General features: G+C 65.2%; 49 protein-coding genes and 1 pseudogene (2 of these 50 cut by a window edge). 11 read left to right on the top strand and 39 right to left on the bottom strand.

Annotation, left to right across the window (positions count from 1 at the left end; all coding sequences use genetic code 11):
* Positions 1–920: the end of an error-prone DNA polymerase gene (locus DFR29_RS23295; protein ID WP_133821045.1), read on the top strand. 2344 nt of this gene lie to the left of the window's left edge; the window shows 920 of its 3264 coding nt (coding positions 2345–3264); its start codon lies off the left edge, out of view; the stop codon is at positions 918–920.
* 62 nt (positions 921–982) lie between these two features.
* On the opposite strand, the gene moeB is transcribed toward DFR29_RS23295, so the two are convergent.
* The 10 genes from moeB to ndk form a co-directional block, all read right to left on the bottom strand.
* Entirely contained in the window at positions 983–2149 is a 1167-nt protein-coding gene (gene moeB / locus DFR29_RS23290; RefSeq protein WP_133821044.1) for a molybdopterin-synthase adenylyltransferase MoeB, read from the bottom strand.
* Positions 2150–2160: 11 nt separating this feature from the next.
* Entirely contained in the window at positions 2161–3402 is a 1242-nt protein-coding gene (locus DFR29_RS23285; protein ID WP_133821043.1) for a molybdopterin molybdotransferase MoeA, read from the bottom strand.
* The gene (gene mobA / locus DFR29_RS23280; protein WP_133821042.1) at positions 3389–3970 is read right to left on the bottom strand and encodes a molybdenum cofactor guanylyltransferase MobA; all 582 of its coding nucleotides are present in this window, start codon (positions 3968–3970) and stop codon (positions 3389–3391) included. The genes DFR29_RS23285 and mobA overlap by 14 nt, the downstream gene beginning before the upstream one ends.
* A gap of 7 nt (positions 3971–3977) precedes the next feature.
* Entirely contained in the window at positions 3978–5372 is a 1395-nt protein-coding gene (der, locus tag DFR29_RS23275) for a ribosome biogenesis GTPase Der (RefSeq protein ID WP_133821041.1), read from the bottom strand.
* Between the two features lie 187 nt (positions 5373–5559).
* Positions 5560–6729, bottom strand: coding sequence for an outer membrane protein assembly factor BamB (bamB, locus tag DFR29_RS23270; protein WP_133821040.1), 1170 nt, complete (start codon positions 6727–6729; stop codon positions 5560–5562).
* Positions 6726–7403 carry a YfgM family protein gene (locus tag DFR29_RS23265; protein WP_166654286.1) on the bottom strand — a complete coding sequence of 226 codons (678 nt, stop codon included), beginning with the start codon at positions 7401–7403 and terminating at the stop codon, positions 6726–6728. The genes bamB and DFR29_RS23265 overlap by 4 nt, the downstream gene beginning before the upstream one ends.
* 235 nt (positions 7404–7638) lie before the next feature.
* Positions 7639–8628 (bottom strand): helix-turn-helix domain-containing protein, encoded by a 990-nt coding sequence (locus DFR29_RS23260; RefSeq protein ID WP_166654285.1) that lies wholly within the window; start codon positions 8626–8628, stop codon positions 7639–7641.
* A 167-nt stretch (positions 8629–8795) separates the two neighbouring features.
* Positions 8796–9557 carry a type IV pilus biogenesis/stability protein PilW gene (gene pilW / locus DFR29_RS23255; protein ID WP_133821037.1) on the bottom strand — a complete coding sequence of 254 codons (762 nt, stop codon included), beginning with the start codon at positions 9555–9557 and terminating at the stop codon, positions 8796–8798.
* Positions 9547–10695 (bottom strand): dual-specificity RNA methyltransferase RlmN, encoded by a 1149-nt coding sequence (gene rlmN, locus DFR29_RS23250; protein ID WP_243746159.1) that lies wholly within the window; start codon positions 10693–10695, stop codon positions 9547–9549. Before rlmN ends, pilW begins: the two co-directional genes overlap by 11 nt.
* Positions 10671–11096: a nucleoside-diphosphate kinase gene (gene ndk, locus DFR29_RS23245; protein WP_133821035.1), complete on the bottom strand. Its 426-nt coding sequence runs from the start codon at positions 11094–11096 to the stop codon at positions 10671–10673. Before ndk ends, rlmN begins: the two co-directional genes overlap by 25 nt.
* A 387-nt stretch (positions 11097–11483) precedes the next feature.
* Here ndk and DFR29_RS23240 point away from each other — a divergent pair, with 387 nt between their 5' ends.
* From DFR29_RS23240 to DFR29_RS23230, 3 genes are all read left to right on the top strand, one after another.
* On the top strand, positions 11484–12104 hold the full coding sequence (locus DFR29_RS23240; protein WP_133821034.1) for a TetR/AcrR family transcriptional regulator: 621 nt from the start codon (positions 11484–11486) through the stop codon (positions 12102–12104).
* Positions 12105–12502: 398 nt separating this feature from the next.
* The gene (locus DFR29_RS23235; protein ID WP_133821033.1) at positions 12503–14869 is read left to right on the top strand and encodes a 3-hydroxyacyl-CoA dehydrogenase/enoyl-CoA hydratase family protein; all 2367 of its coding nucleotides are present in this window, start codon (positions 12503–12505) and stop codon (positions 14867–14869) included.
* A 17-nt stretch (positions 14870–14886) separates the two neighbouring features.
* On the top strand, positions 14887–16083 hold the full coding sequence (locus DFR29_RS23230) for an acetyl-CoA C-acyltransferase (protein WP_133821032.1): 1197 nt from the start codon (positions 14887–14889) through the stop codon (positions 16081–16083).
* 216 nt (positions 16084–16299) lie between these two features.
* Here the strand turns inward: DFR29_RS23230 and DFR29_RS23225 are convergent, their stop codons facing one another.
* From DFR29_RS23225 to DFR29_RS23140, 19 genes are all read right to left on the bottom strand, one after another.
* Positions 16300–16635 (bottom strand): tRNA-binding protein, encoded by a 336-nt coding sequence (locus tag DFR29_RS23225; protein WP_133821031.1) that lies wholly within the window; start codon positions 16633–16635, stop codon positions 16300–16302.
* A gap of 83 nt (positions 16636–16718) precedes the next feature.
* Positions 16719–18005 carry an NAD(P)/FAD-dependent oxidoreductase gene (locus tag DFR29_RS23220; RefSeq protein ID WP_133821030.1) on the bottom strand — a complete coding sequence of 429 codons (1287 nt, stop codon included), beginning with the start codon at positions 18003–18005 and terminating at the stop codon, positions 16719–16721.
* Positions 18002–18952, bottom strand: a complete 951-nt coding sequence (locus DFR29_RS23215) for a hypothetical protein (protein WP_208113690.1) — start codon at positions 18950–18952, stop codon at positions 18002–18004. The genes DFR29_RS23220 and DFR29_RS23215 overlap by 4 nt, the downstream gene beginning before the upstream one ends.
* A 39-nt stretch (positions 18953–18991) precedes the next feature.
* Positions 18992–20176 (bottom strand): trans-sulfuration enzyme family protein, encoded by a 1185-nt coding sequence (locus DFR29_RS23210; RefSeq protein ID WP_133821028.1) that lies wholly within the window; start codon positions 20174–20176, stop codon positions 18992–18994.
* Between the two features lie 25 nt (positions 20177–20201).
* Positions 20202–21074 (bottom strand): UTP--glucose-1-phosphate uridylyltransferase GalU, encoded by an 873-nt coding sequence (gene galU, locus DFR29_RS23205; protein WP_133821027.1) that lies wholly within the window; start codon positions 21072–21074, stop codon positions 20202–20204.
* A 13-nt stretch (positions 21075–21087) separates the two neighbouring features.
* Complete coding sequence (locus tag DFR29_RS23200; RefSeq protein WP_243746158.1) at positions 21088–22905, bottom strand: nucleoside-diphosphate sugar epimerase/dehydratase; 1818 nt, start codon at positions 22903–22905, stop codon at positions 21088–21090.
* A gap of 64 nt (positions 22906–22969) precedes the next feature.
* Complete coding sequence (locus DFR29_RS23195) at positions 22970–23989, bottom strand: MraY family glycosyltransferase (protein ID WP_133821025.1); 1020 nt, start codon at positions 23987–23989, stop codon at positions 22970–22972.
* Between the two features lie 3 nt (positions 23990–23992).
* Positions 23993–25165, bottom strand: a complete 1173-nt coding sequence (lapB, locus tag DFR29_RS23190) for a lipopolysaccharide assembly protein LapB (protein ID WP_133821024.1) — start codon at positions 25163–25165, stop codon at positions 23993–23995.
* Positions 25166–25175: 10 nt separating this feature from the next.
* Entirely contained in the window at positions 25176–25445 is a 270-nt protein-coding gene (locus tag DFR29_RS23185) for a DUF1049 domain-containing protein (RefSeq protein WP_133821023.1), read from the bottom strand.
* 50 nt (positions 25446–25495) lie between these two features.
* On the bottom strand, positions 25496–25792 hold the full coding sequence (locus DFR29_RS23180) for an integration host factor subunit beta (protein WP_133821022.1): 297 nt from the start codon (positions 25790–25792) through the stop codon (positions 25496–25498).
* A 180-nt stretch (positions 25793–25972) separates the two neighbouring features.
* Positions 25973–27637, bottom strand: coding sequence for a 30S ribosomal protein S1 (gene rpsA / locus DFR29_RS23175; protein WP_133821021.1), 1665 nt, complete (start codon positions 27635–27637; stop codon positions 25973–25975).
* Between the two features lie 145 nt (positions 27638–27782).
* A complete protein-coding gene (cmk, locus tag DFR29_RS23170; protein ID WP_133821020.1) occupies positions 27783–28469 on the bottom strand; it encodes a (d)CMP kinase in 687 nt (228 codons plus the stop codon).
* Positions 28470–28563: 94 nt separating this feature from the next.
* On the bottom strand, positions 28564–29475 hold the full coding sequence (lpxO, locus tag DFR29_RS23165) for a lipid A hydroxylase LpxO (RefSeq protein ID WP_425598884.1): 912 nt from the start codon (positions 29473–29475) through the stop codon (positions 28564–28566).
* A 462-nt stretch (positions 29476–29937) separates the two neighbouring features.
* Positions 29938–30180 (bottom strand): 5-methylcytosine restriction system specificity protein McrC, encoded by a 243-nt coding sequence (locus tag DFR29_RS29760; RefSeq protein ID WP_208113699.1) that lies wholly within the window; start codon positions 30178–30180, stop codon positions 29938–29940.
* Positions 30063–30314: a 5-methylcytosine restriction system specificity protein McrC gene (locus tag DFR29_RS30570; protein WP_208113689.1), complete on the bottom strand. Its 252-nt coding sequence runs from the start codon at positions 30312–30314 to the stop codon at positions 30063–30065. The genes DFR29_RS29760 and DFR29_RS30570 overlap by 118 nt, the downstream gene beginning before the upstream one ends.
* Positions 30315–30356: 42 nt before the next feature.
* Complete coding sequence (gene aroA, locus DFR29_RS23155) at positions 30357–31670, bottom strand: 3-phosphoshikimate 1-carboxyvinyltransferase (protein ID WP_133821018.1); 1314 nt, start codon at positions 31668–31670, stop codon at positions 30357–30359.
* A complete protein-coding gene (gene hisC, locus DFR29_RS23150) occupies positions 31667–32779 on the bottom strand; it encodes a histidinol-phosphate transaminase (protein ID WP_208113688.1) in 1113 nt (370 codons plus the stop codon). Before hisC ends, aroA begins: the two co-directional genes overlap by 4 nt.
* Positions 32776–33882: a prephenate dehydratase gene (pheA, locus tag DFR29_RS23145; protein WP_243746154.1), complete on the bottom strand. Its 1107-nt coding sequence runs from the start codon at positions 33880–33882 to the stop codon at positions 32776–32778. Before pheA ends, hisC begins: the two co-directional genes overlap by 4 nt.
* An 88-nt stretch (positions 33883–33970) precedes the next feature.
* Positions 33971–35353: an FAD-binding oxidoreductase gene (locus DFR29_RS23140; RefSeq protein WP_133821016.1), complete on the bottom strand. Its 1383-nt coding sequence runs from the start codon at positions 35351–35353 to the stop codon at positions 33971–33973.
* 155 nt (positions 35354–35508) lie between these two features.
* Here DFR29_RS23140 and serA point away from each other — a divergent pair, with 155 nt between their 5' ends.
* Positions 35509–36744, top strand: a complete 1236-nt coding sequence (gene serA / locus DFR29_RS23135; RefSeq protein ID WP_133821015.1) for a phosphoglycerate dehydrogenase — start codon at positions 35509–35511, stop codon at positions 36742–36744.
* A gap of 112 nt (positions 36745–36856) precedes the next feature.
* A pseudogene (locus DFR29_RS23130) lies at positions 36857–38434 on the top strand (ABC-F family ATP-binding cassette domain-containing protein); the annotation flags it as partial.
* 123 nt (positions 38435–38557) lie between these two features.
* On the opposite strand, the gene serC reads toward DFR29_RS23130, so the two are convergent.
* Entirely contained in the window at positions 38558–39640 is a 1083-nt protein-coding gene (serC, locus tag DFR29_RS23125) for a 3-phosphoserine/phosphohydroxythreonine transaminase (protein ID WP_133821013.1), read from the bottom strand.
* 88 nt (positions 39641–39728) lie between these two features.
* The gene (locus DFR29_RS23120) at positions 39729–42929 is read right to left on the bottom strand and encodes a PAS domain S-box protein (RefSeq protein WP_166654284.1); all 3201 of its coding nucleotides are present in this window, start codon (positions 42927–42929) and stop codon (positions 39729–39731) included.
* A 115-nt stretch (positions 42930–43044) separates the two neighbouring features.
* Here DFR29_RS23120 and msrP point away from each other — a divergent pair, with 115 nt between their 5' ends.
* Together msrP and DFR29_RS23110 are read left to right on the top strand one after the other, a co-directional pair.
* Positions 43045–44028 carry a protein-methionine-sulfoxide reductase catalytic subunit MsrP gene (gene msrP, locus DFR29_RS23115; protein ID WP_133821011.1) on the top strand — a complete coding sequence of 328 codons (984 nt, stop codon included), beginning with the start codon at positions 43045–43047 and terminating at the stop codon, positions 44026–44028.
* A complete protein-coding gene (locus DFR29_RS23110; protein WP_133821010.1) occupies positions 44028–44678 on the top strand; it encodes a protein-methionine-sulfoxide reductase heme-binding subunit MsrQ in 651 nt (216 codons plus the stop codon). The genes msrP and DFR29_RS23110 overlap by 1 nt, the downstream gene beginning before the upstream one ends.
* A 54-nt stretch (positions 44679–44732) precedes the next feature.
* Here the strand turns inward: DFR29_RS23110 and DFR29_RS23105 are convergent, their stop codons facing one another.
* From DFR29_RS23105 to DFR29_RS23090, 4 genes are all read right to left on the bottom strand, one after another.
* Positions 44733–45596 carry an FHA domain-containing protein gene (locus DFR29_RS23105; RefSeq protein ID WP_166654283.1) on the bottom strand — a complete coding sequence of 288 codons (864 nt, stop codon included), beginning with the start codon at positions 45594–45596 and terminating at the stop codon, positions 44733–44735.
* A gap of 93 nt (positions 45597–45689) precedes the next feature.
* Complete coding sequence (locus DFR29_RS23100; RefSeq protein ID WP_133821008.1) at positions 45690–46775, bottom strand: putative porin; 1086 nt, start codon at positions 46773–46775, stop codon at positions 45690–45692.
* Positions 46776–46819: 44 nt separating this feature from the next.
* Entirely contained in the window at positions 46820–49513 is a 2694-nt protein-coding gene (locus DFR29_RS23095; RefSeq protein ID WP_133821007.1) for a serine/threonine-protein kinase, read from the bottom strand.
* A complete protein-coding gene (locus DFR29_RS23090) occupies positions 49500–50159 on the bottom strand; it encodes a cupredoxin domain-containing protein (RefSeq protein WP_133821006.1) in 660 nt (219 codons plus the stop codon). The genes DFR29_RS23095 and DFR29_RS23090 overlap by 14 nt, the downstream gene beginning before the upstream one ends.
* A gap of 264 nt (positions 50160–50423) precedes the next feature.
* On the opposite strand from DFR29_RS23090, the gene DFR29_RS23085 reads away from it, so the two are divergent.
* From DFR29_RS23085 to DFR29_RS23075, 3 genes are all read left to right on the top strand, one after another.
* A complete protein-coding gene (locus tag DFR29_RS23085) occupies positions 50424–50705 on the top strand; it encodes a polyhydroxyalkanoic acid system family protein (protein ID WP_133821005.1) in 282 nt (93 codons plus the stop codon).
* Between the two features lie 87 nt (positions 50706–50792).
* The gene (locus tag DFR29_RS23080) at positions 50793–52055 is read left to right on the top strand and encodes a patatin-like phospholipase family protein (protein ID WP_133821004.1); all 1263 of its coding nucleotides are present in this window, start codon (positions 50793–50795) and stop codon (positions 52053–52055) included.
* A gap of 213 nt (positions 52056–52268) precedes the next feature.
* Positions 52269–52799, top strand: a complete 531-nt coding sequence (locus DFR29_RS23075) for a phasin family protein (RefSeq protein WP_133821003.1) — start codon at positions 52269–52271, stop codon at positions 52797–52799.
* 208 nt (positions 52800–53007) lie between these two features.
* On the opposite strand, the gene dnaJ is transcribed toward DFR29_RS23075, so the two are convergent.
* The 4 genes from dnaJ to hrcA all read right to left on the bottom strand — a co-directional run.
* Entirely contained in the window at positions 53008–54132 is a 1125-nt protein-coding gene (dnaJ, locus tag DFR29_RS23070; RefSeq protein WP_133821002.1) for a molecular chaperone DnaJ, read from the bottom strand.
* A gap of 154 nt (positions 54133–54286) precedes the next feature.
* A complete protein-coding gene (gene dnaK, locus DFR29_RS23065; RefSeq protein ID WP_133821001.1) occupies positions 54287–56209 on the bottom strand; it encodes a molecular chaperone DnaK in 1923 nt (640 codons plus the stop codon).
* Positions 56210–56346: 137 nt separating this feature from the next.
* Positions 56347–56880: a nucleotide exchange factor GrpE gene (grpE, locus tag DFR29_RS23060; RefSeq protein ID WP_133821000.1), complete on the bottom strand. Its 534-nt coding sequence runs from the start codon at positions 56878–56880 to the stop codon at positions 56347–56349.
* A gap of 136 nt (positions 56881–57016) precedes the next feature.
* Positions 57017–57671: the 3' portion of a heat-inducible transcriptional repressor HrcA gene (hrcA, locus tag DFR29_RS23055; RefSeq protein WP_133820999.1), read on the bottom strand. 404 nt of this gene lie beyond the right edge of the window; the window shows 655 of its 1059 coding nt (coding positions 405–1059); the start codon falls outside the window, past its right edge — the gene reads right to left on this strand; it ends in the stop codon at positions 57017–57019.

Below are 57671 nucleotides of genomic sequence, written 5' to 3'. Positions count from 1 at the left end.
ATTCGGCCAGTTTCGCCCTGCTCGCCTATGCCTCGTCGTACATCAAATGCCACCACCCGGCGGTGTTCACCTGTGCCCTGCTCAATTCGCTGCCTATGGGTTTCTATGCACCGGCACAGCTGATCCAGGACGCACGGCGCCACGGCGTCGAGGTGCGTCCGGTCGATATCGTGCACAGCGAATGGGATTGCACGCTGGAACGTGCCGGCAACACCTTGGCATTGCGGCTGGGCTTTCGCCTGGTCAAGGGCGCGGCGCAAGCCATGGCGACGCGCATCGTGCAGGCGCGGGCGCAGGCCGCGTTTGCCAGCGTCGCCGACCTGGTACAGCGCGCCGCGCTGGACCGCTTCGAACGCGAACGCCTGGCCGAAGCCGGCGCGCTGCAGCCGCTGGCCGGACACCGCCATCGCGCGCGCTGGTACAGCGCCGGCGCAGAACGCCTGCCGCCGCTGCTGGCCGCGGCGCAGAGCGCGGAACTCGAAGTGGATCTGCGCGCGCCCAGCCTGGCGGAAAACGTCGAGGCAGACTATGCGACGCAAGGCTATTCGCTGGAAAGCCACCCTGTCGCGCTGGTGCGGCCGCGGCTCAAACGCGATCGCCTGGCCGATTCACGCAGCCTGCTGCAGTACAGGAACGGCGACAGCGTGCGCATCGCCGGCCTGGTCACGGTGCGGCAACGCCCGCCGGCCGCAGGTGGAGTGACCTTCCTGACCCTCGAAGACGAGTTCGGCCAGATCAATCTGGTGGTCTGGGAAAACATCGCCTTGCGCTATCGCCGTGCGCTGCTGGAATCGGTACTGCTGCGGGTCGACGGCAAGCTGCAACTGCAGGACGAGGTACGCCACGTGATTGCACAGCGGCTGGAAAACCTCAGCGGGCTATTGCCGCAGTTCGGCATTCATTCGCGCGATTTCCAATAGATGCCGCTTCGCCGACCGGCGCCACTTGGAATACTTATCAACAAATACGGGCCTGGCAAAATCTAGGCATTGGCACAAATCTGCGCAATGTCCTCGTAACCCGTGAACAGCGCATCCGCGCCGCAGCCGGGGCAGGCCGGATCGCGCCGCAGGCGCAGCTCGCGGAAGCTGGCCGCAAGCGCGTCGTAGCAGAGCAGGCGGCCAGTCAGCGGGCTGCCCAGGCCGAGTATCAGCTTGATCGCTTCGGTAGCCTGCAGCAGACCTATCGTGCCCGGCAATACGCCGAGCACGCCGGCTTCGGCGCAGTTGGGGGCTTCGGCTGCACTGGGCGGTTCGGGGAACAGGCAGCGATAGCACGGCGACTCGGGCTGGCGTGCATCGAATACGCTGACCTGGCCGGTAAAGCGATGAATCGCGCCATAGACCAGCGGCAGGCGCAGCTGGCGGCAGGCGGCATCGAGCAGATAGCGCGTGGGAAAATTGTCGGCACCGTCGATCACCACGTCGGCACCGGCCAGGCACTCTTCGACCGAACCGGCAAGCAGGCGCTGGTTGACCAGTTCGAGTTCGATGCGCGGGTTCAGGGCCAGCAGCGCAATGCGCGCCGACTCGGTCTTGCGCATGCCGACGCGGGCGTCCGCATGCAAGACCTGGCGCTGCAGGTTGGACCGCTCCACCCGATCGTCGTCGACCAGGCGCAACCGCCCGACTCCCGCCGCAGCCAGGTACAGGGCTGCGGGCGAACCCAGGCCACCGGCACCGATCAGTACGACACGCGCCGCCGCCAGCTTGCTCTGGCCTTCGACGCCGACTTCGGGCAGCAGCAGATGGCGCGAATAGCGTTCGCTACTGTCCGCATCCAGGCCGCCGCGCTGCACCGGCAGGCCGGCGGCGAGCCAGGCGGCATAGCCGCCGGCCACCGAAGCGACGTCGGCATAGCCCAGGCGCTGCAGGGTTTCGGCGGCAAACAGCGAGCGCTGGCCGCTGCCGCACAGCGCGAGCACGCGGCAGTTGCGATCCGGCACCTGTTCGGCGATGCGCAATTCGAGAAAACCGCGCGAAATACCCAATGCACCAGCCGGCGTACCGGGCGCGCGTTCCGCATCGTCGCGCACGTCGATCAGTACGGCGCCCTGGGCCAGCTCCTGTGCCGCAGCAGCGACGGTCACTTCGGCAATGTGCTGGCGCAGTCCGGCCAGCAATTGATCACGCGTGTTGGCAACAGCCATGCGAAGAGTTCTCAGGACAAGGGCAGGATTTCGACACAGTCGCCGGCCTGTAACGATTGTGGCGCTTCCGCCAAAAAGATCAGGCAGTCGGCTTCGGCCACGCTGCGCAGCACGCCCGATCCTTGCTGCGGCCGCGGCGTGACCCACAGCGTGCCGTCGCTGCGGCATTCGCGCGTGGCGCGCTGGAATTCGGCGCGGCGGTGGTTCTTCTGCAGCGGCTGGGCCAAGCGCGCATACCAGCGGCCGGCAGCCAGCGGATCGCGGCCGGCCCAGACCTCCAGTGCCGGACGCACCAGGGCAAGAAACGTCGCCATGCCGGACACGGGATTGCCCGGCAAGCAGAACACTAGCGCTGCGCCGCAACGGCCGAACAGCAGCGGCATGCCGGGCTTCATGCGCACTTTCCAGAAATCCACACTGCCGACCTGGGCCAGCAGCTGCGGCAGGAAGTCGGCTTCGCCGGCAGAGACGCCGCCGGAGCTGAGCACCAGGTCGGCCTCGGCCGCCGCGCGCTGCAGGGCATCGCGCAGGGCCGCCGGATCGTCGCGCACATGCTCGCTGCGCAGCAGTTCCACGCCTTCGCGGCGCAGCAGCGCGCCCAGGCTGTAACGGTTGGAATTGTAGATTTCGCCGTGCTGCAGCGCTTCGCCAGGAGCGACGATCTCGTCGCCGGTAGTCAGCAGCACCGCGCGCGGTGACCGCGCCACGGCGATGCGGCTCAGACCGAACGAGGCCAGCGCGCCCAGCCGCGCCGGCGTCAGGCAGGTGCCGGCGGCAAAGGCGAGTTCGCCGCGGCGATAGTCTTCGCCGGCCGCGCGCGTATTCCCGCCTGGCATTTCGCCCGCGGCGACGATCACTTCAGCGCCGTCGACCCGCACGTTTTCCTTGATCACCACGGTATCGGCGCCCTGCGGCAACGGCGCACCGGTGGTGATGCGCAGGCACTGTCCGGGACCGACGGCTGCCTCGCGGCCGTCGCCGGCCAGGCGTGTGCCGACCAAGGCAAAGCGGCGTTCGCCGTCGGCCGGCAGATCCTCGCCGCGCAGGGCGAAGCCGTCCATCGCGGAATTGGCGAAGGCCGGCACGTCCAGCGGCACGAACACGTCTTCGCCGAGGCTGCGCTGCAGGGCGGCGGCGAGATCGAGCGTTTCCAGCCCCAGCGGACGTTCGCGTGCACGCCACATCACCCGTTCGCGCGCCTCGTCCACACTGATCAGCGACAGGGGCGGCGGGGATGCATCAGTCGGCGGCATCTTGAAAATCCTCGACAGTATTCAAATTGACGAAACGCCCGGCGCTGCGCTGGAAATCGACCTCGCGCAGGGCGTGCGTGTCCTGCCAGGCCCAGACCGGCCGGTGCGGATCGGCAGCGCTGTCCGGTATGGTTACGCGGGCACGGCAATACAAGGCGAACAGCGGCTGGCGGCGTTCGCCGTCATGGGCGACGACCAGGTCCACGCCGGCACGGGCCTGCCATAGCTGCTGCAGCAAATCGCTGCCGGGCGCGGGGCAGTCGACCGGCACAGTCAGCAGCCAGTCCTGGCGACAGCGTTGCAGCGCCGTCGCTATGCCTTCCAGCGGACCGCGGAAACCGGCTTGGCGATCGCTTTCGACGGCTGCATAGGCCTGGTATTCGGCCCTGTGCCGATTGGCCACGATCAACACTGCATCAACCTGGGGCGCTATGGCGGCGATGACGTGAGCGATCAGCGGGCGGCCACGAAACAGTGCCAGTCCCTTGTCGATGCCACCCAGCCGCCGCGCCGCGCCGCCGGCCAGGATGGCGGCGGCGACGGAAGCTTCGCGTGCGACCGCGTTCACCGCACCGTCAGCGCTTCTTGGCGTTGCGGATCAGGCGCTGGCGTTTGCGCTGCTGGCCTTCGGTCAGCTCGTTCTTGCGGCCGGCGAACGGGTTTTCGCCGTCGCGGAATTCCAGCCGCAGCGGCGTGCCGACCAGCTTGAAGCGCTTGCGGAAGAAGTTTTCCAGATAACGCCGGTAGCTTTCCGCCAGATGCTTGGTGCGCGAGCCGTGGATGACGATGGTCGGCGGGTTGCTGCCACCCGGATGGGCGTAGCGCAGCTTGGGCGCATGGCCGCGCACCAGCGGCGGCTGGTAGCCGGTATAAGCGGCTTCGACCGCCTTGTTCAGTTCGGACGAGCTGAACTGGTAGGTGGCCGAGGCATGGGCGCGGTCGATGGCTTTCATCAGCTCGCGCAGACCGGAACCGTGCTTGGCGGAAATGAACACACGCTCGGCCCAGGCGACGAAGTCGAGCCGACGCTCCAGCGAGGTTTCGCATTGTTCGCGCTGGTACTGGGTCTGGTTGTCCCATTTGTTGGCTACCACGACCAGGGCGCGGGCCTCGTTCAGCACATGGCCGATCAAGGTCGCGTCCTGCTCGGACACGCCCTCGCCTGCATCCAGCATCACGACCACGACCTGGGCCGCGGCGATGGATTGCAGGGTCTTGATGACGCTGAATTTCTCCACCGCCTCTTCGACGCGGGCGCGGCGGCGCACGCCGGCCGTGTCGATCAGGGTATAGCGCTTGCCATCGCGCTCGATCGGTACGCGGATGGAATCGCGCGTAGTGCCGGCAATGTCAGACACGACGACGCGATCTTCGCCGAGCAAGCGGTTGACCAGCGTCGACTTGCCGACATTGGGACGGCCAACGATGGCCACGCGGATACCCTGATCCGGCGTTGCGTCCGCCTCGTCGCTGTCGTCCGAGGGCAGCAGCGGTTCGACTTCGTCGAGCAGGCCGTCGACGCCACGGCCGTGTGCGGCAGCCAGCGGCACCAGGGTACCGATGCCCAGCGCGGCAAACTCGGCCAGGCTGTTCATTTCGTCCAGCCCGTCGGTCTTGTTCACGCCGACGATCAGCGGCTTGCCGCGCTTGCGCAGCTCGGCCAGGATCTCGCGGTCCAGCGCCATCAGGCCAGCGCGGGCATCAGTGACGAAGACGACGACAGCCGCTTCGTCCACCGCCAGCTGCACCTGCTTGGCGGTGAGTCCGTCTATTCCTTCGCCGTCGCCGGAAAGGCCGCCGGTATCGACCACGAGGAACGGGCGCTTGCCCAGGTGACAGATGCCGTAGTGGCGATCGCGGGTAAGGCCGGGCTGGTCGTGGACCAGCGCATCGCGGGTACGGGTCAATACATTGAATAAGGTCGATTTACCGACATTGGGACGGCCGACCAGGGCTACGACGGGCAACATGATGGAACCTGCTGAATCAGGCAGGGCCGTGGCCGCACCTGGTGGATAAAGAACAGCGTGCATTGCCCGAACGCGGGAACACGCCGCTGTCAGCCGGACCTGCAACCCTGGACGCACGCCACAAGACCTGGCCGCCCGTCCTGCTACTACACGACGGCGCGGCCGCAGCCGCGCCGCCCGAATTCATTTACAGCTGGGCGCGAAACGCGCCGAGCTCGCCCTTCACGTCGACGACATAAACGGTATCGCCGATCACCACCGGCGTGGCACGGATTGCCTGCTTGGACAGGCGCGCACGCCCCGCTTCCTTGCCGTCGGCAATCGCCAGCCAGTGCACGTAGCCTTCGATATCGCCGACCACGACGTAGTCGCCCTGTACCGCCGGCCCGCTGAGCCAGCGATTGAGGAAGGCATCCTGTTTCCACATCGATGCGCCGCTGGTGCGATCCAGCGCCCAGACATTGCCCTGCTCGTCGACCGCGTAGACCTGGCTTGCGGAAACATCCACATTGGCATAGCTGGACAATGCGCGATTCCAGATCGGCCGGCCAGTGTTGAGGCTGAGCGCCACCACCTGGCCGTGATAGGCCGCGGCGTAGATCACATCGCCGTCGATCTTCAGGTCGCCGTCGACATCGCCCAGGCGCTCGACTTCGGTGCGGCCTTCGCCGCTGCCGACATTCTGTTCCCAGGCCGAGGCGCCGTCGCTGGAACGCAGCGCACTGACCTTGCCCGCGTCGGTGGCATTGAGCAGCAGGTCGCCGGCCAGCCGCGGCGTGGCATTGCCGCGCAGCGAGAGCAAGGGCACGGTGGCACGGTCATTGACCCAGCGCTGCTTGCCGTCGGCGACATCCAGCGCGTAGACGCGGCCGTCGTTGCAGCGCACGAATACGGTATCGCCGCCGATCGTGGGCTGGGCCACGACTTCGGCCGAGACGCGCGCACGCCAGCGTTCGCCGCCGTTGCCCGCATCCATTGCGATCACGTCGCCATCCAGACCACCGACGACGACCAGGCCCGAGCCTACGCCCGCGCCGGCAAAACGCATTTTCTTGAAATCCTGCTTCCACAGCACTCTGCCGCTGGCGGCCTCGATGGCCATGACTTCGCCATCGATATTCGCGCTGTACAGCTTGCCGTCGAGCACGGCCGGGCTCTGGTGGATGCCGGACTTGCCGCTGCCCTTGCCCAGGCCGCGGTTCCACACTTCCTTGACCGCAAGCGTCGGCGACAGCTCGGTCAGCGGTGTGGGATTGGCGATGTTCTCGCGCTTGGAACTGTTGCTCTTGAACCAGTTGCAGCCGCCCAGCAACGTTGCCGCCATCAGGCCGCCGAGGATATAGGCCGACTTCTTCATGAGCTCTGCTTCTCTGCAGCGGCGACGGCCGGAGCGGCGATTGCACCAGCTGCATCGTCACGCTTCATTTCCACGGTCTGGCGATTCGGCGCGGTCGGTTCGAGGGCGTCGATCGAGGCCTGATAAGCCGTACGCGCTTCGTCGCGCTTGCCCTGGACAAGCAGGATGTCGCCACGCAGCTCGGCAATGCTGGCCGCGTAGGCTTCGGTGGGCAGGCTGTCGAGCAGGGCCAGCGCTTCGGCGGCCTTGTCGGCGCCCAGCTTGACCCGGGCCAGGTTCTGACCGGCCAGACTTTTCAGGGCTTTATCGCCGGCGTGGTCATAGGCCCACTGCAGCGACTGTTCGGCCGCGGCCAGGTCTTTCCTGGCTACCGCCGCTTCGGCCCAGCGCATGCTTGCAATGACGGCATAGGCGCTGCCGGCATGCTCTTTCTGCATCAACTCGAGTGCTGCCTTGGAGCGCTCGTCGTTCTTGGCACCGACGGCAGCGCCGAAATTCTGGAACTCGCCAGCCGCGACCACTTGCTGGCGCAACTGGTGCGACTTCCACTGGAAATAACCGAAGATGGCCAGCAGGCCCAGGACCACGCCGGCAAGGATGGAGGCTGCGTTGTCGCGCACCCATTTGCGTACGACTTCGCTTTGTTCGTGTTCGTCGAGTTGATCGAAAGCCATGTTCAACATCCAGGTTGCGCCTGCCCGGGGGCGGCCATTCTTCTAATGAGTGCAGCCGCAGGAAGGCCCGGCTGCCGGTCGACCGCAGAGCCGCCATCGAGCGATGGCGACCGTCGCGAGAAACGCCCCAGGGCGGCCGGAACAACCGGCCAGCCCGGGGGCGCCGTAGAGTAACAGGAAGCGTGCGCAGCGCACTCCCAACCGCCGCGGCAAAGCGCGGACGATTCGCTTCGATTCAGTTATCGCTGGCTGTGGCCGGATTCGCCGCAGCACCGTCGACCAGTTTCAGGTGCGCGACATTGGCGCGGCGGAACGGTGCCAGATCGACCGGCTTGCCGTTGACGAGCAATTCCGCATTGGCCGAATTGCCCAGGCGCACGCTGAGCGCCTGACCTACCGTATAGGTTTTGCTGCTGCCGGCCGGCAACAGGCCGAACTCGACGCGCTGACCATCGCCACCGATCATTTCCACCCAGCTTGCTTCCTTCAGGCGCAGGCTGAGTTCGTAGCGGCCCGCCGGCAAGGCCGGCGCCGGTTCAGGCTGGGATTCGTGCTTGATGGCCGGCATCATCGACGCCATCAGCGGCTGCTCTGCTGTCGCATGCGGCGGCTCTGCCGGAACGCTGGCGACCGTGGCCGGTGGCGAAGCTGCACCGCCAGCGCCCGAATCCAACGGCAGGGCGAGCGACGTACTGGCCGGAGCCGGCGTCTCGCCCGGCATCGACTGCTCCAATGGCGCCAGCCGCGCCAGATTCTGGTCAAGGCCGCCATGAGTGGCCAGCCACACCGCCGGGGCCACGATCAGGCCGGTCAGGATCACGTAGACCGTCGGCACCGAATAGCGCTGGAACAGATAGCGCGAATGCGAGATGCGGCCGGTAGCAACCAGGGTCGGTACGACCGGCGCGCGCTCGCGCAGCTGGCTGTCGACGGCCTGCAGCGGAATTTCCAGCAGACGCGCATAACTGGCCAGATAGCCGCGCAGATAGACGTCGTGCTCGATCGCGCCGTAGTCGTTGCCTTCCAGCTTCGCCACGACGCGCTGCGGCAAGCGCAGGCGGGCGCAGACTTCATCCAGGCTCAGACCCTTCTCGTTGCGTGCGTGGCGCAGTCGCTCGCCCAGGCGGGGTGCGTCCTGCGCCTCGGCGGGCAGATTGAAGAGCTCCCGGCTACCGTCTTCGGCGGCCAGTTCGCGGGAGGATGTATCGTCCGTGTTCGCAAGCACGGCACTGTCCGTGGCCGCAGCAGAGTAGGTTTCGTCGTGGGGGCTGGTCATCGGCTGCGAGGCGAGATCGAGAGTGATCTGATCGTCATTGGGTGGGATGGCTGGTGATGTCGCTGCAGGCGCCGCCGCAACACCGGCGCCAGAGTGCGAACGTTTTTGTCGATGTTTCATGACGGAGTGCTCGGTTCCAGCTTCTGCCGCTGGGGCGAGTCGGGAAATTCGGTGCGCAGGCGCCGCGCGTACTCGTTGGCTTCGCGCGTGTTGCCCAAGCCGGTTTCTATGCTGTGGCCCAGCAGCAACGCATCGGGATTGGCAACACCGAGCGCATCGAAACGCTGCAGGAAAGCACGCGCGCGCAGGAAATCGCTCTTCTGGAACAACAGGCCGGCCAGGTGAAACAGCGCCTCGCTGTTATTCGGATTGGTATCCAGCGCCTTGCGGAAATAGTGTTCCGCGCGGTCGATGTTCTGGGTCTTCAGCAGGCAGGTGCCGGCATTGGTATAGGCAACGTCCGGCGTCTTGTAGAACGGATCGGCGATGGCCGCGCTGAAGCGCTGCTCGGCTTCTTCGAGCTTGCCGTTGCGGCAGAGGAAGGCACCGTAGTTGTTGTTCACCGCACCGTTGCGCGGCGCCAGGTCGGCCGCGCGCTTGTAGTGCTCGGCCGCCTTGCGCTGGTCGTTGATGCGCTCGTACAGCACCGCGATGACCGTATGCGCGTCGACGTAGGACGCATCGTACTTCAACGCCTTCTCGAGCTTTTCCAGCGCGATTTCGAGCTTGCCCTGCTGCATGTAGCGCTGGCCCAGCGCGACATGCACTTCGGCTGCGCTGCGCGCCTTGTCGCTGGCCTTGAGCCGCGGCGAAGAGGCGCCGCAGGCGTTCAGGCCCAGCGTCAGGATCAAAAGAGCCAGTATCAGCTTACGCCGCATCGACTTGGCCTTCGTCCAGCGTACGGCGGAACTCGGCCTGGCGCCGGGTACGGTCGACGACCTGGCCCTTGAGCTGGCCGCAGGCTGCATCAATGTCGTCGCCGCGGGTACGCCGTACGGTGGTCAGTACGTTCGCGTCGAGCAGAATCTTCTGGAAGTTGCGGATGTCCTCTTCCTCGGAGCGCTCGAAGCGCGTGCCGGTGAAGGGGTTGAACGGAATCAGGTTGACCTTGGACGGCACCTTGCGCATCAGCTTGACCAGTTGTCGCGCCAGCTCCGGCTTGTCGTTGATCCCCTTCATCATGGTGTATTCGAAGGTGATCGAGGCACGCGGACGCTTGGCCACATAACGCTGGCAGGCGCCCAGCAGTTCCGCAATGGGATACTTCTTGTTCAGCGGCACCAGTTCGGTGCGCAGTTCGTCGTTCGGCGCATGCAGGCTGACCGCGAGGGATACGTCGCTGGCTTCGCTGAGTTTGTCGATCATTGGCACCAGTCCGGCAGTGGACAGGGTGACGCGCTTGTTCGCCAGCCCGAAACCGAGATCGTCACGCATCACGCTCATCGCGCGCACGACGTTGTCGAAATTCAGCAGCGGCTCGCCCATGCCCATCATCACCACGTTGGTGAGCTTGCGCTGGTGGTGCGGCACATTGCCCAAGTGGCGCGCTGCGACCCAGACCTGGCCGATGATCTCGGCAGCAGACAGGTTGCGGTTGAAGCCCTGGGTGGCGGTGGAGCAAAACTGGCAGTTGAGGCCACAGCCCACCTGCGAGGAGACGCACAGCGTGCCGCGCGAGGTTTCCGGAATGAACACGGTCTCGATGGCATTGCTGCCGTCCATGCCGAGCAGCCACTTGTGCGTGCCGTCGGCAGACTGTTTCTCGAATACGGTCTTGGGCGGAACGATGTCGACATGGGCGCTGAGCTTCTCGCGCAGCGCCTTGCCGACATCGGTCATCTGGCCAAAATCGGTGACATGGCGGTGATACATCCACTTCATCACCTGATCGGCCCGGTAGGGCTTCTCGCCAATGGATGCAAACAGATCGCGCAATCCCTGGCGGTCGTAATCGAACAGGTTGGGTTTCACCACTGTCACCAGATCATTCCTCAGCGCGGGCAGAGCTCGGTGGATGCAAAGAAATATGCAATTTCCACAGCGGCATTATCGAGCGAATCGGAACCGTGTACCGCGTTGGCGTCGATGGAATCGGCGAAGTCGGCACGGATCGTACCCTTCTCGGCCTTCTTCGGATCGGTGGCGCCCATCAGATCGCGATGCGTCAGCACCGCATTTTCGCCTTCCAGCGCCTGGATCACGACCGGACCGGAAATCATGAACTCGACCAGCGCATTGAAGAACGGACGCTCGCGATGCACGGCGTAGAAGCCTTCGGCTTCCTTGCGCGAGAGATGCTTCATCTTCGACGCGACGATCTTCAGGCCGGCCTTTTCGAAACGGGTATAAATTTCACCGATCACGTTCTTGGCGACGGCATCGGGTTTGATGATGGACAAGGTGCGCTCCAGCGCCATGTCGAATGCTCCAGATTGTAGAAAAAAGAATCCCGCCACCGCGCGCGATGGTATCACCAAACACGCGTAGGAATGCGGGGTTAGCAGACAAAATCCTTCTGAATTCTAGCTGATTCACGCGACGTATGCAGCCGTCCCGGCCAATACCGTCGCGGGCGCCCCTGATTGGGGGCGTCGCGGCCGCCGGACAAGAGGACATTATTGATTGAGTCACGCCGGCAAAACGACTCAGGCTGGATCATTCGCTGCGCCGCGATCAGTCAAGTTTGACCGGATCGAAGCGCTCTCGTAGCATTCAAACGCTCGTTTTACCTAGGATCCGATCCTGGGCTGCCCCGCCAGAACAGAACCCGGCCTGAGCCCGAGACCGGACAGTGTAAGGACTTCATGAACTCGCAGCACTTCTCCACCAAGGAACGCATCCTCGGCGCCGCCGAACAGCTGTTTGCCCGGCTCGGCTTTGCCGGCGCCTCGCTGCGCCAGGTGACTGCGGCAGCAAATGTGAACCTGGCGGCAGTCAACTACCACTTCGGCTCCAAGGAAAATCTCATCAACGAGGTATTCCGCCGCCGCCTGGACGAACTCAACGCGCACCGCCTGCAAGCCCTGGACGAAGCACTGAAAAAACCGGAGTCGGGCCTGGAACATCTGCTCGGCGCCTTTATCCAGCCGGCCCTGGACCTGTCGCAGGACCGCGGTGGTGGCGGTGCCTTCGTACGCGTACTGGCGCGCGCCTATGCCGAACACAACGACGCGCTGCGCAAATTCCTGTCCGATAACTACGGCCACGTGATGAAGCGCTTCCATGCCGCCTTTGCCCAGCGCCTGCCCGATCTGGACAAGGAAGAGCTGTACTGGCGGCTGGATATTGTCGCCGGTGCCCTGACCTATGCCATGGCCGATTTCGGCGTGATCAAGCGCAAGACCGGCGTCACCGAACAGCAGCATCGGGAACGCGCCGCCGAGCATCTGATCCGCTTCGCCGCCGCCGGCCTGCGCGCACCGTAGAAACGCGGCCGGGGCCAGCCGCCTGGCCTGCCCCGACGCCGAGGTATCTCCGCCACGAAAACCATCGAACGAACAGATCGATTGCGTCGCCGCCCACTGCCGCGCGCCGGGCATCCTGCACTTCATGTCCAGTCTCTGCAGGGCTCGACCCGAGTGGGCTTGTTGCGCATGACCGCGCCTGCTGCCGCCCACCGCGGTATCGATGCAGACGCAGGCAATACCGCCAATTCCGTGCTTGCGCCCTCACCCCTGGCGGACCCGGCTCTGGCCGCAGGCCGGCCCGTCCCACCATCGTCGTTCGGGCGCCGGATGCTGCACCGCAACGCGAGCAACAACTCCAATGCATCGGTGCACAGTCGCCGGGCTTCCCCTCCGCTTCCCGCCACAACGAGGTCACCATGAGCTTCAAACCGCTACGTATCCGCAAGGCTGCGGTACTCGGCGCCGGTGTCATGGGCGCGCAGATCGCCGCTCATCTCACCAATGCCGATGTCGAGACCGTGCTGTTCGACCTGCCCGCCAAGGAAGGTGACAAGAGCGGCATCGCGATCAAGGCGATCCAGAACCTGTCCAAGCTCTCGCCGGCTCCGCTCGCCGACAAGTCGCGCCAGGCCGCCATCGTGCCGGCGAACTACGACGAGCACCTGGAACTGCTGCGCGGCTGCGACCTGGTCATCGAGGCGATTGCCGAACGTACCGACTGGAAGCTCGACCTTTACAAGAAGATTGCTCCATATCTTCCTGATTCTGCAGTTATTGCCAGCAATACATCCGGCCTGTCCATCAATACCCTAGCCGAGGCGCTGCCGGAAAACCTGCGCCATCGTTTCTGCGGCGTGCACTTCTTCAATCCGCCGCGCTACATGCACCTGGTCGAACTGATCCCGAACAAGTTCACCGATGCCGACATCCTGGCCGGACTGGAAGCCTTCCTCACCACGACGGTCGGCAAGGGCGTGGTATATGCCAAGGACACGCCGAACTTCATCGGCAACCGCATCGGCGTGTTCTCGATGCTGGCCACCATGTACCACACCGAGAAATTCGGCCTGGGCTTCGACGCCGTCGACGCGCTGACCGGCCCGGCCGTCGGCCGTCCCAAGAGTGCGACCTACCGCACCGCCGACGTGGTCGGCCTGGACACCATGGCCCATGTCATCAAGACCATGGCCGACACCTTGCCGGACGATCCCTGGCATGCCTATTTCCAGGCGCCGCTCTGGCTCAAGGCCTTGATCGACAAGGGCGCGCTGGGCCAGAAGACCGGGGCCGGCGTGTTCCGCAAGGTGGGCAAGGACATCGTCGTGCTGGACCTGGCCAAGCAGGACTACCGCGCCGCCGACCAGAAGCCCAGCGATGAGGTCAGCGCGATCCTCGCGATCAAGGATCCGAGCGAGAAGTTCGCCAAGCTGCGCGCCAGCGTCGATCCGCAGGCCCAGTTCCTCTGGGCGACCTTCCGCGATCTGTTCCACTACAGCGCCTTCCACCTGGCGGATATTGCCGAAACTGCGCGCGACGTCGATTTCGCCATCCGCTGGGGCTACGGCTGGCAGTTGGGTCCGTTCGAGACCTGGCAGGCCGCCGGCTGGCAGCAGGTAGCGGGCTGGATCGCCGAGGACATCGCCGCCGGCAAGGCCATGAGCAGCGCGCCGCTGCCGGCCTGGGTCAGCGACGGACGGACCGGCGTGCATGGCAAGGATGGCTCGTATTCCGCCAGTCAGAACAAGGCATTGCCGCGTTCTTCTCATCCTGTTTATCAGCGCCAGCATTTCCCCGATCCTATCCTGGGCGAGAAGTTCGACCAGGGCACGACGGTGTACGAGAACGACGGCCTGCGCCTGTGGCACCTGGGCGACGACATCGGCATCGTCTCGTTCAAGACCAAGATGAACACGGTCAACGACTTCGTCCTCGACGGCATCCAGCGCGCAGTCGACGAAGCCGAGCAGCGCTTCAAGGGCCTGGTGCTGTGGCAGGCCAAAGAACCGTTCTCGGCCGGTGCCGACCTGAAGGGCGCGATGGGCTTGCTGCAGGCCGGCAAGGTGGCCGAATTCGAGGCCATGATTGCCAACTTCCAGGCCACCAGCATGCGCCTGAAGCGCTCGCTGGTGCCGACCGTGGCGGCAATTCGCGGCATGGCCTTCGGCGGCGGCTGCGAATTCCAGATGCACTGCACAAAGACGGTGGCGGCGCTGGAAAGCTATATCGGCCTGGTCGAAGCCGGCGTAGGCCTGCTGCCGGCCGGCGGCGGCCTGAAGGAAATCGCCCTGCGCTGCGCCAAGGCCAATCCGGCCGATCCATTCAACGCGGTCAAGGCCTTCTTCGAGACCGTGGCCATGGCCAAGGTCTCGGCCAGCGCGCTGGAAGCCAAGGAAATGGGCCTGCTGCGCGCCACCGACACCATCGTTTTCAACACGCATGAAGTGCTCTGGGTAGCCCAGCGCGAAGCCGCGGCCCTGGCCGATGCGGGCTATCGCCCGGCACTGCCAGCTCAGATTCCGGTCTGCGGCGACGTCGGCACAGCCAGCCTGAAGATGATGCTGGTCAACATGCTCGAAGGCCGCTTCATTTCCGAACACGACTACGAGATCGGTTCGCGCATCGCCGACACGCTGTGCGGCGGCGTGATCGAGCGCGGCTCGCTGGTCGACGAGGAATGGCTGCTGGCGCTGGAGCGCAAGCATTTCGTCGAACTGGCGCAAATGCCCAAGACCCAGGCCCGCATCGTTCACACCCTGACCACCGGCAAGCCGCTGCGCAACTGAGCGACGAGGACACTGCAATGACCAAGCAAATCCAGGATGTCTACATCGTCGCCGCCACCCGCACCGCCGTGGGCAAGGCGCCGCGCGGCGTGTTCCGCAATACCCGGCCGGACGACCTGCTCGCCCATGTGATCCGGGCCGCCGTGGCGCAGGCGCCGGGCATCGACGTCAGCCGCATCGACGACGCCGTGATCGGTTGCGCCATGCCCGAGGCCGAGCAAGGCATGAACGTGGCGCGCATCGCCACCCTGCTGGCCGGACTGCCACATACGGTGGCTGCGGTCACGATCAACCGCTTCTGTTCTTCCGGCGTGCAGGCCATCGCCATGGCAGCCGACCGCATCCGCACCGGCGAAGCCGACCTGATGCTGGCCGGTGGCACCGAATCGATGTCGATGGTGCCGATGATGGGCCACAAGATCGCCATGAACCCGGCCGTGTTCGACAACGAGAACATCGCCATCGCCTACGGCATGGGCATCACGGCGGAGAAAGTCGCCGAACAGTGGAAAGTCAGCCGCGAAGACCAGGACGCCTTCGCCCTGGCCTCGCACCAGAAAGCCCTGGCCGCCATTGCCGCGGGTGAATTCAAGGGCGAAATTTCACCGTACGTGCTCGCCGACCACTACCCCAACCTGGCCACCCGCGGCATCGTCGCCGACACGCGCAGCATCGATACCGACGAAGGCCCGCGCAAGGACACCAGCGCCGACGGCCTGGCCAAGCTGCGCCCGGTGTTCCGCATGGGCGGCTCGGTCACCGCAGGCAATTCCTCGCAGATGTCCGACGGCGCCGGCGCGGTACTGCTGGCCAGCGAACAGGCGATCAAGGACTACGGCCTGACGCCACTGGCCCGCTTCGTCTCCTTCGCCGTGGCCGGCGTGCCGCCGGAAATCATGGGCATAGGCCCGATCGCCGCGATTCCGAAGGCGCTCAAGCAGGCTGGACTGAGCAAGGACCAGCTCGACTGGATCGAACTCAACGAAGCCTTTGCCGCCCAGGCGCTGGCGGTGATTCGCGACGTCGGCCTGGACCCAGCCAAGGTCAATCCACTCGGCGGCGCGATTGCGCTGGGCCATCCGCTGGGTGCCACCGGTGCGATCCGCGCGGCTACCCTGGTCCACGGCCTGCGCCGGCGCCAGCAGAAGTACGGCATGGTGACCATGTGCATCGGCACCGGCATGGGCGCCGCTGGTATTTTCGAAGCGCTGTAATCGTACGCCCCACCCAGGGCGCCGATGAGCGCAGCGAATGGCGCCGAAAGGCTCTTCCCAATGGCATGCCGTCGGGAAGACCTTGTGGCGGAATTCGCCTTCGGCTCATCGGCACCCTACGATCGCTACATTACGCCAACCGGGTTCCAGCGGGACCCGGCACAATCGCAAGGCGCCAATGAGCGCAGCGAATGGCGTCATCCGTTCGCCAGCGCATCAGGCCAGCCGCGCACCGTTCGGAACAGGCCGCTCTATCGCGGTCAATACGATGCCTTCGTCGCTGGGAAAGCCGGTCAGCAGGAATTCGGACATGAACGGTCCAATCTGCTTGGGCGGGAAATTGATCACACCAACGACCTGGCGGCCGACCAGCTCCTGCGGCGCATACAGCGATGCGATCTGCGCGCTGGTCTTCTTCTCGCCGTAGGGCCCGAAATCCACCCACACTTTCAGCGCCGGCTTGCGTGCCTGTTCGTTGACCTCGGCGCGCACGACCGTGCCGGCCACGAGCAGCACTTTCTCGAAATCGTTCCAGCTGATGGTGTCGCTCATGCGGCTTCCCCGGCGAAAACACGCAGTCTAGTCAGGCGCAGCAAGCCTGTATTGAACCGGATTGCTGCCTGCGGCCCGCGACTTCAGGCATCGCGCAGATCGGCCAGCCAGTCCTTGGCCTGATACCACCAGTAACTCGCCTGCGCCCCCATGAAACCGAAAGGACGCATGGCGGAAACCAGGCCGAACGGAGCGAAGCGCTGCCAGGCTTCGTCGTCCTGGGCGATCGCGGCGGCGAGCAGTTCGCCCGCGACCGTGGTCGGTGCGACGCCATGGCCGCCGAAGGCCTGCGCAAACCAGAGTCCGTCGGCGCGGCGGCCGATCTGCGGCATCTGGTGGCGCGCATAGCTCATCAGGCCAGACCAGGCAAAATCCACGTGGATTCCGGCCAGCCTGGGATAGACCTTGAGCAGGTCGCGATAAAGCAGTTCGCGCACGCGCTGCGGCGATCGGTCGCGTACCGAGATGCGGCCGCCCCAGAGCAGGCGCGAATCCGGCAGCGGCCGGTAGTAGTCGAAGGCAAAGCGCGTGTCGTAGACCGCCGCCCGTGTATTGATGCAGTCGCGCAGTCGCTGCCCCAGCGGCTCGGTCACCATCACATAGGTCGCTATCGGCAGCACGCCGCGGTCCACGGCCGCGTCCAGGCCGGCCAGATAGCCGCCGCAGGCAAGCACCACATGTTCGGCTTCGATCTCGGCCTCGTCGGTGCGCAGGCGCCAGCCCTTGCCGTCGCGGCGCAGCGAGCGCACCGGCGAGTGTTCGTGCACGCCTACGCCCTTGGCCGCCGCCGCCTGGGCCAGACCGATGGCGTAATTGAGCGGATGCAGATGTACGGCGTTACGCTCCCACAGGCCGTCACCGTAGCGGTCGGTGCGCAGCAGCTCGGCCAGGGTCGCCTTCGGCACCCAGTCCCAGTGCACGCCGAATTTCTCGGCCAGGAATTGCTGGCGCTGGCGCAATACGCGCGGATTGCGCAGCCAGTTCGCCCAGATCACGCCGTCGTCGACCATGGCGCAGGGAATGCGGTACTTGCCCACGCGCGCGCGGATCAGCTGCACGCCGCCGAGCGTGCTCAGGTACAGCGCCTTGGCGTGTTCCAGCCCGAGCCGGGCGACCAGCGCTTCCTCGCCGCGGGAATAGCCGGCAAAGACGAAACCGCCGTTGCGCCCCGATGCGCCGAAGCCGATGCTGTCCTGCTCCAGCAGCAGCACCTCGCCGACGCCGCGCTCGGCCAGGCCCAGCGCCGTATTCAAGCCGGCATAGCCGCCGCCGACCACGACTACGCGCTTGGCACAGCGGCCGGTCAGCGGGGCGAAGCCGCCGTAGGCCGTGGATGTCGCGCGGTAGTAGCTGGCCGGCAGTTCGGTCATCGCGCGCGACTATCCTTTGTTTCGTTTTCCACTTCGAGGCCGACCTGCAGCCAGCCCAGGCTGAGGCCGATGCGGCGCGACTCCGGATCGCCCCAGACGTAGGAGATCATCTTGCCGCTGACGTCTTCGATCACCGACAGGCGCAGTACTTCGGTATTGCTCTCGCGATAGGTCAGCCGCGCCAGCTCCAGCGAATAGCCCGAAGCGGCGCCGTCGCGGAATTTCAGCGCCACGCGGCCACCTTCGCTGTGCAGGCGCAGGTCGCGGCGCAGATGCCAGTCGTTGTTCTCCGCGGCGGCCTTGGCGCCGCCGCCGTTGATCGCATCCCAGCCGGTGAACCAGCGCACGCGCTGGGATATCGTCGCGGCGTCCACGCCGCGCGCCTGATCGGCCACGGTGACTACGCGCAGGCGCTGGTCGATCAGTTCGAAACGCAGCGGCAGCAGTGCCGCGGTGGCGCCGATGCCCGGCAGCAAGGTGCTGCAGGCGGCGGGATCGGCGGCAAAGGCCAGACCGTTGCGCGTCGCCGCCGCCTTGTAGGTGCACGAACTCAGCGCGACCCAGGACTTGTCGTCCAGGCGCACGTTCTTGGCCGGGTTCTGGAATACCGCCTCGGCTTCCGCCGTCAGTGGCCGATAAGGAACAAATCCATTATTTTCGCTGACCAGCAGCCAGCGCGCTTCCTGTACCGGCGTGGTATCGGGCAGCACCACGCGCCACAGCAATTGACGCGTATCGCCGCCGGGATGTACCAGCCAATGGTGGATCGCCGGTGCGGCGTTCGTCGACGGCGCCTGCTTGCCCCCGGCGGACGCGCTCCAGCGCTCGGCGTGGTTGTCGTATTCGCCGGCCAGGTCCGGCAGGGTGGTGGCAGCGTCGCGCGCGGGACGCGCGGCCATTGTGCTGCAGGCGCTGAGCAGCAAGGTGGACACCGTGATCAAGCTCATCCAGTGGCGCATGAATCCTCCGAAACCAGTGTGCGAACCCTACACGCGATCCAGTGCCTGGGCGAGGTCGGCCAGCAGTACGTCGGGCTCTTCCAGGCCGATGGACAAGCGCAGCAGATTGACCGGCACCTGCCCCGGCTTGTGCGCGCCGACGCGCGTATCCGGCGGATAGACCGCGGCGACCGGAAACAGCAGCGACTCGTAGCCACCCCAGGACACCGTCATGAGAAAACGCTGCAGCGCATCGCAAAAGCGCTCGACGGCCGCCGTGGTCTCGCAGCGCAGGGTGAACGACAGCAGGCCGCTGGCACCGGAAATCTGGCGCCGGGTCAGGGCAGCCTGCGGATCGTCTGCCGCGTGCGGATACCAGACCTGTTCCACTTTGGCGTGGTTCTGCAGGAACTCGACCACCTGGGCCGTACTCGCAGCAACCTGGCGCATGCGCAAGGGCAAGGTGCGCAGGCCGCGGATCATCAGCCAGGCATCGTGCGGCGACAGCATCGCGCCCAGCGTCATGTAGGGGCCAGAGAACACTTCGCGGATCAGCGCCTTGCTGCCGCACAAAACGCCCGCAACCACGTCGCTATGACCGTTGAGGTATTTGGTCGCCGAATGCGCGACCAGGTCTATGCCCAGGGCGAGCGGGCGCTGGTTCAGCGGCGTCGCATAGCTGTTGTCGACCAGGGTGCGGATGCCGCGCGCACGTGCCAGCGTGGCTACGGCAGCCAGATCCTGCTGCTCGTAGGTCATGGTATTCGGGCTTTCCAGCACGATCAGGCGCGTCTGCGCGGTCAGCGCGGCTTCTATCCCGGCCACCTCGCGCGCATCGACAAAGCTGTGGCTGACACCGAAACGCGCGAGGAAATCGCGCAGCAGCGTGCGCGTCCAGGAATACGGCTTCTGCACGCAGACCACGTGGTCGCCGGCGCGCAGACCGGCGACCACACCTGCAGCGATCGCCGCCGCGCCGGAGCCGAACAGCAGCGCGTCCTCGGCCCCTTCCAGCGCCGCCAGCTTCCTGCGCAGAATTTCCACCGTGGGATTGTTGCCGCGCGTATACAGCGTGTTGTCCAGCTCGTCGCCGAACGCCGCGCGCATTTTCTCCACTGTAGCAAAGGCAAAAATGGAACTCTGGTAGATGGGCGGCGCGACGGCGCCACGGTGGCGCTCGCGATCCTCCTCGCCCAGCTGGTTGAGGATGTAGCTGAGATCGTGTTCCTGCACGCCTACCGCTCCTGCGCGCCTGCGCTTATTGCGACGCCGCCATGAATTGCCGCGTCGCCGCGGCCAGGCTTTCGTCCTGCAGGGCGAAATGCAGCGTCGCCTTGACCAGACCCAGCTTATTGCCGCAGTCGAAGCGCTCGCCCTGGAAGCGATAGGCCAGTACGCGTTCCTGCTTGAGCAGCGCGTCGATCGCATCGGTCAGCTGGATTTCGCCACCGGCGCCGGGCTTGGTCGATTCCAGCAGCGAGAAGATGCGTCCGGGCAGCACATAGCGGCCGACCACGGCGAGGTTCGATGGTGCTTCCTCGGGCTTGGGCTTTTCCACCATCAGCTTGATCAGCGCCGCTCGCTCGCTCACCGGCGTGGCATCGACGATGCCGTATTTGTTGGTCTGCTCGCGCGGCACTTCTTCCACCGCGATCACGCCGGAGTTCTCGAACGCGGCCAGCTCAGCCATCTGCCGCAGCGCGCCGGGGCCCTGGTTCCAGATCAGGTCGTCCGGCAGGATTACGCCGAACGGCTCGTTGCCGACCACGGGCTTGGCGCACAGCACCGCGTGGCCCAGGCCCAGTGCTTCGGGCTGGGTCACGAACACGCAGCGCACGTGCTTGGGCAGCACGTTCTGCACCATGGCCAGCAATTCCTTCTTGCCGGCCTGCTCCAGCTTGGTCTCCAGCTCGTAGGCCTTGTCGAAATAGTCGGCAATGGCGTGCTTGTAGCGATTGGTGACGAAGATCAGCGTATCCGCACCGGCATCGACGGCTTCGTCGACGGCATACTGGATCAGCGGCCGGTCGAGTACCGGCAGCATTTCCTTGGCCACGACCTTGGTTGCCGGCAGGAAGCGCGTACCCAGGCCGGCGACCGGAAATACCACCTTGCGTAGACGTTGCGACATGCGTGCTCCTTGCTTATGAGTGGCTGCGGAAGGCGACGACGGCGGCGGGCTCTTTCTCGCGCCAGGCAAAGTCGGGCAACAGCGTCGCCAGGCAGCGGCGCAGCTGGTCTTCGTCGAAATCCTGTACCGCCTGCGTGGCGCGGGCGAGCTGGGCATTGAGCAGCTCCCAGCTCATGCTGCGCGGCTGCGCCAGGAAGATCTTGGCGTGGGCGGTGTTGCGGTAGTTTTCCAGCGGGTGGAACAGTTCCTCGAACAGCTTCTCGCCCGGGCGCAGGCCGGTATAGGCGATCTGCACGTCGCGGCCCGGCACCTTGCCGGTCAGGCGGATCATCTGCTCGGCCAGGTCGCGGATACGGATAGGTTCGCCCATGTCCAGTGCGAAGATCTCGCCGCCCTGCCCCAGCACCTCGGCCTGCAGGATCAGCTGGCAGGCTTCGGGAATGGTCATGAAATAGCGTGTGATCTCCGGATGCGTCACCGTCACCGGGCCGCCAGCGCGGATCTGTTCGCGGAACAGCGGCACTACCGAGCCGGCCGAATCCAGCACGTTGCCGAAACGCACGGTCATGAAGCGCGTGCGCGAACGGCTGGCCAGGTTCTGGCAATAGATTTCGGCGATGCGCTTGGACGCGCCCATCACGCTGGTCGGATTCACCGCCTTGTCGGTGGAAATCAGCACCATGCATTCCACGCCGTGGCGGTCGCAGGTGTCGGCGACGCAGCGCGTGGCCAGCGAATTGTTGCGTACGGCTTCGCGCAACTGGTCCTGCAGCAGCGGAACGTGCTTGTAGGCTGCGGCATGGAACACCACCTGCGGCCGCGCCTGTACGAAGACGTGTTCGCAGGTTGCGGCATCGCCGGCATTGCCGATACGCGCGTCGAGGATCAGGTCGGGCCAGGCTGCGCGCAATTCCTGTTCGATGCGATACAGGTTGTATTCCGAGAGTTCCAGGATGGTCAGCGAGGTAGCGCCCAGGCGCGCGACCTGGCGGCACAGCTCGGAACCGATGGAACCGCCGCCGCCGGTGACCAGAACCCGCTTGCCGGTAAGGCCGCTGCGGATCGCCGTCCAGTCCAGCTGTACCGGATCGCGTCCGAGCAGGTCTTCGATGGCCACTTCCTTCAGCTCATTGAACTGCGAGCGGCCGGAAACCACGTCGTCCAGGCGCGGCACGGTGCGGAAAGCCAGGCCAGTGGATTCGCACAATTCCACTACGCGGCGCATCTGCGCATTGCTCGACGACGGCATGGCGATCAGCAGCATCTGCACGGCCACTTCGGCGGCGATCTGCGGCAGCTTTTCCAGCGTGCCCAGCACCGGCACGCCATGCAGCTTGGCGCCGCGCAGCTGGGCGTTGTCGTCGACAAAGCCGACGACGCGATAGCGGTTCTCGCGCTTCAGATCGCGTGCCAGCGCCTCACCGGCGCGGCCGGCGCCGAGAATCAGCACGCGCTGGCTGGGACTGTCGTTGAACAGGTCCAGGCGCGAATCCTTCCAGAAGCGATAGCCCAGCCGCGGCGCGCCCAGGAATACCACCAGCGCCGCCGGATACAGCAGCAGCACGCTGCGCGGCACAGTGCTCAGGCGGTTGTAGGCGAACAGCGTGATCGCCACCAGCAGCGCGCCGGTCGCACCGGCCCGTACAATATTCCACAAATCCGGAAGGCTGGCGAAGCGCCAGAGGCCGCGATACAGCCCGGTCCACCAGAACACCGCCGCCTGCACCGCCAGCAGCACGGCCACTTCCGGCCCCCACCAGATCACTGGCTGGGGCTCGGGCAGCAGGCTGTTGCGCACGGCATAGGTGGCGATCCAGGCCAGCCAGACCATGCCCAGGTCATGTACGACCACCGCCAGACGCGGATGGATCAGGCCGATGGAACGGCGCAGCAGATCAGGCACGATGGCGCGCTCCAGCAAGTACGGCAAGGCGCGCCCGCCACCACAGCACGCTGCCGGCGACATAGGCCACGACCACGGCAGCCAGGCCGGGCCAGAGGCTCTCATTGCGCGCCGCCACCAGGCTCAGCGGCGCGATCAGCAAACCATTCCATGCCATGTAATAGCCCACGACCCGTGCATGCGAGCGGCCGCCACGCACCAGCCACTGATAAAGATGTTCGCGATGCGCACTATACCAGCGGCGTCCGCGCCAATAGCGCGACAGCAAGGTAGCGGTCGCGTCGATGAAGAAACTGGAACCCAGCAGCAGACCCACGGCAATCCAGCGAGGTTCCCGCCAGGCCGCCAGCCACAGCACTGCGGCGATCAGCATGCCTAGCGCACCGCTGCCCACGTCGCCCATGAAGACGCGGGCGCGCGGGAAGTTGAACGGCAGAAAGCCCAGGCAGGCCGCTGCCATTGCCGCGGGCGCCAGACCCAGTCCGTGCGGCAGACCGCACTCGCCCAGCACAGCGATCAAGGCGAACATCCAGCTCGCCTGCAAGGTCAGCAGCCCGTTGATGCCGTCCATGAAATTGTGCAGGTTGATCGACCACATCGTGCTCAGCAGCACCAGCACCATCAGCGCCGCGACAACGAGCAGGCCAGCCGGCATTTGCAGCTGCAACAACAGATACGCCAGCAGCAGTGCTGCCGGCGCCTGTATCGCCAGACGCGCGCGTGCGCTCAGTGGACGGTGGTCGTCCCACCAGCCGACCGCCGCCACCGCGCCCACGGCCACACCGAGCAGCCAGCGAAATGGCAAGGAAAGCGGCAACAGCGGCAGCGCACAGCCGAGCACGGCAATGACAATGGCAATGCCGCCGCCGCGCGGGGTCGGCAGGCGATGCGAACGGCGTTGTCCCGGCAGATCCAGCAACTGCCGGCGCAGGGCGTAGCGGATCGACAGCTCCGTCGCCGCCGCAGCCGTCAGCAGTGCCGCGGCACAGCGCAGGGCGAATTCGGTATCCACGCGCTATTCGTTGGCCACGCCGTGGATAGGCCGCACCGACCCCCAGCTTTTGCAGCTGGGACATTGCCAATGATGTGCCTTGGCGCCGAAGCCGCAGCGATTGCAGCGGTACATGGCCTGGCCTTCGACCAGTTTGCGGGCCAGATCCTGCAGGATCAGCAGGTTTTCCCGCGCGTCGCCAGTGGCGCTGTGCAGGGTCGCATTGATCAATGCCATCAAGCCGCGTACCGACGGACGCTGGCGCAGCTGGCGCGTGAGGAATTCGATCGCCGCCGCCTCGCCCTGCGTGCGGGAGAACAGTTTGGTCAGCGCCAGTACCGGCGAAATACCGTGGTAGCGCTCGATGATGCGGCCGAGGAATTCCTCGGCGCGCTGCATCTGCTGGCTTTTGGCATAGGCGTCCAGCAGCAGCGGCAGGATTTCGGGCACGAAATCGACATCGTGTTCGGCCACCTGCTCGAACGCGCTGACGGCTTCCGCGTAACGCTCCTGGTCGGCCAGTACCTGCCCCTGCAGCATGCTCGCGCGCACATTGCGCGGGGCGCAGTCGAACGCGGCCTGGATATGTTCGCTGGCATCGGCAAAGCGTTTCTGCGTTCGCGACTCGCTGGCCAGTTCGCAATGGAACTGGGCAATTACCGCGCATTGCGATTCGCCGGTCATCTCTTCCAACCGGCGCGCATGCGCAATCGCCTTGTCCCAGTCGCGCTCGTGCTGGTAGATCGCGATCAGGTGTTTGAGCGCCGAGGGCGCATGCGCGCGCATCGCGACGAGGTCGGAAAACAGGGTCTCGGCGCGATCGAGCAGGCCGGCGCGCATGTAGTCCTCGCCCAGTTCCAGCAGGGCGACGGTCTTCATCGCATCGCTCAGGTCTTCGCGCGCGATCAGGTTCTGGTGTACGCGGATGGCACGGTCCACTTCGCCGCGGCGGCGAAACAGATTGCCCAGGGCGAGGTGCGTTTCGACCGTGTCGCGATTGATCTCGGCCAGCTTGACGAACACTTCGATGGCCTTGTCCTGCTGCTCGTTGAGCAGGTAGTTCAGACCGCGGAAATAGCTGGTCGACAAGGCATTGACGCGTTCGCCGGAGCTGCGTGCGCTGGCGCGACGAGCGATCCACCAGCCCGAGAACGCGGCAACCGGAAGCAGCAGGAACAACAGGTAGAGCGGATTCATGGAGTGCGGTTCAGTCCACCACCACAGGCACCGGCTCGCGCCGGGCATGGTCGCGGCGCTGTTGCGCAAAGCGACGTTTCAACGGAACGACGACGGCGAGCCAAAGAACCAGTCCGCCGACCAGCCAGCCAAACAATACGGCGGCCAGCAGCGCAGCCCCCTTGGGCAGGCTCAGCTGGACGGCATAGAAATCCAGCGAGAGCTGTTCGCTGTTGAGCGCGCCGAACAGCGCACCCGCAATGACGAACAACAGCGCAACGATAGTCCAGACAACACGCATGGCCGATCCGATTCAGGGCGCGGTCGCGCCGGTACGCAAGCGACAAGGGCTCAGCGGATGGGATCCTCGGACTGGTTCACCCGTTCACGCAGTTCCTTGCCCGGCTTGAAATGCGGTACATGCTTGCCCGGCAACGCAACAGCGGCACCGGTCTTGGGATTGCGGCCCATGCGCGGCGGACGGAAATGCAGCGAGAAACTGCCGAAGCCGCGAATCTCTATGCGTTCGCCACCGGACAGCGCCTGACTCATCTGTTCCAGCAGATTCTTTACGGCCAGCTCGACATCGTTGAACGCAAGATGCTTCTGCCGGTCGGCCAGGGCCTCGATCAGCTCGGACTTGGTCATGGGTATTTCGGCTCCGCCGGGTAGAGTTCCGTTACGGAACGCGAGCTTAGCGCATTCCGCGAATCCATTCACGCACTTGCAGCGAGTTATTTCAGACAAAAAGAATGGCGGCACCGGGCCGCCATTCAGATAACGCATGCCAGCCGAGGCAGGAATACCCTGCCCGGCCGGCCTGGAGCCTTACTTCTTCAGCTGTTCCTTGAGCAGCGCGCCGAGCTTGGCGGTGCCCAGGGTGCTGGACTGGTACTCTTCCAGAGCCGTAGCGAGCTCTTCCTCGTCCTTGGCGCGGATCGACAGCTGCAGCGTGCGGCCCTTGCGGTCCATGCCGATGAACTTGGCTTCGACCTTGTCGCCCACCTTGAGGTGCTGGGTCGCATCTTCGATGCGTTCCTTGGCGATGTCGTTGGCACGCAGGTAGCCCTCGACGCCTTCGCCCAGGTCGATGGTCGCGCCGCGCGCGTCCACTTCCTTGACGACGCCGTTGACGATGCTGCCCTTGGGCGAGCCGGCCATGAACTGGCCGAACGGGTCCTGTTCCAGCTGCTTGATGCCGAGCGAGATGCGCTCGCGCTCCGGGTCTACTGCCAGCACCACGGCTTCGACTTCGTCGCCCTTCTTGAACTGGCGGACAAGATCTTCACCGGTAGCCTGCCAGGAGATGTCGGACAGGTGGACCAGGCCATCGATGCCGCCGTCCAGGCCGACGAAGATGCCGAAGTCGGTGATCGACTTGATCTGGCCGCGCACCTTGTCGTTCTTCTTGTGGATGGCCGCGAAGGTTTCCCACGGATTCGACTGGGTCTGCTTGATACCCAGCGAGATGCGGCGGCGCTCTTCGTCCACGTCGAGGACCATGACCTGCACTTCGTCGCCGACCTGGACCAGCTTGCCCGGGTTGACGTTCTTGTTGGTCCAGTCCATTTCGGAGACGTGCACCAGACCTTCCACGCCCGGTTCCAGCTCGACGAAGCAGCCGTAGTCGGTGACGTTGGAGACCTTGCCGAACAGGCGGGTATTGGTCGGGTAGCGGCGGGCGATGTTGACCCAGGGGTCTTCGCCCATCTGCTTGAGGCCGAGCGAAACGCGGTTGCGCTCGCGGTCGAACTTCAGCACGCGGACGTCCAGCTCATCGCCGACGTTGACCACTTCGGACGGATGACGTACGCGCTTCCACGCCATGTCGGTGATGTGCAGCAGACCATCGATGCCGCCGAGGTCGACGAACGCGCCGTAGTCGGTGAGGTTCTTGACCACACCCTTGATGACTGCGCCTTCCTGCAGCTTTTCCAGCAGCGATTCGCGCTCGGCGCTGAATTCGCTTTCGACCACGGCACGACGCGAAACCACCACGTTGTTGCGCTTGCGGTCGAGCTTGATGATCTTGAACTCGAGTTCCTTGCCTTCGAGGTAGACCGGATCGCGCACCGGGCGCACGTCGACCAGGGAACCCGGCAGGAATGCACGGACGTCCTTGATGTCGACCGTGAAACCGCCCTTGACCTTGCCGCTGATGCGGCCGGTGACGGTGGCGTTGGCCTTCTGCGCCTCTTCGAGTTCGTCCCACACGAGCGACCGCTTGGCCTTCTCGCGCGAGAGCATGGTCTCGCCGAATCCGTTCTCGAGCGAATCGAGGGCAACCTTCACCTCGTCGCCGATGGCCACTTCGAGTTCGCCGCGTTCGTTGCGGAATTGCTCGATGGGCACGATGCCCTCGGACTTGAGGCCGGCGTTGACGACGACGACGTCCGACTTGATGTCGACTACGACGCCGGTAACGATGGTACCCGGCTTGAATTTGATCAGGGCTTCGCTCTGTTCAAACAGTTCGGCAAAACTTTCAGTCATGTTGATTCCAGAATGGAAAAAAGCCGCAGCCCGGACAATGTGGCCCGAATGCCGCCGCTTGCCTGTTGGGGTGCCTTCGCAGACACCATGGAGTTCCCCGCGGTGCGGGACCTATTCCCTTTGTGCAAAAACGAAGAAGGCGGCGTCAGGCGGGTTGGATAAGGCTGAGCACCTTGTCCACCACGGCATCCACGGGCATCCCGGTCGAGTCGATCAAGACGGCATCCAGTGCCGGCTTCAGCGGAGCTACGGGACGCGCCGCATCGCGGGCATCGCGCGCTTCGATCTCGCGCAAAAGGGATGCGAGTGTAACGTTCAGGCCTTTGTCTTTCAACTGCTTATAGCGCCGCTTTGCACGCTCTTCGGCGCTGGCGGTCAGGAAAACCTTGACCCCGGCATCCGGAAAAATCACCGTGCCCATGTCGCGCCCGTCGGCGACAAGGCCGGGCGTGCGGCGGAAACTCAGCTGCTTGTCGACCAGGGCCGTACGCACGGAAGGGATCGCCGCGATAGCGGACGCAACCGCACCGACGGTCTCTGTACGCAGATCGTCGGTGGAATCGTGGGAGTTGACGTAAACCCTTGTTTCGCGGCCATCTTTCGGATCGCGAAAGGTGATCTTGGTGGTCTCGGCACAGCGCGTCATCGCTTCCGAGTCGGACAAGTCCAGCCCGGCCATCGAGGCGGCGTAGCCGACTGCGCGGTACAGCGCGCCCGAATCCAGCAGATGCCAGCCCAGCCGTTCCGCGACGATGCGGGCGACAGTGCCCTTGCCCGAGCCGGACGGCCCGTCGATGGTCAATACGGGTATCGGCTTGTCGGATCGGCTCATGGGCACTCTGGCAGGCGGAGCAAACTTTGCGAGTCTAGCAGTTCGCCGCCATCCGGCGTCATGCATAGCGCACGGCGGCAAGCGCAGAACCGCCTCAAAGCCACCAGATGAACCCGACCATTCCCAGAACCAGCAAGTACTTGAGCGCGTAGTACAGGCGCTTGTTGCGCTCGCGCAAAGCCTTGGCCCTGAGCCGCACGGCATAGAAATACTTGAAGGCGCGGTTGATGCCGCCGGTCCTGTCCCCTTCGCGGTTCGGCGAGGCCCCGGCCGCAATGAAATGGCGCGCGACAAAACGGTTGAGTCCGCGTGCCCAGGCAAAGCGCAGTGGCCGCTCGATATCGCAGAACAGAATGATGCGGTTGCCGGCCGAGTCGTTGCGCGCCCAGTGGATATAGGTTTCGTCGAACATGGTCCATTCGCCGTCCCGCCAGCTGTAGCGCTGGCTGTCCACATCGATGAAGCAGGCATCGTCGTTGGGTGTGTCCAGGCCCAGATGCAGGCGCAGCGAGCCCGCAAACGGATCGCGATGCGGACGCAGCTCGCCGCCGGGCGGCAGCTCGGCGAACATCGCTGCCTTGACGCCAGGAATCTCGCGCAACAGCGCTGTCGTGCGCGGGCACAGCTCGGCAGCGGACGGATGCGCCTCGTCGTACCACTTCAGATAGAAGCGCTTCCAGCCGCGGCGGAAGAACGAATTGAAGCCGACGTCGCTGTAGCCGTCGGCAGCCTTTATCTGCTGCAATTCACGCAGATGCAGCGCCTCTTCGCGAATGTCGCGCCAGCGCTGGCGCAGCGGCTCCAGCTCGGGAAAGTGCTGCTCCGGCACGATGAATGGCTTGGTCGGCACGCGCGAACACAGGTACATCAACACATTCACCGGCGCCATGAAGGTGGAGTGATCGAGCAGCTGACGACCGAAGCCATGGCGCACGCGCCCGCGCAGATGTACGTAGGCCGCGCAGGCAAGAAACAACAGGACGAAAATCCATTTCACGGTCGGGATACCCAAACAAAACAACCCAAAAAGCCACCGCCCCTCCCGCCCGCCCCCGGGAACCACGGCACGTAATATCGGTGACGGGCCGACTGCACCTGCGTCGACGGTCAACCTGATCCAGCCGCTCCTGAAAGAGCCTGCAGCGATGCCGGACACAGCCGAACAGGCGACTCAATATGGGGAGTCGAAAATGAATTCAAGGCTTGACGATCGACGGATCGTGCATGCGACGGCCGGCGCGACGGCCGGCAGCGGAAGAAATGCCGGCCACTTGTTCAGGTACCGCAACAGCCTGGCCCATTGCTGCGATCAACCGTTGCGTCCACTCCCCGCTTGTCGCCGCAGTACCGGGAAGCACTGCTGCGGGCCGAGCCGAGGCCGCAATACAGTGAAGCAGCCTGCCGGGCCTTACCTCAAGCAAGCGGCGACGGCTGATGCCCTGGGCGAAAACGGGCTGCGATACCCGCGTCATCGGGCAGCAGCAGCGTTTTGGAATCCAGGCAAAACGGCAAGGCCCACAGACGCAGCGCTGTGCGGAAATCTGAACGCGGGCAGCGGCTGGGGGAATCGCGCAGCCAGGGGATAGACCCGTGCTACGTCGCCGCGACCTTGCAGATAGGTCTGCCCGTAGGCATGCAACTGATAGAAATCGCTCTGTGCAAGACCGTACTTGTCGCTGCCGTTGTTCCTGTCCGCATCGAGCAGCTCCATTTCGTATCCAGTACGACAAGGCGCTGCTCGCCATGGCAGATCAGAAGATCAGGCTTGAGGCGGATCCAGCGTTGCTGTTCATGCTCCACCAGATGCTGGTCTCGTGCTTGAAGCAGCAGCCGGGACAGTGGCACCAGCTGTCGCGACAAATGCCTGGCAACGAAAAGTCGCAGCCGTTACCAGGTTACCAGGACGAAGCCACAGCCGTTGGCCAGTGCGACAAAACCCGGGAACGAGGTCGCCACATTCTCGCAATCGAGAATCTGCACCGGCGTGGCCGCCAGCAACCCGGCTACGGCAAAACTCATGGCACAGCGATGATCGCCGACACTGTCGACTTCGCCGCCGCCGAGACGGCCGCCTTCGATCAACGCGCCATCGGGCGTTTCTTCGATGGCCACGCCCAGTTTGCGCAGGCCCTGCGCCATCACCGCGATGCGGTCAGACTCCTTTACACGCAACTCGGCTGCGCCGGTAACGCGCGTCGTACCCTGCGCCGCGGCCGCGGCGACAAACAGAATGGGAAACTCGTCGATCATGTCTGGCACCAGCGTTTCGGGCACGGCAATACCGTGCAGGCGGGCATGCCGCACGCGCAGGTCGGCCACGGCTTCGCCGCCGAGCTCGCGTTCGCGTTCCAGTACAATATCCGCGCCCATCAGGCGCAACGCCTGCAACAGGCCGGTGCGGCGCGGATTGATGCCGACTTCCCGCAGCAGCAGGTCCGAACCCGGCACGATGCTGGCCGCAACCAGGAAAAAGGCCGCCGAGGAAAAATCTGCCGGCACTACTACGTCGGTCGCGCGCAGACGGTGGCCGCCGCTGAGGCTGGCCCTGCCCTCGCCGAACGCAATCGGCCAGCCGAATGCGGCCAGCATGCGCTCGGTATAGTCGCGCGTCGGATGCGGTTCGCTGATCCTGGTTTCGCCGTCCGCGTAAAGCCCGGCCAGCAGGATGGCCGATTTGACCTGGGCGCTGGCGACCGGCAACGCGTAGTCGATGCCGCGCAAGGGACGCCCGCCGTGCACGCGCAAGGGCGGCAGGCCGCCTTGCTGCGCATCGATCTGCGCCCCCATGCGCGCGAGCGGATCGATCACGCGGCGCATCGGCCGGTGCGACAGCGATTCATCGCCGATCAGCGTGGAATCGAAGGCTTGCCCGGCCAGGATACCGGTCAGCAGGCGCATGCCCGTGCCTGCGTTGCCGCAGTCGATCGCATCGGCCGCGGCATGCAGGCCGTGCAAGCCCGCGCCATGCACGATGCGCTCGCTCGCACTGGGCTGCTGCATCGTCACACCCATGGCCGCGAATGCGCGCGCGGTCGCGCGCGTGTCTTCGCCTTCGAGGAAACCGCTGACCCGCGAGGTGCCTTCGGCCAGCGAGGCAAACATCACCGCGCGGTGCGAAATCGATTTGTCGCCGGGTACGCGCACTTCGCCCTGCAAGGCAGTGGCGCGGCTGCTGCTCCAGCATTCGCCGCTACTGCTCATGCCAGTGCCTCCAGCAGGCGCTCGCTTTCCGCGCGCGTGCCGATGCTGATGCGCAGGCAGGTCGGCAGGCCGTAGCCCGCCATGGGCCGTACGACGACGGCGTGGCGGAACAGCTGTGCCTCGACGTCTTTTGCATCGCGCCGGAAATCGACCAGCACGAAATTCGTCTGCGAAGGAAACACGCGCAGGCCGCGTTCGCGCAAGCGGGCAGTGAGCCATTCGCGTTCCTGCGCCGTGTGCTCGCGGATATGCGCCGCATGAGCAGCATCAGCCAGCGCGGCCTGTGCACCGACCAGGGCCAGGCTGTTCACATTGAACGATTCGCGCAGACGCTCCAGCACAGCCATCGCCTCGGCCGAGCCAATCGCGTAGCCGACGCGCAATCCCGCCAGCGCGTAGGCCTTGGAAAACGTGCGCGTGACGATCAGGTTCGGATGACGTGAATCGCGCAGCAGGCGCACGGCCGAATTCGCGCCGGGCGCCGTCATGTATTCCGCATAGGCCTCGTCAACCACCACCACGACATGCGCCGGCAGCTGCGCCAGGAAGGCGTCCAGCGCCGCGTCGTCGAACCAAGTGCCGGTCGGGTTGTTCGGGTTGGCCAGGTAGACCAGGCGCGTATCGGCTCGCACTGCAGCGGCCATGGCGGCGAGATCGTGCCCCAGCGGCGCGGTTGCATGATCGGCTGGCAGTGCCGGCACGCAGATCGCCTGGGCACCGGCGGCAGCGGTGCCGATCGCGAATACCGCAAAGCCAAATTGCGAATACACCACCGAGGTCGACGCATCGACAAAGCACTGCGCTATCAGCATGAGCAATTCGTGCGAACCGTTGCCCAGCACGATCTGCTCGCTGGCCACGCCCAGGTGCGCGGCCAGCGCGCGCTTGAGCGCGCCGCCCTTGGGATCGGGATAGCGGTAAATATCGCCGAGCGTCGCGGCAATGGCCGCGGCCACAGCCGGGCTGGCGCCCAGCGAGGTCTCGTTCGAGCCCAGTTCGATCAGGCGTTCGCCGTATTCCTGCCGCAGCGCAGGCAGATCGTGGCCCGGATCGTAGGCGCGCAGAGCGCGCGTGGCCGCATTGGCCAGCTGCAGAACGGCGCCGCTCACAGCAGCGCCACCGGGTACGATCCCAGCACCTTCACTTCCGCCGCGCGTGCGCTGGCGGCGGCAACCGCTGCGCTCACGCGCGCATCGTCGACATGGCCTTCCACTTCGACAAAAAACACATATTCCCATTTGCCGGTGCGGGCCGGACGCGATTCGATCTTGGTCATGGACAGGTTCTGGTCGGCAAACGGCGTCAGCAGTTCGTACAGGGCGCCCGGCTTGTCCTTGACCGACATCAGCAGGGAAGTCTTGTCGTGTCCCGACGGCGGAAACAGCTCGCGCCCGATGACGAAGAAGCGCGTGGTGTTGTCGGGCCGGTCCTCGATCTGCCGGCCCAGCACCTTCAGGCCGTAGATATGCGCCGCGGTCTCGCCGGCGATGGCCGCTGCGTCGTCCGCATTGCGTGCACGCCGCGCCGCTTCGGCATTGCTGGAAACGGGTATGCGCTCGGCCTTGGGCAGGTTGGCCCGCAGCCAGGCCTTGCACTGGCCCAGCGACTGCGGGTGCGAATACACCCGCTCGATGTCTTCCAGCCGCGTGCTGCGCGAAAGCAGGTGCTGGTGCACGCGCAATTCGATTTCGCCGCAGATCTTCAGCGGCGAGGTGACGAACAGGTCGAGCGAGGAATTGACCGTGCCTTCGCTGGAGTTCTCGATGGGCACCACGCCGAAATCGGCATTGCCGGCGGCGACTTCCTGGAACACCTCGTCGATGGTCGCCAGCGGCAGGCCCTTGATCGAATGGCCGAAGTGCTTGAGCACCGCCTGCTGGCTGAAGGTGCCTTCGGGACCGAGGAAGCCGATTTTCAGCGGCTCCTGTTGGGCCAGGCAGGCCGACATGATCTCGCGGAACAGGCGCACCATTTCCTCGTTGCTGAGGAGGCCGCCGCTGTTGCGGTCGACCACCATGCGCAATACCTGCGCCTCGCGTTCGGGCCGGTAGTAATCCACCGCGGCCTTGAGTTCGCCCTTGGCCTTGCCCACCAACTGCGCCCACTGCGCGCGTTCGCCGATCAGCTGCTGGATTTCGCGATCGATCGCGTCGATGCGCTGGCGCGTCTGCGCCAGGTCCAGCGGCGCACCGTTTGGTTCGTCTGCGTTCATTGCCATTCCGAGATTCAACACCTGAGCTTATACGCGACATTGCCGCGCAGATTGATATGTGATTGCGCGATATGCGCAGCCGGCGGACTCAGAACAATTTGCCCGGATTCATCACGCCACGCGGATCGAGCACAGCGCGGATACCGCGCATCAGAGCGATTTCCTCCACGCTGCGCGCGCTGGCCAGATAGGCCTTCTTGACCAGGCCGATGCCGTGTTCGGCCGAGATGCTGCCGCCATGGCGCCTCAGCACCTCGCACATCAGTTCGGTCACACGCTCGCACTCGGCGATGAACGCGGCGTAGTCGATCTCGGCAGGCTTGACGATATTGATATGCAGGTTGCCGTCGCCGATATGACCGAACCAGACCACGTCGAACTGTGGATACTCGCGCGTGAGCAATTCCTGCATTTCCTGCAGGAAGGCCGGCACTACGCCGATGCGCACGGAAATATCGTTCTTGTACGGCTTGTGCGGCGCCAGGCTTTCGGTAATGCCCTCGCGCAGGCGCCACAGGCTGCGCGCCTGCGCCTCGCTCTGACTCAGCACGCCGTCGCTGACCCAGCCCTGCTCCAGGCAATGCTCGAACACGGCCAGCGCTTCGGCCTGGGCGGCTTCGTCGGCCGCGTCGAATTCGGTCACCACGTAGTAAGGCGACACCTGCTCGAACGGCGCCTGCGCGCCATGCGCCCGTACGTGATGCAAGGCACGATCGGTGAAGAATTCGAACGCGCTCAGCTGCAGGCGGCTACGGCAGGCACCGAACACCTGCATAAGCGCCTGCATATGCGGCACGGCAAACAGCAGTACCTGTGAAGCGGGCGGCGCTTCGGTCAGCGCCAGGGTCGCTTCCACCACCAGGCCCAGGGTGCCTTCGGAACCGATGAATAGATGGCGCAGGTCGTAGCCGGTTGCGTTCTTGACCAGGCTGCGGTTGAGCTCCAGCAGTTCACCTGCGCCGGTGACCACTTTCAGCGAGGCGATCCAGTTGCGCGTATTGCCGTAGCGGATGACGCGGATGCCGCCGGCGTTGGTGGCGATGTTGCCGCCGATCTGGCACGAACCGCGCGCGCCGAAATCCACCGGATAGATAAGGCCGTGTTCGCGCGCGGCATTGTGTACCGCTTCCAGCGCAATGCCTGGCTGCACGGTCAGGGTGCGGTCGGCTGCATCGAAGCCCAGTACGCGGTTCATGCGCTCCAGGCTGACCACCAGCTCGCCGTTCGCCGCCACGGCGCCGCCGGACAGACCGGTGCGGCCGCCCGAGGGTACGATCGCCACGCCGGTCTCGTTGGCCCAGCGCACGATCGTCTGCACCTCAGCAATATCGGCCGGCAAGGCAATGGCCAGCGGTGCCGGCGTCCAGCGCCGGGTCCAGTCGCGGCCGTAATGTTCCAGGTCGGTGGCGTCGGTGGTCAGCTTCAGTTGCGGCAGGCGTTCGCGCAGGGAAACGAGCGGCGAGATGGTCATGCGGGCTCCGGCTTGAGACCGGGTCAGCCTGCCAGCGATGTCATTAGCCGTCCAGTGTTGCATTGCGGCACACTGAGCCAAATTGGCATAGTTGCGTCTCTCGCCCGGCTGTTGCCGCCGCGCCGCCTACCCTAATTTTGTGACGCGATCAAACAATGAAGAAGACGTCGTACCCGAAACAAGACATCCGCGTGTTGTTGCTCGAAGGCGTCAGCCGCAGCGCGGTAGAGGTCTTCCAGAACGCCGGCTATTCGCAGATCGACTTTCATGAGAAATCGCTGCCCGAAGCCGAGCTGAAACAGCGCATTGCCGACGCCCACCTGGTCGGCATCCGTTCGCGCACCCAGCTCACCGCGGAGGTACTGGAACAGGCCAAGCGCCTGATCGCCGTGGGCTGCTTCTGCATCGGCACCAACCAGGTCGACCTGGCCGCAGCCAAATCCGCCGGCGTGCCGGTATTCAATGCACCGTATTCGAACACCCGCAGCGTGGCCGAACTGGTGCTCGCCGAAACCATCCTGCTGATGCGGCGTATTCCACAAAAGAACGCCGAATGCCATCGCGGCGGCTGGTCCAAGTCTGCCGCCGGCAGCTATGAAGTGCGCGACAAGGTGTTCGGCATCGTTGGCTACGGCCATATCGGCACCCAGGTAGGCCTGCTGGCCGAGGCACTGGGCATGCGCGTGATCTACCACGACATCGAAACCAAGCTGGCCCTGGGCAATGCACGCCCGGCGCTGAGCCTGAACGACCTGCTCGGCCGCGCCGATGTCGTCACCCTGCACGTGCCCGAAACGCCGGCGACCCAGCTGATGATCGGCGCCGAACAGCTCAGCCGCATGCGTCCGGGCAGCGTGCTGATCAACGCTTCGCGCGGCACTGTCGTCGATATCGACGCACTCGCCGCCAACCTGCGCAGCGGCCATATCTCCGGCGCTGCGGTCGACGTCTTCCCGCTGGAACCCAAGGGCAACGACGATGCCTTCGTCTCGCCGCTGATCGGCATGGACAACGTCATCCTCACCCCGCACGTCGGTGGCAGCACGCTGGAGGCACAGGACAACATCGGCATCGAAGTGGCCTCCAAACTGGTGCGCTACAGCGACAACGGCTCCACCCTGTCGGCGGTGAATTTCCCCGAGGCCTCCCTGCCCGAACATCCGCACAGCCGGCGCCTGCTGCATATCCACAAGAACGTGCCGGGCATGCTGTCGCGCATCAACGACCTGTTCTCGCGCGAGAACGTGAATATCGACGGCCAATACCTGCAGACCGACCCGCATGTCGGCTACGTGGTGATCGACGTGTCCATGCCGGAAGAACGCGCAGCGGAACTGAAGGACGCACTGGCGACGATACCCGGCACCCTGCGCGCCCGCGTGCTGTATTAGCCGCTGAAGGCCGTCGCGGCCGCCTGGCGGCCGCGACAATGCGGATGGACGCTGTCATGGCATCGGCGCTCAGGTGCGCTACAATCGCCGGTTTCGCCTGCCTGGCCACCCCATGATTGCCTTGCGTAACTTCGCCCTGCGTCGCGGCGAACGCCTTCTGCTGTCCGATGTAGACCTCACCCTGCACGCGGGCGCCCGCGTCGGCGTGGTCGGACGCAACGGCTGCGGCAAGTCCAGCCTGTTCGCGGCCATCCAGGGCGAAGTCGAGCCAGACCGTGGCGACCTGGATCTGCCGAGCAAGCTGCGCATCGCCAGCGTGGCCCAGGAAACGCCGTCCCTGCCCGACCCGGCCATCGAATTCGTGCTGTCGGGCGACGAGGAAGTGCATTCGATCCTGCGCGCCGAAGCGCAGGCGATGGAACGCGAAGACTGGGACGCCGTAGCCCTGGCCCACCAGAAACTCGCCGCGATCAACGGCTACGATGCCAGCGCCCGCGCCGGCCGCCTGCTGCACGGCCTCGGCTTTCATCCGGATACGCACCAGATGCCGGTGTCGGACTTCTCCGGCGGCTGGCGCGTACGCCTGAACCTGGCGCGGGCCCTGATGATGCCCAGCGACGTTTTGCTGCTGGACGAACCGACCAACCATCTGGATCTCGACGCCGTGCTCTGGCTGGAGCAATGGCTGCTGAAATACCCGGGCATGCTGCTGATGATTTCGCACGACCGCGAATTCCTCGACGGCGTCAGCACGCATACCCTGCACCTGCACGAAGGCCGCGCCAAGCTGTATACCGGCGACTACACCAGCTTCGAACGCCAGCGAGCCGAACAGCTGCGCCAGCAGCAGATCGCGTTCGAGAAGGAACAGGCCGAACGTGCCCATCTGCAGTCCTTCATCGATCGCTTCAAGGCCAAGGCCAGCAAGGCGCGCCAGGCTCAGTCGCGGGTCAAGCGCCTGGCCAAGCTCAGCGGCACCGAGGCGGTGCGCGCCGAGCGCCAGATCCGCATCAACTTCGACGCTCCTCTGAAGCTGCCGCATTCGCTGCTGCGCCTGAACGACACCGATGCCGGTTATGCACAAACTTGCATTCTCCACAACGTAGGATTCGGCCTGGAAGCCGGCGACCGCATCGGCCTGCTCGGCCCGAACGGCGCGGGCAAGTCGACACTGGTCAAGACCCTGGTCGGCGAACTGGCGCTGCTGCAGGGCGATCGCATGGCGCACAAGGACATGCAGCTGGGCTACTTCGCCCAGCACACCGTGGAGTCGCTGCACGAAGGACAAAGCCCGATCGACCATCTGAAGGACATCGCGCCCGGCGTGGCCACGCAGGAATTCCGCGACTTCCTCGCGCGCTGGAATTTCTCCGGCAACCGCGCGTTCGAGGTCATCGACAATTTCTCCGGCGGCGAGCGCGCGCGCCTGGCACTGGCCCTGATCGCCTGGCGCCGCCCCAATGTATTGCTGCTGGACGAGCCGACCAACCATCTCGACCTGGAGATGCGCGAAGCCTTGGCCGAAGCGCTCAGCGATTTCGACGGCGCCATCGTGCTGGTCTCGCACGACCGCCACCTGACCGGCCTGGTCTGCGACACCTTCTGGCGTGTCGCCGACGGCAAAGTCGAAGCCTTCGACGGCGACCTCGACGAATATGCGGCCTGGCTGCGTTCCCGCGGCACCCGCCAGGCGCGGGCGCCGAATGCGCAGGCTGCGTAACAAATAAAGTAGCTTGGGGCAAGCTGTCAGGCGCACCCCAAACTACGTTCGGCGTATTTTACATTCGTGTATATTTTGTACTTTAGTATACTCTTACCCGTTACGCCGGGCGAAATCGCGCATGAAATCGACCAGCGCATCGACGCTGGCCTGCTCCACGGCGTTGTATAGCGACGCGCGCATGCCGCCGACAAGCTTGTGGCCTTTCAGTGCCAGCAGGCCGGCATCCCGGGATTGCTGCAGGAATGCCGCATCGAGCGCGCTGTCTGCCAGGGTAAAAGGCACGTTCATCCACGACCGCGCCGCACGATCGACCGGGTTGGCGTAAAAATCCGACGTGTCGATAAAGTCGTAGAGCGTTTCCGCCTTGCGCCGGTTGCGCTGCTCTATTACGGCGAGGCCGCCTTCGGCCTTGAGCCACTGGAACACAAGCCCGGCCAGATACCAGCCGAAGGTGTTGGGCGTGTTGAGCAGCGAATTCTGCGCCGCGTGCTCGGCGAAGCTGAAAATCTTCGGCAGGGTACTGGGGCAGCGCTCGAGCAGGTCTTCACGCACGATCAGCACGACCAGTCCGGACGGCCCAATATTTTTCTGCGCCCCCGCATAGATCAGGCCAAAGCGCGACACATCGATGCGCCGCGACAGGATGGTCGAGGACATGTCGGCGATCAGCGGCACGCCGCCGACGTCGGGAACCTCGTGGAATTCCACGCCACGGATGGTTTCGTTCGGCGTGTAGTGCACGTACGCGGAGGCGGGGTCGAGATCCCAGTCAGCACGCGGCGGAAGCGCCGTATAGTTGTTCGCCGCCGACGTGGCCGATACCTGTGCGCGTACCAGCGAGCCGGCCTCGCGCACGGCTTTTTCGCCCCAGTCGCCGGTGACGATGTAGTCGGCGCGCTGCTCCGGCCTGGCCAGGTTCATCGGGATCTGGGCGAATTGCTGGGTCGCACCGCCCTGTAGGAACAGGACCTTGTAGTTCGCGGGAATGGCCAGCAGGCCGCGCAGGTCAGCCTCGGCCTGTTCGGCCATGGCCATGAATTCCTTGCCGCGATGACTCACTTCCATGACCGAGGCGCCGGACGTACCCCATTCCAGCAGCTCCGCCTGGGCACGACGCAGTACGGCTTCCGGCAGCGCGGCGGGACCGGCGCTGAAATTATGACCACGGCTCAAAGGCAGGCACTCCATCGACATTGAAGCGCGATTATGCCGTTGCGCAGCGCCCGTGCGCGGACGGCCTGGCGATAAGCCGCACTGCCGCTCAGGCGCGGCGTTTCAAAACCGAACCCGCGGCCAGCAGCTGTTCCATTTCCGCGGCAGGCAGCGCCGGCGCATACAGATAGCCTTGTGCGGTGCTGCAGCCCATGGCCAGCAGCAGCTCCGCCTGCGCCGCGGTTTCCACGCCTTCGGCGGTCAGCGACAGCCCCAGGTCTTCGGCGAAACCCGACACGGTGCGCACGATGGCGCGATGACGGCGGTTGGTTTCCATGTCGCGCACGAAGCTGCGGTCGATCTTCAGCGCATCGAACGGCGACGAGGCAAACGAATCGAGCGAGGAATAGCCGGTGCCGAAATCGTCAACCACCAGGCTGACGCCCAGTTGCTTGACCTCGCGCAATATCGCCTCGGCCTGGACCCGGCCCGAGCGGAATACGGTTTCAGTCACCTCGATCGCCAGCGAAGCAGCGGCCAACCCGGTACGCTGCAGCACCCGGCCTATGCCGGCGGCGACATCGCGCTCAGCGAACTGGCGGTCGTCCACGTTGACGTTGGCGCGCAGGTCGTGGAACGCGGGATAGCGCTGCTGCCATTGCTTGAGCTGGGCGCAGGTCTGTTCCAGCACCCACCAGTCGATCGCGACGATTAGGCCGGTTTCCTCGGCCACGTCGAGGAATTGCGGCGGTTGCAACAGACCGCGCTCAGGGTGCAGCCAGCGCAGCAGCGCCTCGCAGCCCACCACCGCGCCGCTGCGCAGATCGACCAGAGGCTGGAAATGCACGCGGAATTCCTGCCGTTCCACCGCTTCGCGCAGATCGGTTTCCAGGCGCAGCCGTTCGCGCGCGGCGCGGTGCATGGCCTCGTCGAACATCATGTAGGCCGATTTGCCGCGCGCCTTGGCACGGTACATGGCCGTGTCCGCATCGCGCAGTACCTGTTCGGGCGTGTCGTAGCCGGCCCGGCCCAGCACGATGCCCAGGCTGGCACCGGAGTAGATGCGATGGCCGTCGAACACGAACGGTTCGCCCAGCGCCTGCAGCACCTGGTGCGCCAGCGCCTCAGCCGAGTGCGTCGTCCATTGGCCGCGCGGCAGCATGGTGAATTCGTCGCCGCCATAGCGCGCCAGAATGCAGCCTTCGGGCAGTACGCCACGCAGGCGCGCGACGATCTCGACCAGCAGGCGGTCGCCGGTGGCATGGCCCAGGCTGTCGTTGACCAGCTTGAAACCGTCCAGATCGAGAAACAGCACGGCATAGCCGTATGCACCCTGCTCCTGCGCCTCGCCCAGACGCCCGGTGAGATGGCGCTCGAACAGCACGCGGTTGGGCAGGCCGGTCAGGGCGTCGTGGGTGGCGTTGTGCTCCAGCTCGCTTTCAAAGCGGTGGCGTTCGGTCACGTCGCGCACGGTGCCGCTGAAATAGTCGCCGTCATCCAGGCGGATCGGACCGGCGCTGACGCTGACGCGCAACTCGCGGCCGCCCTTGCGCCGCAGGAAGGTTTCGTATTCGGCCGGCAGTACTTCGCCACGCCCGCGCGCGGCAACGCGCGCGGCGATGATGCGGCGGCCCTCGGCACTGGCCAGCTCGTTCCAGTGCATGCCGATCAGTTCGCGCTCGTCGTAGCCGGTCAGGTTGGCGAAACGCTGGTTGACGTAGATGTAGCGCTCGTCACGCATCACGTACACGGCGATCTGAGCATGCTCGACCAGAGTGCGGTAGCGCTCTTCGGAACTGAGCAGCGCGCGTTCCGCGTCGCGCCGTGCGGTAACGTCCTGTACCGCTCCCTCCAGGCTGAGCACACGGCCTTCTGCATCGCGCACCGCATGCACATTCAGCGAAACCCAGATCGGCCGGCCGTCGTAGCGGCGGATGCGTACTTCCTGGTCGGTGACCTGGCCGTTCCGGCGCAGCAGCTCGAGCAGTTCGTGGCGGTCTTCGGGTGGCATGTCGATATCGTCGATATGCGCCATGTGCTGCAGCAGGTCGCTGCGCGAGGCATAGCCGAACAGATGCCCCAGCGCGGCATTGGCTTCCAGCACGCGGCCATCCGGATGGGCCTGGAACAGGCCGATCACGGAATGGCGGAACAGCTGGCGGTATTTGCGCTCGGCCTCGGCCAGGGCGCGCTGCTGGGCGCGCTCTTCGGTAATGTCGCGCGCCGTGCCGGTGCTGGCGATATCGCCGTCGAATACCACCGGATCGGCACGCACCTGCACCAGGCGTCGGCTGCCGTCCTTGCACAGCATGTTGATCTCGTAGCCCTGCACTTCGCGCGAACCGCTTTCGCGCAGGACGCGCCGCTCCATCTGCGCCGCACGCGACTCCGGCGCGACCAGCTCCATGTATTCGCTGCCCAGCAGCTCGCCGACGCTGTAGCCGAGCATGTCGGCCATGGCGCCGTTGGTGAACTCCACCTTGCCGCGCTGGATCAGGAAAACGCCGTCGCGGCAGTTGTCCACCAGGATGCGGTACAGCTCTTCGGACTGGCGCAGCGCCGTTTCGGCGGCCTCCTGGCGCGTGATGTCGACGACCGAGCCTTCGACGAACAGCAGCTGGCCGCTCTGGTCGCGCACGCTACGCAGGTTCTCGTTGATCCAGATGGTGCTGCCGTCGCGGCGGCGTACGCGGGTACGGCGGTTTTCGATCTGGCCGTCGCGATGCAGATCCGCAAACAATTGTTCCGCCACGCCCTCGTCCACGTAGACCGCATGCGAAGGGCGAGGAAATTCCCGCAGCATCTGGTCGATGGAGTCGTAGCCGAAGATGCGTACCAGAGCCGGATTGACGTCGATCAGTCCGCCCTCTGGCAAGCTGCGGTAGATGCCCTCGGCCGCCGCCATGAACAGCGAACGGAAGCTGGTCAGGTCGAGATTGGGCGCCAGCACCACGCCATCGGGGCCGCTGAGGCGCGCCAGGCAGAGGATATGCGCGCTGCCGTGCGTATCGAGCAACTCGGCATTCAGTACCACGCGCAGCGCAGTACCGTCCTTGGTGACGAATTCCAGCGACTGCTCGAACAGGCGGCCTTCGCTGCGCAGGCGTGTCCAGAGCAGTCCGCGCGCGTCCGGATGGCGCCACAAGCCAAGGTCCAGCGGGCGCCGACCCAGCAGTTCGGCACGCGTATACCCGAGGGCGGTTTCCGCGGCCAGGTTCAGATCGACGATATGCCCGTCGCCCGCCGCCAGCAGCATGACCAGGCTGGGCGAGTAACGGAAAGCCGCGGCAATGTGAGGTTCCCCGTGCACCGTCACTCGGCATCGACTGATTTGACCCGAGTATATCTGCGGCTGTACGCATCGCCAGCCCCGCCTGAAAGATCGCTGCACTGATACCGGTCTGGTGGAAAAACGAGACCTTGCCATGAAGCCATACCGAGTTGCCCCGATTGCCGGCTCCGACATCACGCCGGAGTCTGTCTACTTGCAGCGGCGCGGGTTCCTGCGTGGCCTGGGCCTGCTGGCACCGTTGCTGGCCAGCGGCTGCAGCAGCGGCGGCGATGCCGGTGCGCCAGCCGATAGCGGCCCCAGCGGCGCGGTTCTTCCTGCTACCCGGAATTCGCGCTGGGACAGCAAGGAAGAACTCACCAGCTGGCGCGATGCGACCAGCTACAACAACTACTACGAATTCGGTACCGGCAAGGGCGATCCCGCACGTCATGCCGGCCGCTTCCAGCCGCAGCCGTGGACCGTGGAAGTCGCCGGCCACGCCGAAGTCATCGGCCGGTTCAGCCTGGAGGACCTGCTCAAGCCGCACACGCTGGAGGAACGTATCTACCGTCACCGCTGTGTCGAAGCCTGGTCGATGGTGATTCCCTGGATCGGTATTCCGCTGGGCGAATGCCTGAAGCGCTTCAAGCCAACCTCGCGCGCGAAATATGTCGCCTTTACCACCGTCAACCGGCCGCAGGAAATGCCCGGGCTGGCCTACGACGTGCTCGACTGGCCGTACCGCGAAGCCCTGCGCATCGACGAGGCCATGCATCCGCTGGCCATGCTCGCGGTCGGCCTGTACGGCCGTGCGCTGCCCAACCAGAACGGCGCACCGCTGCGCCTGGTGGTGCCGTGGAAATACGGCTTCAAGGGTGCCAAGTCCATCGTGCGAATCGAGTTCTGGGAAAACCAGCCGTCAACGTCGTGGAATATCGCCGGGCCCAGCGAATATGGATTTTATTCCAATGTGAACCCTGCGGTGGATCATCCGCGCTGGACCCAGTCCAGCGAACGGCGCATTGCCGGCAGCGGCGGCAGCCTGTTCGCCAAGCGCATTGCCACCCTGCCCTTCAACGGCTATGCCGACGAGGTGGCTTCGCTCTACGCCGGCATGAACCTGCGCGCGAACTACTGATGACGAAACCTTTCGATCGCCGCATCGCTGCCGCCAAGGCCATCGTCTTCAGTCTGTGCCTGCTGCCGCTGGTGCTGTTGCTCTGGGACACCCTGCACGATCAGCTGGGAGCCGACCCGGTCGCCCAATTGGAACACCGTAGCGGCGACTGGGCGCTGCGCCTGCTGCTGCTGACCCTGGCCGTGACGCCGCTGCGCCAGCTCAGCGGCCAGGCCGTAGTGTTGCGCTTGCGCCGCATGCTGGGCCTGTTCGCGTTCTTCTATGCCAGCGTGCATCTGGGCATTTATCTGGTGATCGACCTGGGCGCTTTCTGGCGCCAGCTGTTCGAGGAAATCCTCAAGCGGCCGTACATCACCGTGGGTTTTTCCGCCTGGCTGCTGATGCTGCCGCTGGCGATCACCTCGACCCGGGGCATGATGCGGCGGCTCGGCCGGAACTGGGGCCGTCTGCATAAACTGGTCTACCTGGTTGGCATTTGTGCAGTCTTGCACTATTTATGGCTGGTGAAATCGGGCCAGAAGATCGCGGTGCGCGAACCGCTGATCTATCTCGGCATCTACCTGGCCCTGATGGCAGCGCGGCTGCCCTGGCAACGCTGGCTGCCGCAACGCGCAGCGGCCAACCCGCCGACATTGCGCAAGGCAGAGTAAGCCGCGCCGGGCAGAAACGCTTCGGACTGGACCAGCCAGGCCCGCTGTTCGATGTCAGAAGCCGTACAGCAGCAGCAGTGCAATCGCCCCGCCGATCAGGCCGGCCGCAGCGATCAGCCACCAGATCTCGTTGCGGTTTGCGCTGGACTCCACCGGCGGCGCAGCAGCAGGCCGCGCCGGCTTGAGATCGGGCAGGTTGACTGCCTGCATGGTCTGGGTGATGGCCGGGGCAAAGCCCGGGCTGCGCTCTTCCACCAGTTCGCCCCGCAGCGGCAGGCCCGGTGCTTCGAGCAGGAAGCGGTTGCGGTCGAACGCGATCTGGTCGCCAGGATGCAGTACCGCGTCGCGCACCTGCACGCCGTTGACGAAAGTGCCGTTGGACGAACCCAGGTCGCGCAGGTAGATGCCGTCACCGTTGTTTTCGATCATCGCGTGCTTGCGCGACATTTCCGGCTCGTCCAGGCTCAGGTCGCATTCGTTGCCGCGGCCTATGGTGAGGCGGCCGCGCACCGGCACGATGCGGCCGAACTGGCTGCCCGATACGCCGCGCAATACGACCTTGGGGGGCACTGCGCGCGCGCGCGTCTCCGCCGTGTCGGCGCTGGCGCCGCTGTCGGGAACGGCCGTGCGGATAACCTCGTCGCGCTCGGGTTTGATCATGATCTGCACCGCATCGATGCTGAGCACGTCGCCGAGCCGGACTATGCCCTTCTCGCGCACGGGCCGTGCATTCAGATGCGTGTGGGCCTTGGCGTCGAGAACGTTCAAGGTAAGCCCGCGCCCGTCGACTTCGATGCGCGCATGGTGCGGCGCGATGCCCGGGCTGGACAGAACAATCTGATTGTCCCTATCGGAGCCTATTCCACAAACGCCAGGCGTCAGCACGAAATCGGCGTGCTCGCCGTTGGGAAAGCTCATGCGCGCGCGAATTTCCATCAGCTGACCGGCCCACTCCGTAGATTAACGCGATGGCAATTTAGCATGAGCGCCCCCGGGGATTACCAGCAAGGATTACCAGCGTGCGCCCAGGTCCAGCAGGATGCGGTCGGTATGCTGGGGCAGACCGTTGCGCAGCTCGTGGAACGCGGCGAGGCGAAGATTCCAGGTTTCGTCCAGGCCATAGCCTATCCACGGCATGTAGCCATGCGTGAAAGAGTGGAACCACCAATCGTCTTCGTTGAATGCGGCCAGCACGGCGTCACGCTGTATACGCTGGTTGGAATAGCCGAACTCCCAGCCGCCGGCGCGCAGGCGGCTGCCCAGTACCAGGCTGAAGCGTGCGCCGTCGCGCTGGTCGTCGGCACCGAGGTTGCGTACCAGATCCAGACGCGCCTCCAGCGGCCATTCGCCGAACTGGGTGCGGCCAACCAGTTGCAGATCGAGCAGGCGGTAGTCGCTGAGTAACGGCCCGTTGGCCGGCAGGCGCCGGTTGGTACGGGTCAGGCCCTGCCGGGTGAGCTGGCCGAGGTCGGAAAAATCCAGATAGCTCAGCAGCACTGCCGCATTCGACGGCGCGCCTTCGCGCCAGCGCCAGGCCAGCTGGGCGGCGGCAATGCGCGTGTCGTCGTCGTACAGGTGCTGCGCGGCGAAGCCGCCGACAGTCAGTTGCAGCCGGCTGTAGTCGCCCAGGGCGAAGGACTGGTCCAGGCTGATGCCGGCCGGACGCAGGTCCGCATCCCAGGTCAGCGGCGACAGTTCCAGCGGAAACGGTGCCTTGCCCAGCAGTACGCGGGTCTGTTCGCGCGGCTGCCAGCGCAGCCAGAACTGGTCGAGATTGGCGCCGTCGCTGCGTTCGTTGTCGTTGTTGATGCGGTTGGTGGCGTTGTCGTCGCTGCCCTGGGCCAGTTCGATCGCCGCACCGAAACTCAAGGTCGGCATGGCGGCGTATTCGCCGCCGAGCCGGCCGCGGCTGCGCCAGCGGCTGACTGTGCGATCGCCGGGCAGGCCTTCGACATGGTCGTAGCGCAGCAGTGCATCGCCGAACCAGCTCCAGCCGCCAGCAGCGTGATCTTCCGCCGCCGTTTCCTCGGCGCTGCCCGCCAGAATGCTGTCCTGGGCCAGCGCCTCGCCAGCCAGGGCCGCAGCCAGCAGCAGCACGCCCGCACTTGCCACCCGCCCCCATCGCCTCGGTTCGCGCATGCTCACGCCCTCAGCTGCGTCAGCGACGCAGCCAGTTCGGCCGCACTGGCCGGTCGCTCGGCGCGATTGCGCTTGAGGCAGCTCAGGATCAGCGTTTCCAGCTCTGGCCGGATTTCCGGCCATAAAACCGACGGCCGCGCGGGTTCCTGCTGCATCTGGGCCATATAGATCTCCATGGTATTGGACCCGCTGTACGGCAGTGCGCCGCAGAACATCTCAGTCATGAGAACGCCGCAGGCATAGATATCCGCACCTTCGTCCACTTCTTCGCCGGCCAGTTGTTCCGGCGCGCAGTAATTCGGCGTGCCGAGGAAGGTGCCGGGCTGGGTATGCCCCGGTGTCGCGCGACGGGCCGGCCGGGCAATGCCGAAGTCCATCAGCTTGGCGTTGCCATTGGCTTCGAGGATGAGGTTTTCCGGCTTGATGTCCCGGTGCAGCACACCGACTTCGTGCGCCGCTGCCAGGCCAGCCGCCAGTTGCCGCGCAATACGCAGTCCGGCCGAATACGGCACGCGCTTGGCCTCGCGCAGCAGGTAGCGCAGGGTCATGCCGCGCACGTATTCCATCGAGATATACGGCAGGCCGTTAACCTCGCCGAAATCGAACGTACGCAGCACGTTCGGATGGGTGATGCGGCGGGCCAGCTTGATTTCGCTCTTGAGCCGGTCCAGCTGTTCCGCGTCGAGCAGTGCGCCGGGCTTGAGCATCTTCAGCGCGACGACGTCGTCGAGTTCGAGATCGTGCGCCTTGTACACCACGCCCATGCCGCCGGCGCCGAGCACCGACAGCACGCGGTAGCGCCCACCCAGTGTGGAACCCGGCGCCAGTTCGCCACTGTCGCGCAGGCTGCGCGCGGCGGCGGCGCTGCGCGGCGTGATCGCGGCACTGCCGCGCGGCACGGTGTCGTTGTCCTGCGCGAGCCGCTCCGGCGCTTCCGCGTGCGGCAGGCGCTGCAGCAGCGCCGCGCTGGGTGCATAGAACTGCTTGCTGCTGAAGCCACCGGTGGCAACCGCGACCGAGTCGCTACCGTATTCGCTGCGCAGGCTTTCGCCGGTGCTGCGCCCGGCCAGTACCTGGCCCGGTGCCGCATCGCAGAGCAGGCGATCGATCTGCACCTGGGCCGCACCGACCAGCTGGCTGCCCTCGCCCGCCTCGGACAGCACCAAGTCACCGTCGGCCAGCGCCGCCGCCGGCGGCGCTGCCTGGGCAAATTCGTCGCGCAATAGCTGCAGGGCATGCAGCAGGCGTTGCGGCCCTGGGAACGCCAGCGTCCAGCGTCCGCCCGGCGCCGCCAGCAGCACGCCGTCCGCTGCGGCCGCTGCCGCGGCAAGACGCGTCTGTATGCGGGCCTTTTCCTCCAGCACCTGCTCGGGCGGGGTATGCGCGGGCAGGCTGAGCAGCTGCCGGTACTCCAGTCCCAGCAAGACCAGTGCATCGCGCCGCGGCGGCGTCGACTGCTTGAGCGGCTGGGTATGTACGACGACGCCCGAGCCTTCCTGGCCGGGCTCGGGCAGGAAGCGCGCGAGATTGCCGACATAGCCTTCCATGTCGCTTTTTTCGCGCAGATCGGACAGCAGCGAATCGAAAGCGCGCGCCAGCCGCGCCAGTTCGTCCTGACCGGCGGTGCCCAGGCGGGTCTGGAAATTGCCCGCCGCAGCCTGCTCGGCCGCGCTGGCCATGGCACTGACCGGGCGCAGGATGCCCTTGGATATGAGGTACGACAGCGGCAGGGCCAGCAGCAAGGTGACCAGGCCACCGAGTACCACGCTGTTGAGAATGGCACGGTAGCTCGCAACCACCTGGTCGGACGAGGCCAGCACCATCAGCTGGCCCAGCTCGGCTGCATCGGCAGCGGCGGTCGGCGCCATGCGCGCCACCCAGTCCTGTCCGCCCAGGTCGATATGCGTGCCGTCCGCCGCAGACGCGGCAGACGGCAGGCCGGGCGAGCTCTTCACCGTTTCGCGCAATTGACTCGCCGCCGCCGAATCGAAGGAACTGGCGATCAGCGCCGGCTTCCCCGCCAGCGGCATCCAGAAGGCGATTTCCGCGCCGCTGACCTGGGCGACCTTGCGCGCCAGCTCGTCGTCCACGGTCTGGGCCAGCAGCAGGAAGCCGACCACGTTCTGGTCCTGCGCCAGCGGCACGATGGCGGCCTGGAACAGTTTGTCGTTCTGGCGCCAGTAGCCGCTCAGCGGCCGTGCCTCGGCCAGGGCCGGGGCCACCAGCGGATCGGCCGCCAGCGATTCGGTAAACGCATCGGCCTGGTCGGTGCGCGCCAGCACTTCGCCCTTGCCGTCGAGCAGGATGCCCAGGCTGAAGCCGATATCTTTCTGCCGGTCACCGAGCAGGTCGCGCATGGACATGGTGTCCGGCGCCGCATCGCCGCCGAGGCCAGGCAGGTTGCTCGAGCTGTTGGCGTCGGCGATGTACTTGACGAAGCTGGCGTCGGAGGCGACCAGGCGCAAGCTCAGCTCCAGCTGTTCCAACCGGTGCTGCTCGAATTCGCGCTGTGCGGCGACGCTGGTGGACAAGGTCTTGCCGATCGCCCGCGCCGCGACGCGCTGGCCTTGAACATAGGTGACGACGATGGCGGCACTGACCGCCAGCAGGATCAGCAGGGCCGTGGCGAGAAAGAAGCGGATCGCCAGCGGCAGGGCGAAGCCGCGCTGGCGCCGGTAGCCCTCAATAGCCGCCATCGCCGCTCCTGCCGTAGGGCTTGCCGAATTTGTTCATATGCGGAGGAATCTTTTTTTGTGCCAGTTCCAGCTTTACCGCCTGCGCCTCGGCCTTGCCCGCGACCAGCTGCGCGTGCCAGGGTGTGGCACGGTCCAGCCATACCACCAGGTCGCCCTTGCCGGCCGGCAGATCCTTCAGGCGGAACCTGCCTTGCGCGTCAGGCCGCACGAAATACGGCGTATCGAGCACCAGGATATGGCCGACCATGGAATGGTGCACATTGCAGTAGACCCGCACGTAGCCTGGATGATCGAAGCGCTGCGCCTTGCCTTCGCCCTGGCCGTACAGACCGATGTCGAAGCCATTGTCTTTCGAGGTCGAGAAAGCGTTGTGCAGGATCGGGTCCTGGTTCGGAAAACGCACTTCGGTGCCGACCGTGACCGGCAGGATGCGCGGCGAGAACTGCTTGCGCAGGGTGACCATCTCGACCGGCGGCGGTGCCGCCGGCACCGTCACGGCGGCAGCGGGACGAAAATACACGACGGCTTCGGCCGCCTCTTCCGGCCGCAGCGGCTTGCCGTCCAGATACAGCGTGACCTGGCCTTCGATCGTGGCGGCGCCGGCACTTCCGGCCAGCAGCAAGCCTGCCCACAGCAGCGATCTCACGTATCCGTCTCCTCCACCCGTTGCCCGGCGCATCCGCCGATGGCTGCTGCCGCAAACCCGTCAGCGCCAGCCTAACCGAACGTTACAGAGATGCCCCTGCGTACACGCCGTGGTCATACCGCGCCGCGGCGCAACTTGAATTGTGCGCCGCAGCCGCCATCCACGGCCTCGTGCGGCAGCGCATCACGCCGCATTCGTCGCCTGGGGCATCATAGTGCAAAGCCCCATCGCCACAAGCCCGCCAGACCAGCCAGGACGCCTGCAATGCCCTCGATCGATATACGTCACAAGCACGCCAAACCCGTCAAGGAAGCCAAGGTCGCCGTCACCGAAGTGGCTGCCGAGATATCCAAGAAATTCGACCTGACCTACGACTGGAAGGGCAACGTGCTGCATTTCCAGCGCTCCGGCGTCAACGGCCAGATCGCGCTGGAGAAAGGCCTGGTGCATGTGACGGCGGAACTCGGCTTTCTTCTGTCGCTGCTCAAGCCCGCGGTGGAGCAGGAAATCCAGAAACGCCTGGTCCAGCATTTCGGCACCGCGTGAACAAAAGCATCTTCGACCAAGCGACAGCTTTGCGGCGAGGCCGGCTGCACGCACAATCAGCCGGATAACCGCCTACACCGGACTCCCATGCTCGCCATCCAGGCCGCCTCGGCGCCGCAGCACAACGCCCGCCCTACCCGCATCGGCCTGGCCGTGGCCGGCGGCGGCCCCCTCGGCGGCATGTACGAGCTGGGTGCACTGCGCGCTCTGGAAGAAGCCGTCGTTGGCCTGGCGCCGACCCGGCTGCATGTATATGTCGGGGTCAGTTCCGGCGCGTTCATCGCGGCGGGGCTGGCCAACCAGCTCAGCATGGCCGAGATGTGCCGCATCTTTCTCACCGGCGAATCGCACCAGGCGCAATTTCGTCCCGATCTATTCGTACAGCCGGCGCTGAGCGAATACCTGCGCCGGCTCTGGCGCATTCCCGGCGTGCTGCTGGAAGGTGCCGCCGAGTTTGCACGCCGCCCGCTGCACGTATCGCTGAGCGACAACCTCGGCCGCCTCGGCCGCCTGCTGCCGACCGGCCTGTTCGACAACCAGAACATCGAGGCCTTCCTGCGCGACATTTTCAGCCGCGAGGGCCGCAGCAACGATTTTCGTACGCTGACACGCAAGCTCTATGTGATCGCGGTAGAGCTGGACAGCGGCAAGGCCGTGCGCTTCGGCGGTGCCGGTCATGACGCCGTGCCGATTTCCCGTGCAATCCAGGCCAGCGCCGCCCTGCCCGGCCTGTATCCGCCAGTCCGCATCGGCGACAAACTCTACGTCGACGGTGCACTGCAGCGCACCTTGCATGCGTCGGCCGCGCTGGACGAAGGCGCCGACCTGGTCATCGGCATCAATCCGCTGGTGCCGTTCGACACGGCCGTCGCCGAGGGCCAGGGCCGGCGCGCCAGCCTGGCCGAAGGCGGCTTGCCGGCGGTGCTGTCGCAGACCTTCCGTGCCTTGCTGCAGTCGCGCATGCAGGCAGGTTTGTCCAAATATGCACACAAGTACGCGGCAGCCGACATCGTCTTGTTCGAACCCAATGCCGATGATGCCCAGATGTTCTTCAGCAACGTGTTCTCCTACGACAACCGTGTCGAAGTGGCCGAACACGCCTACCGCACCACCCGTAGTGATCTCTACGCCCGCCGCGAAGCGCTGCAGCCGCTGCTGGCGCGGCACGGCCTGGCACTGGACGAGGCCGAACTGCAGCAGCCACGCAGCCTGATCGCCGGCCTGCAGCCGGCACCGGCGCGCACTACCGCGACGACTGCGCGACTGCGCCGTGCCGTGGCGGAGTTGGAAGAAACCGTGGCCGAACGCCTGCCGCGACACAGCCCCGCGCCGCGTGCCGCACGCCCCTGATCCGGCGTGCATCAAAAAGCGGCAACTGCGCCAGGCGAATAAAGTTTACTTTAATTAAAAAGAAACAATTATCATGACCCGCAGCGACTGGCATTGGCGCAGCGCAGAACGACAAAGCGCTTGCATAGTGTGAATATTCTAGCCCCCACGCCGAGACTGCCGCTCAATCTTGGGCGCGTTCGCGTACCGGGAGTCCCCCACGAGGAGCGTCGTATGAGCAAACCGAAGTTGAAGAGCAAGGGTAAGGCCCAGTCGGCGCCGAAGTCGGCGGACAACCTGGGCAAGTCGATCATGGATTCCGCCCAGCAGATCTGGCTGGCCGGCCTCGGCGCTTTCGCCAAGGCGCAGGAAGAAGGCACCAAGCTGTTCGATACGCTGGTGCGCGAAGGTGTCAGCCTGGAACAGAAAACGCGCAAGCTCGCCCTCGGCAAGGCCGACTCGGTGCGCGATGCCGTCGAGACCGGCGTCAGCCAGGTCAAGGAACGCACCCAGGAAACCTGGGACAAACTGGAAAAAGTATTCGAAGACCGCGTGTCCCGCGCCATGGGCAAGCTCGGCGTACCGGGCCGCAAGGAACTGAACGAAATCGCCGAGCGCGTGGAAGAACTGTCGCGCGAAGTCCGCAAGCTCAAGCCGGCCCGCGCCGCTGCCGCCGCCGATAGCGCCAAGCCGACCGCCGCCAAATCGGCCGCCGCACCCAAGGCAAAGCGCCAGCCCAAGGCCAAACCGTCCGCCGCAGAATAAGTTTCAACGTTGTAACGACGGTCGCGCAGGCGATCGTCCGCTTTCCAGCCCGTCAATCGACAACGGCCTCGGGAACCCTCCCCCCGGCGCCAGATTGATGGGCTTTTTTATGCGCGCCAGTGCAGTACACCGATTGCGGCGAGACGGCCGCAGCACAGTGCACGCAGGCTGTGCGAACCGGCGCCAGCAGCACCGGTTCGCCGCTGTGTTACGAAGTCATGCGTTCCCAGAACTGCTTGACGCCGTCGAACCAGGAATTCGCGCGCGGCGTATGTGCGCCCGGTTCGGCGCCTTCGAAGGTGCCTTCGAGTTCTTCCATCAGCTCGCGCTGGCGCTTGGTCAGCTTGACCGGTGTCTCGATCACGACGCGGCAATGCAGGTCGCCAAGCCGGCCGGAGCGTACGTTCTTCACACCCTTGCCGCGCAGACGGAACAGCTTGCCGGTCTGGGTTTCCTGCGGCAGCGTGATGGTCGCTTCGCCTTCCAGCGTCGGCACCTTTAGCTCGGCGCCGAGCACAGCCTGGGTGAAGCGGATCGGCAGTTCGCAGTACAGATCGTCGCCTTCGCGCTGGAAGATGCTGTGCTCGCGCACGCGCACTTCCACATACAGGTCGCCCGGTTCGCTGCCGGCCGGACCGGCCTCGCCCTGGGCTGCGAGGCGAATGCGGTCACCCGAATCCACACCAGCGGGAATCTTCACCTGCAAGGTGCGCTCGTCCTCGACGCGGCCTTCGCCACGGCAATCCTTGCACGGGTTGCTGATGCTCTTGCCGCTGCCGGCGCAATGCGGACATACCTGCTGCACCGAGAAAATGCCCTGCTGCATGCGCACACGGCCATGGCCGCGGCAGGTGGAACAGGTGGACGTCTTGCCGTCCTTGGAGCCGCTGCCTTCGCAGCCCTTGCAAGCGACCAGGGTGGGCACTTCGATGGTGCGTTCGACGCCGAATACGGCTTCTTCCAGGTCCAGTTCGATCACGTAGCGCAGGTCGGAACCGCGCCGCGGCCGGCCGCCGCCCGCGCGGCCGCCGCCGAAGATGTCGCCGAAAATGTCGCCGAAAATGTCGCCGACATCGGCACCATGGAAACCACCGCCGCGGCCACCGCCCTGCTCGAACGCTGCATGGCCGTACTGATCGTACATGGCGCGTTTTTTCTGGTCGCAGAGAATCTCGTAGGCCTCCTTGGCCTCCTTGAATTTGTCCTGCGCATCGGCATCCGGATTACGGTCCGGGTGGTACTTCATCGCCAGGCGGCGAAAAGCTTTTTTCAGGTCGTCCTCGTTCGCGGTCTTTTCCACGCCAAGGATTTCGTAGTAGTCGCGTTTGCTCATGGTTGCCTTGCCTGGGATGTGCTGTGCGCGTGTAGCAGCGCCGGCAACGAGTTATCGGCAGCCATGGCGTCCCCCTCGTTGCGGCCCGGTGTCAAAACGAAAACGGACAGCCGCAAGGCTGCCCGTTTTCGTTGTTCCGCTACATGCGGCGGTATTACTTCTTGTCGTTGACTTCGGTGAACTCAGCGTCGACCACGTCGTCCTGGGCCGCCGCCGTGCCGCCCGCCGCACCGGCCTGGGCCTGTGCGCCGGCATCGCCGCCACCCTGGGCCGCCGCGAACAGCGGCTGTGCCGCTTCTTCGAGCTTGGCCGTGCGCGAATCGATGGCCGCCTTGTCGTCGCCCTTCATGACCTTTTCCAGGTCAGCCAGGCTTTCCTCGATGCGGCCGATCTGGTCGGACACCTTACCGCCGTGGTTCTTGATCGCATCACGCACGCCGTGGACCAACTGGTCGGCCTTGTTGCGCGAAACCACGAGCTCCTGGAACTTCCGGTCTTCTTCCTTGTTCGCCTCGGCGTCGCGGACCATGCGCTGGATCTCGTCGTCCGACAGACCCGAGCTGCCCTTGATTTCGATGCGCTGTTCCTTGCCGGTCTTCTTGTCCTTGGCCTGAACGTGCAGGATGCCGTTGGCGTCGATGTCGAAACCGACTTCGATCTGTGGCATGCCGCGCGGCGCCGGTTCGATACCGGCCAGGTCGAACTTGCCCAGCGACTTGTTCGCGCTGGCGCGTTCGCGCTCGCCCTGCAGCACATGCACGGTGACTGCCGTCTGGTTGTCGTCGGCCGTGGAGAACACCTGCGACGCCTTGGTCGGAATCGTGGTGTTCTTCTCGATCAGCTTGGTGAACACGCCGCCGGCCGTCTCGATACCCAGCGACAGCGGGGTCACGTCGAGCAGCAGCACGTCCTTCACGGTACCGCCGAGTACGCCGCCCTGGATCGCTGCGCCTGCGGCGACGGCTTCGTCCGGGTTGACGTCCTTGCGCGGTTCCTTGCCGAAGAAGTCCTTCACCGCTTCCTGCACCTTGGGCATGCGGGTCATGCCGCCGACCAGGATCACTTCCGTGATATCCGACACGCGCAGGCCTGCATCATTCAGCGCGATGCGGCAGGGTTCGATGGTCTTCTTGACCAGGTCGTCCACCAGCGCTTCGAGCTTGGCGCGGGTGAGCTTGATGTTCAGATGCTTCGGACCCGAGGCGTCCGCCGTCACGTACGGCAGATTCACTTCGGTCTGGTGCGAGGACGACAGCTCGATCTTGGCGCGCTCTGCCGCATCCTTCAGGCGCTGCAGCGCCAGCGGATCGTTGCGCAGGTCGATGCCCTGGTCTTTCTTGAACTCTTCCACAAGATAGTCGATGACGCGTTTGTCGAAATCTTCGCCGCCAAGGAAGGTGTCGCCATTGGTGGCCAGCACTTCGAACTGCTTCTCGCCGTCGATCTCGGCGATCTCGATGATGGACACGTCGAAGGTGCCGCCGCCCAGATCGTATACGGCGATCTTCTTGTCCTTGCCGCCGGCCTTGTCCAGGCCATAGGCAAGAGCTGCCGCGGTCGGCTCGTTGATGATGCGCTTGACTTCAAGGCCGGCAATGCGGCCGGCGTCCTTGGTCGCCTGGCGCTGCGAATCGTTGAAATACGCCGGCACCGTGATCACCGCTTCGGTGACCGGCTCGCCGAGGAAATCCTCGGCCGTCTTCTTCATTTTCATCAGCACCTTGGCCGAGATTTCCGGCGGTGCCATCTTCCTGCCGTCGCTAGTCGCGACCCAGGCGTCGCCGTTCTCATGGCCGACGATGCTGTACGGCACCAGGTCCAGGTCCTTCTTCACTTCGGCATCGGTGAACTTGCGGCCGATCAGGCGCTTCACCGCGTAGAAGGTGTTCTTCGGATTGGTCACGCCCTGGCGCTTGGCTGGCGCGCCGACCAGGATTTCGCCGTCCTTGGTGAAGGCGACGATGGACGGCGTGGTGCGATCGCCCTCCGAATTCTCGATGACGCGGGCGGTGCCGCCTTCAATGATCGCCACACACGAATTGGTCGTGCCCAGGTCGATACCGATGATCTTGCCCATTGCTTAGCTCCTCGAATTGGTTCTTCGACCCTGCCGGATCGCTGCTGCGGCGGTATTTATAGTCGCGCAGCGGTTATTCAAGCCTTTCTGGCAGGCCGTCCCGGCCGTCCAGCCCCTACTTGCCAGTGGCAAAGCCGTCAGTTTGCGATCACCACCATGGCTGGCCGCAGCAGGCGCTCGTTGAGCACGTAGCCGGTCTGCAGCGTGTTGACCACGGTGCCGGACTTGTGTGCCGGGCTGTCGATCATGCTGACTGCCTGGTGCAATTCCGGATTGAACGGTTCGCCGGTCGGTCGGACCGCCTTCAAACCATTGGATTCAGCCACTTTGAGCAAGGCCTTGAAGGTCAGATCCATCCCCTGGCGCATGGCGGCAAGGTCGCTGGTCTCGACTGCGAGGCCGCCTTCCAGGCCATCGCAGACGGGCAGCAGGTCCGACAGCAGGCGCTCGTTGGCGAATTTGCGCGCCTGATCCAGATCGCGCTGCAGGCGGCGGCGCTGGTTTTCCAGCTCGGCCCGCTCGCGCAGCAGTACATCACGCATCTCGGCCACGGCGGCTTCGGCCTGGGCCAGTTGCTGGCTCAGCGCTTCCATGTCGGCATTCAGGGCGGCTTCGGCGGCAGACAAGCCGTCTTCAGCGCCCGGTGCCCCGGTCGATTCGGTGTTTTGCATTGAGACTCCAACGAAAAGTGCTTCCCGTCCCCACGGGGCGCGGGATCCAGTTGATCCATCCCGCTACGGTGCGGGTGCCGTCATCGGCACACACCCCGCGAAGCCGCGGGATGATACGGACTGACAAGCCGGGAAGCTATTGGGGCGCCTGATTCCGGTTCAAGGCACCGGACAGGATCTGCGCCGTGGCCTGAACCAGCGGGATCACCCGCTCGTAGGCCATGCGGGTAGGGCCGATCACGCCCAGCACGCCCAGCACGCGGCCCTGCACACCATAAGGCGCGGTAATCAGGCTGTAATTGTCGAGGGCGGCAAAACCCGATTCCTCGCCGATGAACAGTCGTACGCCCTCCGCACGGGAGCAGCGTTCCAGCACCGTCAGCAGGTCACGCTTGCGCTGGAAGGCCTCGAACAGTTCGCGCAGGCGGTCGAGATTGGCCGCATCGTGCACGCCCATCAGGTTGGTCTGGCCGGCGACGAACATGTCCGACTCCGGCGGCGTGTGGAACGCCTGCTGGGCCAGTTCCACCGTCGCCGCCATCAGGCGGTTCATCTGGTTGCTGGTTTCCTGCATGTCGCGCAGCAGGCGCAGGCGGATCTCGTCCAGGCGCTGGCCGGAAAACTGCGCATTGAGGAAATTTGCCACCTGTTCCAGCTCGCTGGGCGCATAGGCGCGTTCCAGCTCGATCACCCGGTTCTGCACCTGGCCGTCGATGAACACCAGGATCACCAGGGTGCGGCGCTGGTCCAGCGGCACGAAATCGATATGCCGGAACGGTACTTCCTGGTGC

This window comes from Tahibacter aquaticus, assembly GCF_004363655.1.
In the GTDB taxonomy this organism is placed as follows: domain Bacteria; phylum Pseudomonadota; class Gammaproteobacteria; order Xanthomonadales; family Rhodanobacteraceae; genus Tahibacter; species Tahibacter aquaticus.
Note: the sequence above shows the minus strand (reverse complement) of the source record. Positions and strands in the feature narration are given on the sequence as shown.

What these genes read in the sequence shown, in the direction of transcription:
- moeB (WP_133821044.1), bottom strand. Translation starts at nt 2,149, where the DNA reads ATGGCTGTTGCCAACACGCGTGATCAATTGCTGGCCGGACTGCGCCAG.
- DFR29_RS23285 (WP_133821043.1), bottom strand. Translation starts at nt 3,402, where the DNA reads ATGCCGCCGACTGATGCATCCCCGCCGCCCCTGTCGCTGATCAGTGTG.
- der (WP_133821041.1), bottom strand. Translation starts at nt 5,372, where the DNA reads ATGTTGCCCGTCGTAGCCCTGGTCGGCCGTCCCAATGTCGGTAAATCG.
- bamB (WP_133821040.1), bottom strand. Translation starts at nt 6,729, where the DNA reads ATGAAGAAGTCGGCCTATATCCTCGGCGGCCTGATGGCGGCAACGTTG.
- DFR29_RS23265 (WP_166654286.1), bottom strand. Translation starts at nt 7,403, where the DNA reads ATGGCTTTCGATCAACTCGACGAACACGAACAAAGCGAAGTCGTACGC.
- pilW (WP_133821037.1), bottom strand. Translation starts at nt 9,557, where the DNA reads ATGCGGCGTAAGCTGATACTGGCTCTTTTGATCCTGACGCTGGGCCTG.
- ndk (WP_133821035.1), bottom strand. Translation starts at nt 11,096, where the DNA reads ATGGCGCTGGAGCGCACCTTGTCCATCATCAAACCCGATGCCGTCGCC.
- DFR29_RS23240 (WP_133821034.1), top strand. Translation starts at nt 11,484, where the DNA reads ATGAACTCGCAGCACTTCTCCACCAAGGAACGCATCCTCGGCGCCGCC.
- DFR29_RS23235 (WP_133821033.1), top strand. Translation starts at nt 12,503, where the DNA reads ATGAGCTTCAAACCGCTACGTATCCGCAAGGCTGCGGTACTCGGCGCC.
- DFR29_RS23230 (WP_133821032.1), top strand. Translation starts at nt 14,887, where the DNA reads ATGACCAAGCAAATCCAGGATGTCTACATCGTCGCCGCCACCCGCACC.
- DFR29_RS23225 (WP_133821031.1), bottom strand. Translation starts at nt 16,635, where the DNA reads ATGAGCGACACCATCAGCTGGAACGATTTCGAGAAAGTGCTGCTCGTG.
- DFR29_RS23220 (WP_133821030.1), bottom strand. Translation starts at nt 18,005, where the DNA reads ATGACCGAACTGCCGGCCAGCTACTACCGCGCGACATCCACGGCCTAC.
- DFR29_RS23215 (WP_208113690.1), bottom strand. Translation starts at nt 18,952, where the DNA reads ATGAGCTTGATCACGGTGTCCACCTTGCTGCTCAGCGCCTGCAGCACA.
- galU (WP_133821027.1), bottom strand. Translation starts at nt 21,074, where the DNA reads ATGTCGCAACGTCTACGCAAGGTGGTATTTCCGGTCGCCGGCCTGGGT.
- DFR29_RS23200 (WP_243746158.1), bottom strand. Translation starts at nt 22,905, where the DNA reads ATGGTCTGGCTGGCCTGGATCGCCACCTATGCCGTGCGCAACAGCCTG.
- lapB (WP_133821024.1), bottom strand. Translation starts at nt 25,165, where the DNA reads ATGAATCCGCTCTACCTGTTGTTCCTGCTGCTTCCGGTTGCCGCGTTC.
- DFR29_RS23185 (WP_133821023.1), bottom strand. Translation starts at nt 25,445, where the DNA reads ATGCGTGTTGTCTGGACTATCGTTGCGCTGTTGTTCGTCATTGCGGGT.
- DFR29_RS23180 (WP_133821022.1), bottom strand. Translation starts at nt 25,792, where the DNA reads ATGACCAAGTCCGAGCTGATCGAGGCCCTGGCCGACCGGCAGAAGCAT.
- rpsA (WP_133821021.1), bottom strand. Translation starts at nt 27,637, where the DNA reads ATGACTGAAAGTTTTGCCGAACTGTTTGAACAGAGCGAAGCCCTGATC.
- cmk (WP_133821020.1), bottom strand. Translation starts at nt 28,469, where the DNA reads ATGAGCCGATCCGACAAGCCGATACCCGTATTGACCATCGACGGGCCG.
- DFR29_RS29760 (WP_208113699.1), bottom strand. Translation starts at nt 30,180, where the DNA reads ATGGAGCTGCTCGATGCGGACAGGAACAACGGCAGCGACAAGTACGGT.
- aroA (WP_133821018.1), bottom strand. Translation starts at nt 31,670, where the DNA reads ATGAGCAGTAGCGGCGAATGCTGGAGCAGCAGCCGCGCCACTGCCTTG.
- pheA (WP_243746154.1), bottom strand. Translation starts at nt 33,882, where the DNA reads ATGAACGCAGACGAACCAAACGGTGCGCCGCTGGACCTGGCGCAGACG.
- DFR29_RS23140 (WP_133821016.1), bottom strand. Translation starts at nt 35,353, where the DNA reads ATGACCATCTCGCCGCTCGTTTCCCTGCGCGAACGCCTGCCGCAACTG.
- serA (WP_133821015.1), top strand. Translation starts at nt 35,509, where the DNA reads ATGAAGAAGACGTCGTACCCGAAACAAGACATCCGCGTGTTGTTGCTC.
- msrP (WP_133821011.1), top strand. Translation starts at nt 43,045, where the DNA reads ATGAAGCCATACCGAGTTGCCCCGATTGCCGGCTCCGACATCACGCCG.
- DFR29_RS23110 (WP_133821010.1), top strand. Translation starts at nt 44,028, where the DNA reads ATGACGAAACCTTTCGATCGCCGCATCGCTGCCGCCAAGGCCATCGTC.
- DFR29_RS23105 (WP_166654283.1), bottom strand. Translation starts at nt 45,596, where the DNA reads ATGAGCTTTCCCAACGGCGAGCACGCCGATTTCGTGCTGACGCCTGGC.
- DFR29_RS23095 (WP_133821007.1), bottom strand. Translation starts at nt 49,513, where the DNA reads ATGGCGGCTATTGAGGGCTACCGGCGCCAGCGCGGCTTCGCCCTGCCG.
- DFR29_RS23085 (WP_133821005.1), top strand. Translation starts at nt 50,424, where the DNA reads ATGCCCTCGATCGATATACGTCACAAGCACGCCAAACCCGTCAAGGAA.
- DFR29_RS23080 (WP_133821004.1), top strand. Translation starts at nt 50,793, where the DNA reads ATGCTCGCCATCCAGGCCGCCTCGGCGCCGCAGCACAACGCCCGCCCT.
- DFR29_RS23075 (WP_133821003.1), top strand. Translation starts at nt 52,269, where the DNA reads ATGAGCAAACCGAAGTTGAAGAGCAAGGGTAAGGCCCAGTCGGCGCCG.
- dnaJ (WP_133821002.1), bottom strand. Translation starts at nt 54,132, where the DNA reads ATGAGCAAACGCGACTACTACGAAATCCTTGGCGTGGAAAAGACCGCG.
- dnaK (WP_133821001.1), bottom strand. Translation starts at nt 56,209, where the DNA reads ATGGGCAAGATCATCGGTATCGACCTGGGCACGACCAATTCGTGTGTG.
- grpE (WP_133821000.1), bottom strand. Translation starts at nt 56,880, where the DNA reads ATGCAAAACACCGAATCGACCGGGGCACCGGGCGCTGAAGACGGCTTG.